Consider the following 57,671-nt stretch of genomic DNA (forward strand, 5'->3'; position numbering starts at 1 on the left):
CTGCTGCCAGTTGGGCTGATTGCGGGAAAAGGCCGCACTCAGATCGGCATTGCCACCGCGCGGCGGCTCTTCGAGAATTGCGGCAAGCTTAGCCGCCGTCGCCACGTTATCCGGCGTTGTCGCGGCAATCAGCATCGCCGCCAGACGCGGATCGTTGCCGATGGCCGCCATCTTCTGCCCTTGTGGCGTCAGCTGTTTACCATCATATGCGCCAAGCTGTGACAACAGCTGACGAGCCGCCATCAGATGGGTTTCAGGAGGCTTGTCCAGCCAGTTCAGCTGTGACGGATCCTGGCAGCCCCACTGCAACAGCTCCATCAGCAGCCCACAGAGATCGCTTTGCAGAATCTCCGGTTCGCCCTGAGGCGCAGCGCGCTCGGCCTGCTCTTTGCCAAGCAGATGCAGACATATCCCCGGTTCAAGACGCCCCGCGCGCCCGGCGCGCTGCGTCATGGAGGCCTGACTCACGCGCTGGGTGACCAGCCGGGTCAGCCCGGTACGAGGATCGAAACGCGCCACTCGCTCCTGGGCGCAATCCACCACCAGCCGGATCCCCTCAATGGTCAGGCTGGTTTCGGCGATATTCGTTGCCAGCACCACTTTTCGCGTGCCTTTCTCCGCTGGCAGAATCGCTTTGCGCTGATCAGCCAGCGACAGCGCACCGTACAGCGGGCAAAGCGCGACGTCCGTGCCAACTCGTCCGGCAAGCTGCTCCTGCACGCGCTGGATCTCCCCGACGCCTGGCAAAAACAGCAGTAAAGAACCAGACTCCTGGCGCAGCAGTTCAGCCGTAGCTATCGCCACCGCTTCGTCAAAGCGCTGATGGGCAGGCAGCGACAGATAGCGTCGTTCCACCGGAAATGCACGGCCTTCTGAGGCAATGACCGGTGCGTCCGGCAGCAGCGTTTGCAGGCGGGCATTATCGAGCGTTGCCGACATGATCAGCAGCTTAAGATCGTCGCGTAACCCGGCCTGAACGTCGAGCAACAGCGCCAGCGCCAGGTCGGCCTGCAGGCTGCGCTCATGAAATTCATCGAGGATCACCAGCCCCACGCCGCTGAGCTCAGGATCGCGCTGGATCATGCGCGTCAGAATCCCTTCGGTCACCACTTCAAGCCGGGTGTTTTTGCCAACGCAGGTTTCCGCGCGCATCCGGTAGCCTACCGTTTCGCCGGGCTTTTCGTTCAACAGTTCGGCCAGACTCTGGGCGACGTTGCGCGCCGCCAGCCTGCGCGGTTCAAGAAGGATAATTTTGCCCTTGATGTCGCCGGCGTGAAGAATTTGCAAGGGCAGCCAGGTCGATTTACCAGCCCCGGTGGGCGCGTTCAGCAATACCTGCGGCGCAGCGTTGAGCGCCTGAAGAAGATCGGGAAGAACAGCGGCGACGGGCAATGACGACACAACGGGCTCCAGGGATGACTTTAACGGGCCCGGCATTGTAGCATTGCACCAAATCATTACCGAGCCCCGCGCATGCCTGAACCCAAAAGACTGTTTTTCGCCCTTGAACTGCCCGACGACGTTCAGCAGCAGATTATCCATTGGCGAGCCGCAAATTTTCCCGCCGACGTCGGGCGCCCGATCGCGGCAGCAAACCTGCATCTGACGCTGGCGTTTCTCGGTGAAGTCAGTGCAGAAAAACAGCGGGCGCTGGCGACAATGGCCGGACGCATTCGCCAGCCGGAATTTACGCTGGCTCTGAACGATGCCGGACAATGGCTGCGTTCACAGGTGGTGTGGCTCGGTACGCGCCAGCCTCCTCGTGGGTTGCTGCAGCTGGCGAATATGCTTCGCGCTCAGGCAGCACGCAGCGGCTGTTACCAGAGCCCACAGCCGTTTCACCCGCACATCACGCTGCTGCGCAATACCGCCCACGCGGTACCCATTCCCGCGCCAGGCTTTAGCTGGCAGGTGCCGGTGACGGCATTCGGACTGTACAGTTCTGATTTTTCCCGCGGGCGCACCCGCTACACCCGCCTTGAGCGCTGGACGCTCAACGACTGACAAGGATCGCTATGCAATTTTCTCCGCCGCTGAAGTCCGCCCGTTTAATTCAACGCTATAAACGCTTTCTGGCTGATGTCGTCACCCCTGAAGGGGAAGTACTCACTTTGCATTGTCCCAATACCGGCGCAATGACCGGCTGTGCTACGCCGGGCGATACCGTCTGGTATTCCACGTCGGACAGTAAGACCCGTAAATACCCGAATACCTGGGAAGTCACGCAGACGCAAAGCGGCGCGTTTATTTGTGTCAACACATTACGGGCCAATCAGCTGGTAAAAGAAGCGATCCAGGCGAACGTCATCTCGGAACTTTCTGGCTATAGCGTGTTGAAAAATGAAGTGAAATACGGTGAAGAACGCAGCCGGATTGATTTTATGTTACAGGCAGATAACCGCCGCAACTGCTATATTGAAGTGAAATCGGTCACGTTGGCGGAAAAAGAGTACGGTTATTTTCCCGATGCGGTAACGGAGCGTGGCCAAAAGCATTTGCGAGAGTTGATGGGGGTGGCGGCCTCAGGCGATCGTGCCGTGGTGTTATTTGCGGTCCTTCACTCTGCCATTACCCGTTTTTCACCCGCGCGCCATATCGATCCGAAATACGCGCAATTGTTGATTGAGGCACAAAACAAGGGGGTGGAAATTCTGGCTTATAAAGCGGAACTTTCTGCCGACAATATGACTCTGATAGAGCCGTTGCCCGTGGTGCTTTCACCGGTGATAACGGCTGAACAATAAATGTGCTGGTCGCGTGCGCAAATACGCTTTTCCTCACAGGGTTGTCAAGTGTTACGTTTAGACAATTGCTATCCTGAAAAGCATCTGCTATTTATAGCGGCCTGATTTTTCCCCCACATGGGGATCGATAGTGCGTGTTAAGGAGAAGCAACATGCAAGAAGGGCAAATCCGTAAAACATCGTCCCTGAGTATTCTCGCCATCGCTGGGGTGGAGCCATACCAAGAGAAGCCGGGTGAAGAGTATATGAACGAAGCCCAGCTGTCTCACTTCAAGCGTATTCTTGAAGCGTGGCGTAACCAACTCAGGGATGAAGTTGATCGTACCGTGACACACATGCAGGATGAAGCTGCCAACTTCCCGGACCCGGTAGACCGTGCCGCTCAGGAAGAAGAGTTCAGCCTCGAACTGCGTAACCGTGACCGCGAGCGTAAGCTGATCAAAAAGATCGAGAAAACGCTGAAGAAGGTCGAAGACGAAGATTTCGGCTACTGCGAATCCTGCGGTGTGGAAATCGGAATTCGTCGTCTGGAAGCGCGTCCAACTGCCGATCTTTGCATCGACTGCAAAACGCTGGCGGAAATCCGCGAAAAGCAAATGGCTGGCTAAGCCACCTAATTGCATCATCTACCATGGCGGGAGCACTCTCCCGCCTTGTTCTTTTCTGAACCTTAGACATGGCAAACTCTGATTATATCGGGCGCTTTGCGCCTTCCCCTTCGGGTGAACTCCATTTTGGTTCACTGATTGCCGCTCTCGGCAGCTATTTACAGGCCCGAGCCCGTCAGGGAAAGTGGCTGGTCCGCATTGAAGATATCGATCCCCCCCGTGAAGTTCCCGGTGCCGCACACACAATTCTGCGTCAGCTGGAACATTATGGTCTGCATTGGGACGACGAAGTGTTGTGGCAATCTCAGCGCCACGAAGCCTACCGCGAAAGGCTGGCGTGGCTGCACGAGCAGGAACGGAGCTATTACTGCACCTGCACCCGTGCGCGTATTCAGAGCGTCGGTGGAATTTATGACGGCCACTGCCGCGAATTACACCTCGGCCCGCAAAATGCGGCGCTGCGTTTGCGCCAGACTTACCCGGTTTTAAATTTCCACGATGGATTGCGCGGCAATATTGTCGCCAACGAACCGCTTGCCCGCGAAGATTTTATTATTCATCGCCGGGACGGGTTATTCGCCTACAACCTTGCCGTTGTGGTCGACGACCATTTTCAGGGCGTGACGGAGATAGTACGCGGCGCAGATTTGATTGAGCCTACCGTGCGGCAAATATCGCTGTACCGGCATTTCGGCTGGAGTGAACCTGATTATATTCACCTGCCGCTGGCGCTGAATCACGACGGCGCGAAATTATCAAAACAGAATCATGCCCCTGCACTATCCACCGGCGATCCGCGCCCGGAAATTATTCGGGCATTACAGTTTCTTAATCAGACTATTGTTAATGAGTGGCAGGATTGCTCACTTGAGAGCCTGCTGGAAAATGCAGTAGCGAACTGGAGCCTTACGGCGGTAAAAGATTCTCAAATGCTCCCCGGTGAGCTATGATTAGCCGCAATTTTTTGTCCTCACGACTTCCGACTGACACGATAACCGAGGTGTAACATTTTTACCCGAGTCGCTAATTTTTGCCGTAAGGTGCTAACCCGTGATGAAACCGGGGCTGAAACCGTCGACGTAAAACCAGAAATGACGGTCATTCCGCGTGAGCAGCACGCTATTTCCCGCAAAGATATCAGTGAAAATGCCCTCAAGGTGCTCTACCGCCTGAACAAAGCGGGCTATGAGGCCTATCTCGTCGGCGGCGGCGTACGTGACCTGCTGCTGGACAAAAAACCCAAAGATTTTGACGTGACGACCAGCGCCACGCCTGAGCAGGTGCGCAAGCTGTTCCGCAACTGCCGCCTGGTCGGTCGCCGTTTCCGCCTGGCCCACGTCATGTTTGGCCCGGAAATCATTGAAGTCGCCACCTTCCGTGGCCATCACGACGGCTCGCCGGACGACCGCGCCACCTCTCAGCGCGGCCAGAACGGCATGCTGCTGCGCGACAACATCTTCGGCTCCATCGAAGAAGATGCCCAGCGCCGTGACTTCACCATCAACAGCCTTTACTACAGCGTGGCAGATTTCACCGTACGTGATTACGTCGGCGGCATGCGTGATTTACAGGACGGCGTGATTCGCCTGATTGGCAATCCGGAAACCCGCTACCGCGAAGATCCGGTGCGCATGCTGCGTGCGGTGCGTTTCGCCGCCAAGCTGAATATGAGTATCAGCCCGGACACGGCTGAGCCGATCCCACGCCTGGCCACGCTCATCAACGATGTGCCACCTGCGCGCCTGTTTGAAGAATCTCTGAAGCTGCTTCAGGCCGGCTATGGTTTCGAAACCTACAAGCTGCTGCGCGAATACAGCCTGTTCCAGCCGCTGTTCCCGACCATCACCCGCTACTTCACCGAAAACGGTGACAGCCCGATGGAGCGCATCATCAGCCAGGTGCTGAAAAATACCGATAACCGCATTCACAACGATATGCGCGTCAACCCGGCGTTCCTGTTTGCCGCCATGTTCTGGTATCCGCTGCTGGAAACCGCTCAGCGCATCGCCCAGGAAAGTGGCCTGGCCTACTATGACGCTTTCGCGCTGGCAATGAACGACGTGCTCGACGAAGGCTGCCGTTCGCTCGCCATTCCAAAACGCATTACCACGCTGGTGCGCGACATCTGGCAGCTTCAGCTGCGTATGTCACGTCGTCAGGGTAAACGTGCCTGGAAGCTGATGGAGCATCCGAAATTCCGCGCCGCCTACGATCTGCTGGCGCTGCGTGCCGAAGCAGAAGGCAACCACGAACTGCAGCGTCTGACGCAGTGGTGGGGCGAATTCCAGGTCGCGGCTCCTCCGGCGCAGAAAGACATGCTCAACGGCCTGGATGAAGAACCGGCCGCGCGCCGTCGTCATCGCCGTCCACGCAAGCGCGCGCCGCGCCAGGGTGGAAACGCGTGACACGCGTTTATATCGCCGTCGGCAGCAATCTGGCTTCACCGCTCGATCAGGTGAATGCCGCGATTGCCGCGCTCGGCGAGATCCCTGAAACGAAGATCGCTTCCGTGTCATCGTTTTACCGCACGCCGCCGCTGGGCCCGCAGGATCAACCTGATTACCTCAACGCCGCCGTGGCGCTCGACACAAGGCTGGAGCCAGAAATCCTTCTGGATAATACTCAGCGCATTGAGATCCGGCAGGGCCGTGTTCGTAAAGAGGAGCGCTGGGGCCCGCGCACGCTGGACCTCGATATCATGCTATTTGGCGATGCCGTGATCCACACCGATCGCCTGACGGTGCCGCACTACGACATGCATAACCGTGGCTTTATGCTTTGGCCGCTGGCCGAAATTGCACCGGACCTGATTTTCCCTGACGGCACATCGCTGACCTCACTCCTGCAAACGCTTAACAGCACAAAACCTGCTCACTGGTAAACGGGAAACCGATTGCCCGCCCCGGCACGCCTGATACAATGCCCCCAGATTCGGCTTTCGTTATCAGGAAACCCTATGAAACCTACCACCATCTCCCTGCTGCAGAAGTGCAAGCAGGAAAAGAAACGCTTCGCCACCATTACCGCCTATGACTTCAGCTTTGCGAAACTGTTCGCCGACGCCGGGATCGACGTCATGCTGGTCGGTGACTCGCTGGGTATGACCGTTCAGGGGCACGACTCAACGCTGCCAGTCACCGTTGAAGACATTGCCTACCACACTCGCGCCGTGCGTCGCGGCGCACCAAACTGTCTGCTGCTGGCTGACCTGCCGTTTATGGCCTATGCCACGCCAGAGCAGGCCTTTGAAAACGCCGCCGTCGTGATGCGTGCGGGCGCCAACATGGTGAAGCTCGAAGGCGGTGCCTGGCTTGCCCCGACCGTGAAAATGCTGGCTGAACGCGCCGTGCCGGTGTGCGGGCATCTCGGCCTGACGCCGCAGTCGGTTAACGTGTTTGGCGGTTATAAGGTTCAGGGGCGCGGCGATGCTGCACAAACCCTGTTTGACGACGCGCTGGCGCTGGAAGCCGCAGGCATTCAGCTGCTGGTACTGGAATGCGTGCCGGTCGCGCTGGCAAAACGCATTACCGAAGCGCTGAGCATTCCGGTTATCGGTATTGGTGCAGGCAACGTCACCGACGGGCAAATCCTCGTGATGCACGATGCGTTCGGCATTACCGGCGGCCATATCCCTAAATTTGCGAAAAATTTCCTGACGGATTCGGGCGACATGCGCGCCGCCGTGCGGCAGTATATTGCCGAGGTCGAATCCGGTGTCTATCCGGGCGAAGAACACAGTTTCCATTAAGGAGTTTGTTGTGCTGATTATCGAAACCCTGCCGCTGCTGCGCCAGCATATCCGTCGTCTGCGTCAGGAAGGCAAGCGCATCGCGCTGGTGCCAACCATGGGCAACCTGCACGATGGTCATATGAAGCTCGTCGATGAAGCCAAAGATCGCGCCGATGTCGTGGTCGCCAGCATCTTCGTCAACCCGATGCAGTTTGACCGCGCCGACGACCTGGCTCGCTATCCACGCACGCTGCAGGAAGACTGCGAGAAGCTGAACAAACGTAAAGTCGACTTCGTGTTTGCCCCGGCACCCGCGGATATTTACCCGCAAGGCACGGACACCCAGACCTTCGTTGACGTACCGGGCATTTCCACCATGCTGGAAGGTGCGAGCCGTCCGGGCCACTTCCGCGGCGTCTCCACCATCGTCAGCAAGCTGTTTAACCTGGTGCAGCCGGACGTCGCCTGCTTTGGTGAGAAAGACTTCCAGCAGCTGGCGCTCATCCGCAAGATGGTCGCCGATATGGGCTACGACATTGACATCGTGGGCGTGCCAACGGTACGCGCCAAAGATGGTCTGGCGCTAAGCTCCCGCAACGGCTACCTCACCAGCGATCAGCGCAAAATCGCACCGGGCCTGAGCAAGGTAATGAACGGGATTGCAGAGAAGCTCACAGCGGGTGAACGCAGCCTGGACGAGATGATTGCACTTGCCGAACAGGAACTGAACGACAAAGGTTTCCGCGCCGATGACATCCAGATTCGCGATGCCGATACCCTGCTTGAGCTGTCAGAAAGCAGCCAGCGCGCGGTGATCCTGATGGCCGCATGGCTGGGTCAGGCGCGGCTTATCGACAATAAAACCGTTGAATTAAGCTGATAGACAAAGGTTAAAAAACGGGCAATACTGCCCTGAAATATGCCCGGCGGCGCCAGCGTTTGCCGGGCCTACGTAGGCCGGGTCAGCCAGGCGCCACCCGGCGATGCATCAGGAATGTAAAGGTAAAGTTATGATTCGCACTATGCTGCAGGGCAAGCTCCACCGCGTAAAAGTCACCCATGCGGACCTGCATTATGAAGGCTCTTGCGCCATCGACCAGGATTTCCTGGATGCCTCGGGAATTCTGGAAAACGAAGCCATTGATATCTGGAATGTGAACAACGGCAAGCGTTTCTCCACTTACGCTATTGCCGCAGAGCGAGGCTCAAAAATCATCTCCGTTAACGGCGCGGCGGCACACAATGCTGACGTCGGTGACATTGTGATCATCGCAAGCTTCGTCACCATGTCCGACGCGGAAGCCCGCACCTGGCGTCCGAACGTGGCCTACTTCGAGGGCGACAACGAAATGAAACGCACCGCAAAAGCCATTCCGGTTCAGGTTGCGTAACCCTACCCCTGCGGCTGATTGCTGATCAGCCGCGACATCGTCTCTAACGAATCCGTTCTTAAGATATACAATCGCTTCAACAAGAACGGATTATCGCCCGGCGTCACCTTCCCCTTCACCGTCGTCACCGCCAGATGAAAACCGGCGTCGTTCGCCGCCTGCAGCGCCGTTGCGTTATAGCCGCCAAACGGATACGAGAGGTAAAGTACGTGCGGATTGAACTGGCTCAGCGCGCGGCGGGAATGCTCGAAATCAAACAGAATGTTGTGATAGCTGCGGCTCAGCAGAATCGGCCGACGATACGCGTCCACCCGATGCAGGAAGTGGGTATGCGACTGAATATCAAACACGTCCTGAATCTGCCGCAGCTCGGAAATACTCATGAACTGCAGCGATTTCGGATCCCACTTTTGCGGATGGCGCTTAATGCGTGACGAAATAATAAAGGCCGTCGCCTTAAAGCCGTACTCTTTCAAAACCGGATATGCATAGCGATTAACTGACTTCAGGCCATCATCAAAAGTAATCACTACGGAGCGGGCAGGCAGATTCATTTTATTACGGATATAGCCTTCCAGCTGGTACATCGACAGGGTGGTGTAGCCCTGGTCGCGCAGCCAGGTCATCTGGTTGCTGAACGCGCGCACGGAGGTGGTGGTCGAAGTATGGCGAAAACGGGTGTTCTCTTCATCGCGCAGAATGTGGTGATAGGTCAGTATCGGAATACCGTTATCAAGCTGCGCATCAAGGCTGCTGACCCACGCCAGGCGGTTGCCGATACGAATCTGAAACCAGGTCTGATTAAGCCTGTCTTTAAGCTTAGCGATCAGCGGATAACGCAGATTATCCGCCAGCATACCAAACGGCGCACTGCCCGCATTTGGAGCGTTGTAGACCGGCGTGTCGCGCCAGGTGATGAGGTTCTGATTGCTGAGCGGCTTATTCAGGTCGCCGAGGCTGTCTTCCACCCGCTGCTTGCCCTGCACCGGTTCGAGATGGCCTTTATCGATAAACCCGGTCCCGAAACCAAAGCTGAATTCGTAATAATCGGCCGCTGTGGGCACAACGGCAAGAATTTGCCCGGCACGCACGTTGCCAACGGTCACCACATTATTACCCACCTGCGCCCAAATGGTGGCATCTTCGGTGGTTTGCATATAACGAGCGGGCTGCCCGTTTTGGCTCAGCAGGCTGGCAAAGGCGCTGCCAGACATGAGGATCAGAAAGGAGAAAATAACGCGTATTAGCATGCGCTTTAACCGGTGCGATAAGTCAGCCCGTAGTGTAACAAATGTCTCATTAATACCCACGGTTAATTGGCATACAAATCATGGAGCAAGACGAAGGGCGGATTCTTTTGCTGCTGGTGCCAGAGGCTGCTGGTTTCAGGTGTTCCCTGCGCCACAATGGCATGACGAAACGCCTCGCTATTAAGGCTTTCACGGTGGGGAAGCATAGATTCAATCAACGGGTAGCTGATGCCGGAGATAACTTCACAATGAGAGTGCTTGTGGCTCAGAAGAGCAGCGACACGGTAAGGTGCATCACCCGCGCTGTCGGTGAGAAAAATCACGCCGTCGCCGCTATCGGTTTGATGCAGCGCATCGCACATCATGCGGCTAAGCATATTGGTGCTGAGACCACACCAGAAGTTTACCGCCCGACACTGCGGCAGCGGCCCATACTTTTTCTCCAGCCGATCCAGCAGCGTCTGCGCCCGATCGTCATGACAGGCAATCACCCAACCCAACATTGCTCATCTCCTTAGCAGACGAGTAGTTTAGCGGAGTGAAGGTTGAGGAGGGGTGCGATCGATCAAGTTTGGGTTAACCGGGCAGCAATACTCTGCCCGGTTAGAAGCAGATCAGCTGCGCAGGCCACGTCCACGCTGAATCAGATACCAGCACAGCGCGTAAAACGCGATGATGAACACCACCAGCACGGCCACGGTGGTAAACAGCGGCACATCGCTGATGCCGAGGAAGCCGAAGCGGAAGCCGCTTATCATGTAGACAATTGGGTTCAGGTGCGACAGCGCCTGCCAGAACGGCGGCAGCAGCGTCAGCGAGTAGAACACCCCACCGAGGTAGGTCAGCGGCGTCAGCACGAAGGTCGGGATCAGGCTGATATCATCAAACGTTTTGGCAAAGACTGCATTCAGCAGACCCGCCAGCGAGAACAGGATCGCCGTCAGCAGCAGCGTGAGGCCGACAAACAGCCAGGAGTGAACCTGGAACGGCACGAAGAACAGCGAAATCGCCGTCACCAGAATCCCCACGCACAGCCCGCGCGCCACGCCGCCGCCGACGTAACCGGCAATAACCACGTGCGTCGGCACCGGGGCCACCAACAGTTCTTCAATGTTGCGCTGGAACTTGGCGCTGAAGAAGGATGAGGCCACGTTGGCATAGGCGTTGGTGATCACCGCCATCATGATCAGACCTGGCACAATGAACTGCATGTAGGTAAAACCATGCATATCACCGATGCGTGAGCCGATCAGGTTACCAAAAATAATGAAATAGAGGGTCATGGTGATGACCGGCGGCACCAGCGTCTGAACCCAGATCCGCATAAAGCGGTTGATCTCTTTGGCCCAGATACTCTTCAGCGCCACCCAATACAGCTGCATCATGCCTGCTCTCCTGTCTTACTGTGTACCAGCGTCACGAACAGCTCTTCCAGACGGTTGGCTTTGTTACGCATACTTAATACCTGCACGCCCTGCTCGCTCAGCTGCGCAAAAACGCTGTTAATCCCCTGCTCGCGCAGCACTTCCACCTCCAGCGTCGAGGTATCAACCAGACGATACTGATAACCTTCAAGCTTCGGCAGCGGGCTTTTCGCCGCCAGATCGAGAATGAACGTCTCTGACTTCAGCTTCGACAGCAGATTTTTCATCGAGGTGTTTTCCACCAGTTCACCGTGCTGAATAATGCCGATATTACGGCACAGCATTTCAGCTTCTTCCAGATAGTGGGTGGTCAGAATAATGGTGGTGCCTTTATCGTTGAGATCCTTCAGGAAGCCCCACATCGAACGGCGCAGCTCGATATCCACGCCTGCGGTTGGTTCATCCAGAATTAACAGCTTTGGCTCATGCATCAGCGCACGAGCGATCATCAGACGACGCTTCATCCCACCGGATAACATGCGCGCACGTTCGTTACGCTTTTCCCACAGATCGAGCTGCTTCAGGTATTTTTCGCTACGGGCAATCGCCTCTTTGCGCTCTACGCCGTAGTAGCCCGCCTGGTTCACCACAATCTGCTGGACGGTTTCAAACGGGTTGAAGTTGAACTCCTGTGGCACCAGCCCGAGCTGACGCTTAGCGTTCACAACGTCTTTTTCAAGGTCATAGCCGAAGACGTTCACCTGACCGGAGGTTTTATTCACCAGCGAGCTGATAATGCCGATAGTGGTGGATTTCCCTGCGCCGTTTGGCCCGAGCAGGGCATAAAAATCCCCTGCCTCGACCGTCAGGTCGATACCGCGCAGCGCCTGAACGCCGCCCGGATAGGTCTTCTTCAGCTGTTTCAATTCAAGTGCAATGGTCATTCATTTTCTCTTTTTAAAATCTTGAAATCGAAGTGTGGTTTTAAATAAAGCCCAGTTGACCTATATTAGCGCAACGCACTTACAGGGTTACAGGTCATTAGCCTCCATGAACGACATAGATACACTCATCAGCAATAATGCACTATGGTCAAAAATGCTGGTGGAAGAGGATCCCGGTTTTTTTGAGAAACTGTCTCAGGCACAGAAACCGCGTTTTCTATGGATTGGCTGCTCTGACAGTCGCGTTCCGGCAGAACGCCTGACCGGCCTGGAGCCGGGCGAGCTCTTTGTTCACCGCAACGTGGCCAACCTGGTGGTTCACACTGATTTAAATTGCCTCTCCGTCGTGCAGTATGCGGTGGACGTCCTGGAAGTCGAACACATCATCATCTGTGGTCACTACGGCTGCGGTGGCGTGCAGGCGGCGGTTGAAAACCCGGAGATGGGCCTTATCAACAACTGGCTACTGCACATCCGTGACATCTGGTTTAAGCACAGCTCACTGCTCGGCGAAATGCCCCAGGAGCGGCGCATGGACACGCTCTGCGAGCTGAACGTGATGGAGCAGGTTTATAACCTCGGTCATTCAACGATTATGCAGTCAGCGTGGAAACGCGGGCAGAAAGTGACGATTCACGGCTGGGCGTATGGCATCCATGATGGGCTGCTTCGCGATCTCGACGTGACCGCCACCAACCGCGAAAGCCTGGAACAGGGTTACCGCAAAGGCATCTCCAACCTGCACACTCGCCACGTCAATCACAAATAACATCTGTAAAAAAGCCGGGTGGCGGAGGTAAATGCAAAACGGCGCTAATAAGGCGCCGTTTTTTTATGTTTGCACCCTCTCCCGTGGGAGAGGGTTGGGGAGAGGGCATCAAGCCGCACCCTGCCCAATTTACTCGTCCAGCAGCACCACTTTGCCGACATACGGCAGATGGCGATAGCGCTGTGCGTAGTCAATGCCGTAACCCACAACAAATTCATCCGGAATCGAGAAGCCAACAAACTCAACCGGCACCTCAACTTCACGGCGGGTCGGTTTATCCAGCAGCGTACAAATCGCCAGTGATTTAGGCTCACGCAGGCTCAGGATTTCGCGCACTTTAGAGAGCGTATTGCCGGAGTCGATGATGTCTTCGACGATCAGCACGTCTTTGCCGCGAATGTCTTCATCCAGATCTTTCAGGATTTTCACATCACGGGTGGTCGACATACCGCTGCCGTAGCTGGACGCCGTCATAAAATCGACTTCGTGGGAGACGTGCACTTCACGGCACAGGTCTGCCATAAACATGAATGAGCCGCGCAGCAGGCCAACCAGCACCATGTCGCTGCCGCTGTCCTGATAATGTTCGGTAATTTGACGGCCCAATTCGGCGATTCGCGCTTTGATCTCCGCTTCCGGGATCATCACTTCAACAGTATGTTTCATTTAACTAACCATCTGATTTCAGAGATAAATCTCTCAACCACACGTACCTCAGCACGCGCCGTTGATCGGCAAGCCACGCAGTATACCAGTAAAACACTTTTTCGGGGGTATGAGATAAGAAAGCAAGATTTGTGATTCCGATCACACTTGTTAAATCCTATACTTAATTGCTATTAAAAAATTAACGACTTATAGGTGTGCTTTCTATGGCAGAAACAAAACCACAACAGACCGGGCTTCTGGTGAAGCTGACGGCGCTGTTTGCAGCCTTCTGCGGGCTGTATCTGTTAATTGGCGGAGTCTGGCTCGTCTCGCTGGGCGGCTCCTGGTATTACCCCATTGCCGGGATTGTGATGCTGGCCGTCACCGCAATGCTGTGGCGCGGTAAGCGCGCGGCGCTGTGGCTGTATGCGCTGGTGCTGCTGGCGACCATGATTTGGGGCGTCTGGGAAGTCGGCTTCGACTTCTGGGCGCTGACGCCGCGCAGCGATATCCTCGTCTTCTTCGGCATCTGGCTTATCCTGCCGTTCGTCTGGCGTCGTCTGATTGTGCCTTCATCCGGGGCGGTTGCCGCGCTGGTGGTGGTGCTGTTAGTCAGCGCAGGGATTCTGACCTGGGCAGGCTTCCACGACCCGCAGGAAATCAACGGCACGCTGAGCACGGAAGTGACGCCAGCGGCTCCGATTTCCCAGGTTGCCGATCAGGACTGGCCAGCATATGGCCGTAACCAGGAAGGTCAGCGCTGGTCACCGCTGAAGCAGATCAACGCCGATAACGTTCATCAGCTGAAAGAGGCCTGGGTCTTCCGCACCGGTGACCTTAAGCAGCCGAACGATCCGGGTGAAATCACCAACGAAGTCACGCCAATTAAAGTTGGCAACATGCTCTATCTCTGCTCCGCGCACCAGCGTCTGTTCGCGCTTGATGCCGCGACCGGCAAAGAGAAATGGCACTTCGATCCGCAGCTCAACACCAACACCTTCTTCCAGCACGTGACCTGCCGCGGCGTGTCTTATCACGAAGCCAAAGCAGACAGCGCGCCTGCTGACGTCGTCGCCGACTGCCCGCGCCGCATCCTGCTGCCGGTGAACGATGGTCGTCTGTTTGCACTGAATGCCGATACCGGCAAGCTGTGCGAAACCTTCGGCAACAAAGGCGTGCTGAACCTGCAAACTAATCAGCCAGTGACCACGCCGGGCATGTACGAGCCGACATCACCGCCGATTGTGACCGACAAAATCATCGTGATTGCCGGTTCCGTGACGGATAACTTCTCCACGCGTGAAGCATCCGGCGTCATTCGCGGCTTCGACGTCAACACCGGTAAGCTGCTGTGGGCCTTCGATCCGGGCGCAAAAGATCCGAATGCCATTCCAAATGACGAACACAAGTTCAGCCTGAACTCGCCGAACTCCTGGGCGCCTGCCGCCTATGACGCGAAGCTGGATCTGGTGTATCTGCCAATGGGCGTCACCACACCGGATATCTGGGGTGGCAACCGCACACCAGAACAGGAACGCTATGCCAGCTCGATTGTGGCGCTGAATGCAACCACCGGGAAACTGGCCTGGAGCTATCAGAGCGTTCATCACGATCTGTGGGACATGGACCAGCCTGCCCAGCCGACGCTGGCGGACATCACCGTTGACGGTAAAACCGTGCCGGTGGTCTACGCACCGGCGAAAACCGGTAACATCTTCGTGCTGGATCGCCGTAACGGACAGTTGGTGGTACCTGCTCCTGAAAAACCGGTACCGCAGGGTGCCGCCAAAGGCGACCGTCTGAGCCCGACTCAACCGTTCTCCGATCTGAGCTTCCGTCCGAAGAAAGATCTGACCGGGGCAGACATGTGGGGCGCCACCATGTTTGACCAGCTGGTGTGCCGCGTGATGTTCCATCAACTGCGCTACGAGGGCATCTTCACGCCACCGTCTGAGCAAGGCACGCTGGTGTTCCCGGGTAACCTGGGGATGTTCGAATGGGGCGGGATTTCTGTCGATCCGAACCGTCAGGTGGCGATTGCCAACCCGATTGCCCTGCCGTTCGTATCACGCCTGATCCCACGCGGCCCGGGTAACCCAATTGAGCCGCCGAAAGACGCCAAAGGTTCAGGTACTGAAACCGGCATTCAGCCACAGTACGGCGTGCCGTATGGCGTGACGCTGAACCCGTTCCTGTCACCGTTTGGCCTGCCGTGTAAACAGCCGGGCTGGGGTTATATCTCCGCGCTGGATCTGAAAACCAACCAGATTGCCTGGAAAAAACGTATCGGTACGCCGCAGGACAGCCTGCCGTTCCCGATGCCGTTTAAGCTGCCGTTCAATCTGGGGATGCCAATGCTGGGTGGCCCGATTTCCACTGCCGGCAACGTACTGTTTGTAGCGGCAACTGCGGATAACTACCTGCGTGCTTACAACATGACCAACGGCGACAAGCTGTGGGAAGGTCGTCTGCCTGCCGGTGGCCAGGCAACGCCGATGACGTATGAAGTGAACGGCAAACAGTACGTAGTCATCTCCGCAGGTGGTCATGGTTCGTTTGGCACGAAGATGGGCGACTATATCGTGGCTTATGCTTTGCCGGACGACGCTAAGTAACTAAAATGCCCGGTGGCAAGGTAAAATCAAAACGGCAACCTCGGTTGCCGTTTTTAATGTTTGCTCCCCTCTCCACGTGGGAGAGGGAATCAAATCGTAGGCCGGGTAAGGCGAAAGCCGCACCCGGCATTTTTTTATACCGTAAAGCCCAGCATCATCCCGGTATCTTCGTGCTCGAGCAGATGGCAGTGCGCCATATACATGTGCTCTTTCGCGGCTTCGTGGTCAAACTTCACCAACACTTCGCTGACGGCGCCTTCCACCCTGACCGTATCCTTCCATCCTGCACGATGCGCGGCTGGCGGCTTGCCGTTCTCGGATAAAATACGGAACTGCGTGCCGTGGATATGGAACGGATGCAGCATCATGTCGCCCTCGCCTGAAATCGTCCAGCGTTCGAACTGTCCGCGGCTGGCGGCAAACATCGGCTGATTCATATCAAAGGCCTGACCGTTGATCATATTGGCATTATGGAAATCAAAGCCTTTGCCGCCGTGATTCATATGGCCCATGCTGCCGTGATCCATATTGCCCATCTTCATGTCGCCGTGGCCCATGCTGCCGTGGTCCATGCCGCCCATCGCCTGCTTGCCGTATTTTTTCATCAGCGCCTGCATGCCCATCATGTCGAGCATGGGGTCCATGGAGAGCTGAAACTTACGCTGCGTTAAGCCATCGAGGGAAGGCAGTACCGGCAGGCTAGCCAGCGAATCAGGGAGCTCAGCGGAACCCGGGATCGCCAGCGGCTGAATACGCATCACCGGATGCGTTTTATCAAACGGTGCCACCGCCATGCCCATCTGATTGACCGGCAGCATAACGAGGTCAAACGCTTTGCCATCGCTGGTATCCACCAGCACTTCGAAGCGTTCACCCATCAGCATCGGCAACTCGGTCACTTTAACGGGCTCAGCGAGCAAGCCACCGTCGCTGGCAATCACGTACAGCGGACGGTTATCGCTGGCTGCCAGATTCAGAGAACGCGCGTTACAGCCGTTCAGCAGGCGTAAGCGTAGCCAGCCTTTGGGTACCGCATGCTGCGGATAAATCGCGCCATTGGTCAGCAGCGTATCGCCAAACCAGCCTACCGCTGCGCTCATCACATCCAGCTGATAATCGATTTCGCCGTCGGCGCTAAACCGCTTGTCCTGAATAATGACCGGCACATCGTCGATGCCCCACTGCTTAGGCAGCAGCAGCTTGTGGATCTGCGGGTCTTCGATTAATACCAGACCTGCCAGCCCCATCGCTACCTGGTGCCCGATTTTCCCGTGCTGGTGAGGATGGAACCAGCAGGTTGCGGCCTGTTGCGTAGGGGTGAACGTCACGGTACGCGTAGCGCCGGGTTTAATGACCCCCTGCGGACCGCCGTCGACCTCACCCGGAATCTCCAGACCGTGCCAGTGCACAGTTGTCTCTTCAGAGAGCTGATTGTGAATATCGACGGTAACCGCTTTCCCTTGTTGCAGCTGCAATGCCGGACCAAGCAAATTGCCGTTATAGCCCCAGGTTGCAGCGTTATGCGGGCCAAACTGCGTTTTACCGCTTTGCACCGTCAACGCGATACGGCTCCGGGAATCCGCTGTTAACAAATTGGGGACAGGTAAGGCCGGGCGATCGGCGGCCAGCACGCCACGACTCCATAACGGTAAGGCGCTGGCGACCCCCACGGCGGTAGCTAATTTGATAAATTCACGACGTTGCATCTGCACTCCCTTTTCGACGACTGGTGATTAATTGAGCTTAAACCTTTCCCTTACCGGAAGGTCAAGCATAATCCCTTTAATAAAGCCCTGCGCACCTCTAAGAAGTGTGCTAACGTTGAATTTCGTGGATGCATTGGTAACTAAAATGAAGACGTTATTCAGAATTGTGGTACTTGGATCGCTGCTTGCTCTTTCCTCTAACAGCTACGCACTGAGCGAATCCGAGGCCGAAGATATGGCCGATCTGACGGCGGTATTTGTCTTTCTGAAAAACGACTGTGGTTACCAGAATTTGCCGAACCAGCAGATTCGCCGCGCTTTGGTCTTTTTTGCCCAGCAAAATCAGTGGGATCTCAGCAACTACGACACCTTTAACATGAAAGCGCTCGGTGAAGACAGCTACCGTGATTTGAGCGGCATTCGCATTCCCACCTCCAAAAAATGCAAAGCGCTGGCTCGCGATTCCCTGAGCCTGCTCGCCTACGTCAAGTAAGACCTTCTGCTGAAATAACGACCGTGCATCGCCGGTCATTGTTAGCTATGATGTTGCGCCCATTTTAAAGGGGTGTTAACGAAGGAGGGTTCAGCCCATGGCCGATAACAAGGTGTGGCATGAAACGCTGCACGACCAGTTTGGTCAGTACTTTGCCGTTGAAAACGTGCTCTATCACGAGAAAACGGATCACCAGGATCTCATCATCTTTGAGAACGCCGCCTTTGGCCGCGTGATGGCACTCGACGGCGTGGTGCAAACCACCGAGCGCGATGAGTTTATCTACCACGAGATGATGACCCACGTTCCCCTGCTGGCTCACGGCCACGCAAAACACGTGCTGATCATCGGCGGCGGCGACGGCGCGATGCTGCGCGAAGTCAGCCGTCATAAGAGCATTGAAACCATCACGATGGTGGAAATCGATGCGGGCGTGGTGTCATTCTGCCGCCAGTATCTTCCCAACCACAGCGCGGGCAGCTACGACGATCCGCGCTTCACGTTGGTTATCGACGACGGCGTTAATTTTGTCAGCCAGACAACGCAAACGTTTGATGTGATCATCTCCGACTGTACCGATCCGATTGGTCCAGGCGAAAGCCTGTTCACCTCAGCATTTTATGAGGGCTGCAAACGCTGCCTGAATCCTGGCGGCATTTTCGTCGCACAGAACGGAGTTTGCTTCCTGCAGCAGGATGAAGCGCTCGACAGCCATCGCAAGCTCAGCCACTACTTTGGCGATGTAAGCTTCTATCAGGCGGCTATCCCGACCTATTACGGCGGCATCATGACCTTCGCCTGGGCGACGGATAACGAAGCACTGCGCCACCTCTCGGCCGAAATCATTCAGGCACGCTTCCGCCAGGCCGGACTGATCTGCCGCTACTACAACCCGGCTATTCACACCGCGGCCTTTGCGCTCCCGCAATACCTGCAGAACGCGCTCTCTGCAACGCAGGAGGTGAACCCAATTGAAAAAGCTTAAGCTGCACGGCTTTAACAACCTGACCAAAAGCCTGAGTTTTTGTATTTACGATATCTGCTACGTGAAAACGGCAGAAGAGCGCGATGGCTACATCGCCTATATCGATGAACTCTACAATGCCAACCGTCTGACGGAGATCCTGTCAGAAACCTGTTCTATTATCGGCGCGAATATTCTCAACATCGCGCGCCAGGATTACGAGCCGCAGGGCGCAAGCGTCACCATTCTGGTGAGCGAAGAGCCAGTTGACCCCAAACTTATCGATCCTTCCGAGCACCCCGGTCCGCTGCCGGAAGCGGTGGTCGCCCATCTCGATAAAAGCCATATCTGCGTACACACCTATCCGGAGAGTCATCCGGAAGGCGGCCTGTGTACCTTCCGCGCCGATATTGAAGTCTCGACCTGCGGGGTGATTTCTCCGCTCAACGCGCTGAACTATCTTATCCACCAGTTGGAGTCCGATATCGTGACCGTCGACTACCGCGTGCGTGGCTTTACCCGCGATGTGAACGGTATGAAGCACTTTATCGACCACGAAATTAACTCCATTCAAAATTTTATGTCGGACGACATGAAAGCGCTGTATGACATGATGGATGTGAACGTCTATCAGGAAAACATCTTCCACACCAAGATGTTACTTAAGGAATTCGACCTGAAGCACTACATGTTCCACACCCGGCCGGAAGATTTAAGCGAAGCCGAACGCCAGGCCATCGCTGACCTGCTGTGGAAAGAGATGCGTGAGATTTACTACGGCCGCAATATTCCGGCCGTATAAGTTTTCGGGGAGCAGGGAAGCTCCCGCCAGGTTACTTCTGCTGCATAAAGGCGCGGTACGCCGTTACAACCTGAAGGAAGTCCTCCACGCCGCACATTGACAGGCTTTCCTCGTCGTAATAGCTCATGCCCTCTTCCATTTCATCACCGGAAAACGCCAGCTGATTGGCGCGAACCATCACTTCTTCGCCGTCCATCCAGACCGTGTATTCGTGGCCCGAGCGCTGCCATGAGTTTTCGGTGCCCTTTACCGTCTGCGCCGCCGCTTCCACTTCATCGAGCAGCGCGAGGTTCTCTCTTACTTCTTCGTTAAACCAGTGCCCAACCGCTTCGTGGCCCATCGACATACGCACTTTCACCACCCCGGTGATGTCGCGCAGAAATTCGTAATCCATGGTGTTTTCCTCTGCAAAGCCATTGCCGTAATTATCGCAGTTGGCGGAGAGAAAAAAAGCGGGACGGGTGTCAGGAGTGGAAAATAAAAACCCCGAATGACAGGTTCGGGGTTTTGTAGGCCGGGTAAGCACGCTGCCACCCGGCAAAAAAGGAGATGTGCGGCCTGATGCCCTCACCCCAGCCCTCTCTCACAGGGAGAGGGTGCAAACACTTAAAACCGTCTCCATAGAGACGGTTTTGCAGTTTATACAGCCGTCTGGAAAATCACGCCGTCGGCTTTCTCGGTGTACTGAGAGAGCTGGTCGAAATTCAGATAGCGGTAGGTGTCAGCTGCGGTTTTATCAACCTGCGCCACAAACGTCTGGTACTCTTCCGGCGTTGGCAGTTTGCCAATCAGCGCCGCAACGGCCGCCAGCTCCGCAGAAGCGAGGTAGACGTTCGCGCCAGTACCGAGACGGTTCGGGAAGTTACGGGTTGAAGTGGACACCACCGTCGCACCGTCTGCCACACGAGCCTGGTTACCCATGCACAGGGAGCAGCCCGGGATCTCAATACGCGCACCGCTCTTACCGAAGACGCTGTAGTAGCCCTCCTCCGTCAGCTGTGCCGCATCCATACGGGTTGGCGGAGCCACCCACAGACGCGTCGGCAGCTGGCCTTTGTGCGTATCCAGCAGTTTACCGGCGGCACGGAAGTGGCCAATGTTGGTCATGCAGGAACCGATGAACACTTCGTCGATCTTGTCGCCCTGCACGTCAGACAGCAGACGCGCGTCGTCCGGATCGTTCGGCGCACAAAGGATTGGCTCTTTGATATCCGCCAGATCGATGTCGATCACCGCCGCGTACTCCGCGTCAGCATCGGCTTCCAGCAGCTGCGGATCCGCCAGCCATTTTTCCATGCCCTGGATACGGCGCTCCAGCGTGCGGCGGTCGCCGTAGCCTTCAGCAATCATCCACTTCAGCAGCACGATGTTAGAGTTCAGGTACTCTTCAATCGGCGCCTGATTCAGCTTGATGGTACAGCCCGCAGCAGAACGCTCGGCGGACGCATCAGTCAGTTCGAACGCCTGCTCAACTTTCAGATCCGGCAGACCTTCAATTTCCAGAATGCGGCCAGAGAAGATGTTCTTCTTACCTTTCTTCTCAACGGTCAGCAGACCCTGCTTAATGGCGTACAGCGGAATGGCGTGAACCAGATCGCGCAGGGTGATGCCCGGCTGCATTTTGCCTTTGAAGCGCACCAGCACGGATTCCGGCATATCGAGCGGCATCACGCCAGTCGCAGCGGCAAACGCCACCAGGCCAGACCCCGCCGGGAAGGAGATGCCGATTGGGAAACGGGTATGAGAGTCACCGCCGGTGCCAACGGTATCCGGCAGCAGCATACGGTTCAGCCAGGAGTGGATGACGCCATCGCCAGGACGCAGAGAAACACCGCCGCGGTTCATGATGAAATCAGGCAACGTATGATGCGTGGTTACGTCAACCGGCTTCGGATACGCCGCAGTATGGCAGAAGGACTGCATCACCAGATCAGAAGAGAAGCCCAGGCAGGCCAGGTCTTTCAGTTCATCACGGGTCATTGGGCCAGTGGTGTCCTGAGAACCCACGGAGGTCATCTTCGGCTCACAGTAGGCACCCGGACGGATACCCGCCACGCCGCAGGCGCGACCAACCATTTTCTGAGCCAGAGAGAAGCCGCGGCTGCTTTCTGCCACGTCTTTCGCCTGACGGAAAACATCGCTGTGCGGCAGGCCCAGCGCTTCACGCGCTTTGGTCGTCAGGCCACGGCCGATAATCAGCGGAATACGGCCACCGGCGCGCACTTCGTCGATCAGCACGTCGGTTTTCAGCTCAAAGCTTGCCAGCAGCTCATTGGTTTCGTGGTTACGTACTTCTCCTTTGAACGGATAGACGTCAATGACGTCGCCCATGTTCAGGTTGTTCACGTCCACTTCAATTGGCAGTGCGCCCGCATCTTCCATGGTGTTAAAGAAGATGGGTGCAATTTTCCCGCCCAGGCACAGGCCGCCGCCGCGCTTGTTCGGCACGTGCGGAATATCATCGCCCATGAACCACAGCACGGAGTTAGTGGCAGATTTACGCGAAGAACCGGTGCCAACCACGTCGCCCACATACGCCAGAGGGAAGCCTTTTTTCTGCAGCGCTTCGATCTGTTTGATTGGGCCAACAACGCCCGGCTGATCCGGCTCAATGCCTTCGCGGGCGTTTTTCAACATTGCCAGCGCGTGCAGAGGGATATCAGGACGAGACCACGCATCCGGCGCCGGGGAGAGGTCATCCGTGTTAGTTTCGCCGGTGACTTTGAAGACGGTGACGGTCATTTTTTCAGCGAGCGCTGGACGGTTCAGGAACCACTCAGCATCGGCCCAGGACTGCATCACCTGCTTCGCGTAGGCGTTGCCCGCTTTGGCTTTCTCTTCCACATCATAGAAGTTGTCAAACATCAGCAGGGTATGGGACAGCGCTTTGGCGGCAATCGGTGCCAGCTTCTCGTTATCCAGCGCGTCAATCAGCGGATGAATATTGTAGCCCCCCTGCATGGTACCCAGCAGTTCGATAGCTTTTTCAGGGGTAACCAGTGGGGAGGTGGCGTCGCCTTTGGCGACAGCGGCAAGGAATCCGGCTTTCACGTAGGCGGCTTCGTCTACGCCCGGCGGTACACGATTAATTAACAGGTCTAACAGGAATTCTTCTTCGCCCGCAGGCGGTGCTTTCAGCAGCTCAACCAGTGCGGCCATTTGGGTTGCATCTAACGGTTTTGCAACAATCCCCTCGGCGGCACGCTCAGCTACGTGCTTACGGTATTCTTCTAGCACGACGGTTCTCCTCGCTCTCATTGTCATATGCGGCCGGCGTTCTCTTCACGCTCCTGTGAGACAGCAGTTTGTAGGGTACATGCCCGATACCGCGTCGGGCAGCATAGCAGGATTTCCGGGGGGTGTTAATCTGTTTACAAAAAAGCAACATTAAAATTTTGCTGAATCGTTAAGGACAGCATAAAGCCGTTTCAAACCTACTTTCTGGACACAATAATCTCACCTGGTTACGCACCTTATCTCGCACTGCTTTGCGGTGCCGGATTGCTGCTGGCAACCCTCTCATCCTCCCTCTTCATAAACTTTCCTGCTGACGAGCGCCCCCTCACTCTGTGATACTGGCACGCTTGTGGACAGTAAAAGGGTGAGTGCAGGATGACAACAAAACGCGCGTTTCTTCTGCGTGGCCTGGCGACCTGGCTGGTCGTCAGCCTGTTGTGCTGCGCCCTGCTCTACGCCGAACAGATCCGCCGTCAGTACTGGCAGTTTGACCGCGCCTTCACCTCGTTGTTTAGTACCATCAATACCGCACTAACTCAGAATGAGTCGGTCATTCCTGTTCTCAGCGGTGATGACGATCTGGCGCGACTGCAACAAAAGTTCCCGCAAATTCAGGCGCTGGAGAAAACCATCGCCCTCCCTCTGAATGCGCCGCGCGTGGAGAAGCTCTCACCGACAAGCTACTGGCTGTACAATCCTTACCGCCAGATTCGGGTACGTATCAACCTTGCCCCCTTCCTGTACTCAGCTTCACATTTTTCAACCGTGCGCCTCAGCATGACAACGCCATCAGCGCTGCAACAGGAGCGCTGGCACTGGACGCGGCAATTTCAGCAGCACTTTCAGCCCTTTACCCTGCAGGCGAACGCCACGCCGCAGTGGTTTGCTGTCGCCTGGCTACCCCATCTGCTTATCGCCCTCGGCTGGGGAGTTATTGTCTGCCTGCTGATGCTCACGCTTTGGGGGCGCAAGCAGCAGCAATCTGACCGCCAGCGGGCCGATTATTATCAGCATGCCCGGCTGAACACGCTCGGCGAAATGGCCGCAGGCGTCGTGCATGAAATCAACCAGCCGCTGACGGCCACGCAGATGTGGCTGCAGGGCGGCATGCGTCAGCTCGATAACGGGAAATCAGAAGAAGTCAGGCACGCAATGCGCTCGGCCCTCACGCAGACCCAGAGAATCAGCGAGCTACTGACCCGCTTTCGCGCCCACCTGAGCCAGGAGGACGTGACGCTCACAGCGGTGAACCTGCCGCAAAGCTGGCTGCGCGTCGGCAATTTGCTGGAGCACGAGCCTGGCACAAAACTTATCCGCATCACCCACGCCTTCCAGGCGCTTGAGATCCGGGCAGACCACCTGTGGCTTGAACAGGTGCTGCACAATTTACTCAACAACGCGATTCAGGCACAGCTTTCGCGCGGAAAAGGCTGGGTCCACATTACCAGCGAGGCGGAAGGCGATCGGGTTCGCGTCACGCTCACCGATGGCGGTCCGGGATTCAGCCCGGAGGCGCTGAAGCTCGCTCTGATGCCGCTCTACACGGAGCGAGAAGGCGGGCTGGGGCTGGGACTCACGCTTTGTGAATCGCTGATGACGCGCATGAACGGCAGCCTGCAGCTGGGGAACAGGCCAGACGGCGGCGCGGAAATCAACCTGTGGTTTATTCGGGAGAGGTAATCAGACATGGACAACACTATCTACATCATTGACGACGACGCCTCGATTCGCGAGTCGCTGACGTTTCTCTTCTCTACGCTAAGCTGGCCGGTAGAGAACTTCGCGTCCATCGACGCATTCGCCACCGTTCACGCACCTGAAGCGCAGTTAACCGGCTGCCTGCTGCTGGACATGAGAATGCCGGGCAGCAGCGGGCTGACCTGGCTTGAAAACAACAGCGCCTCGCACCCTTTGCTACCGGTGGTGATGATGACGGGACACGGTTCTGTCGACGCCTGCCGTCGGGCCTTCCATCACGGGGTGTTTGAGTTTTTCACCAAACCCCTGGATGCCGATCGTCTTATCGAAACGGTGCATGCTGCCTTTGCTGAAAGTGGGACACGCCAGCGACGCTGGCAGGCGCATCTGCACGCTAAGCAACTCTTCGCCCAGCTGACCGCAAGGGAAACAGACGTACTGCAGGAGCTGATGACCGGCGCAAGCAACAAAGAGGTTGCAACACGCCTGGCTCTGTCCGCACGCACCGTGGAAGCACATCGAGCCGCTATTTTAAGCAAGCTTGGCGTCAGCAGCCTGGTACAGGCCATCCGCGAATATGACAAGCTGCACTAAGTAGAATTACCTGGACGACTGCGTAATCGTGCGAATTACGCTTCCTGCCTGGCCTTGTTAGCATCACGATTAACAACCAGAAGGAAGCCCACGATGAAAAAACTTATGCTTACCGCCACGCTGCTCGCCGGTTTCGCCACCACTGCTGCACAGGCAGAATCACTGAGTCAGAAAAACATTTCTCTGGAACAGGCGAATGCTCTGGCGCAGGAAGCCATCAAAGCCTGTACCACTAAAAACTATCAGGTGAGCGTGACCGTCGTTGACCGCGCAGGCGTCATTAAGACAGTGCAGCGCACCGACAATGCCGGGCCGCACACGGTGAAGGCCAGCGAAATGAAAGCCTTTACCGCGCTCACAATGAAAAATGCCAGCGGCAAAGTGATGGAAGCGGCACAAAGCAACGCGGGTGCACAGAACCTGAAGGATATTCCGGGCCTGTTATTGCTGGCGGGCGGCCTGCCGGTGAAGGAAGGCAATGAGGTGATTGGCGCGATTGGTATCGGCGGCGCGCCGGGCGGTAATCTGGATGAGGCCTGTGCGCAGGCTGCGCTGGATAACGTGAAGCTGTAAGCCTGCCACCCGGCGGCGCTACGTTTGCCGGGTCGACAAGGAAACAAAATTCTTAGGCCGGGTAAGCGTTAGCGCCACCCGGCATTTTTTTATCAATTGGTCGGCGACGGTGCGCCCACTGAAGGATGCTCTGGCGTCAGTACCGCTTCATCATCTTTGATACTGCCGGAGTTTGCCGCCCATACGCCTTCCTGGGTTTTGCTGATGTTCTGGTGCTGTCCGTTCAGGTTTTGCCCCATGGCCGCAATATGCGTGGTTTCGGTACCGCCGCTGTTGTCTGCCCATGGGATCACCGGGTCGTCGGCAAGCGCGAAGCCAGAAATCAGCGTAGTGGCGAGTACTGCGGTAGTCAGAAATGTTTTCATGATGCACCTCATTAATAGTTTTTACGCTATAAGTTTAGTGCGTGACTATTTTCAGAGTAATGACGAGATGTTCGCAAATATTTATGCAGAAATGTTTTTAAATAAGTAAGTTACCGCTCCGCTTATCCCTGGCAAGCTTGCAGCAGAGATAAAAAAAGCGGCCCTGAGGCCGCTTCTTACATCCCGAAAACTTATTTCTTCTTCGCTTTCGGGTTTGGCAGGTCGGTGATGCTGCCTTCGAACACTTCTGCAGCCAGGCCCACTGACTCGTGCAGAGTCGGGTGAGCGTGGATGGTCAGTGCGATGTCTTCTGCATCACAGCCCATTTCGATAGCCAGACCGATTTCACCCAGCAGCTCGCCGCCGTTGGTACCGACAATCGCACCACCGATAACACGGTGAGTCTCTTTGTCGAAGATAAGCTTGGTCATGCCGTCTGCGCAGTCGGAAGCGATAGCACGACCAGAAGCAGCCCACGGGAAGGTGGCGGTTTCGTAGCTGATGCCTTTCTCTTTCGCTTCTTTCTCGGTCAGGCCAACCCAGGCAACTTCTGGCTCGGTATACGCGATAGATGGGATCACTTTCGGATCGAAGTAGTGCTTCATGCCGGCGATAACTTCAGCGGCAACGTGACCTTCGTGAACACCTTTGTGCGCCAGCATCGGCTGGCCGACGATATCGCCGATAGCAAAGATGTGCGGCACGTTAGTACGCAGCTGCTTGTCAACGCGGATGAAGCCACGGTCGTCCACTTCCACGCCAGCTTTGCCCGCGTCGAGGTTTTTACCGTTCGGTACACGACCGATTGCCACCAGCACTGCGTCATAACGCTGCGCTTCGGCAGGGGCTTTTTTGCCTTCCATGGAAACGTAGATACCGTCTTCTTTCGCTTCAACGGCGGTCACTTTGGTTTCCAGCATCAGGTTGAATTTCTTGCTGATGCGCTTGGTGAAGACTTTCACCACGTCTTTGTCGGCAGCCGGGATAACCTGGTCGAACATTTCAACCACGTCGATGTCTGAACCCAGTGCGTGATATACGGTACCCATTTCCAGACCGATGATACCGCCGCCCATCACCAGCAGACGTTTTGGAACGGTTTTCAGCTCCAGCGCATCGGTGGAATCCCACACGCGTGGATCTTCATGTGGAATGAACGGCAGTTCGATCGGACGGGAACCCGCCGCGATGATTGCATTGTCGAAGTTGATCACGGTTTTACCGTTCTCGCCTTCCACTTCCAGGGTGTTCGCCCCGGTGAATTTACCCAGACCGTTGACCACTTTCACCTTACGGCCTTTCGCCATACCCGCCAGACCACCGGTCAGCTGAGTGATCACTTTCTCTTTCCAGGTACGAATCTTGTCGATATCGGTTTTCGGCTCACCGAAGACGATACCGTGCTCCGCCAGCGCTTTGGCTTCTTCGATAACTTTGGCTACGTGCAGCAGCGCTTTAGAAGGGATACAGCCGACGTTCAGACAAACACCACCGAGGGTGCTGTAACGTTCGACGATGACGGTTTCCAGACCTAAATCAGCGCAACGGAAGGCAGCGGAGTAGCCTGCCGGGCCTGCCCCAAGTACCACGACCTGGGTTTTGATTTCAGTACTCATCATGACCTCTATGATTTTTTATCCGGCGGTCCCTGGTCTTATCGCCCATCATCCACCGGGACGTTCTATCCGCCCGTATTTTACAAAATTGTTAACAATTTTGAAACAACAAACGGCTCACGATTTGACGTTGTTCCAATAACCCCATAAAGCCAGGAGAGATTACCAGAAAAAAGCCGGCCGACTGGCCGGCTTTTCGCTTACATCACCAGACGGCGAATGTCGCTCAACATGTTGTTGATGATGGTGATGAAACGCGCACCATCAGCCCCGTCGATCACGCGGTGGTCGAAGGAGAGAGACATCGGCATCATCAGACGCGGCGTGAACTCTTTCCCGTTCCACACTGGCTCCATCGCGGACTTGGAAACACCGAGGATAGCCACTTCCGGCGCGTTGACGATTGGCGCGAAGTGCGTTGTCCCGATACCGCCCAGGCTGGAGATGGTGAAGCATCCGCCTTGCATTTCGCCAGCGGTCAGCTTGCCGTCGCGAGCTTTTTTGGAGATAGCCATCAGTTCGCGGGACAGTTCGGTGATGCTCTTCTTGTTCACATCCTTGAACACCGGAACCACCAGACCGTTTGGCGTATCTACCGCCACGCCGATGTTGATGTATTTTTTCAGCGTCAGCTTCTGGCCGTCTTCGGACAGGGAGCTGTTGAAGCGAGGCATCTGCTCAAGCGCTGCGGCAACGGCTTTCATGATGAAGACCACTGGAGTGAATTTCACGTCCAGCTTGCGCTTCGCGGCTTCTTCGTTCTGCTGCTTACGGAACGCTTCCAGATCGGTGATATCGGTTTTGTCGAAGTGCGTAACGTGCGGGATCATCACCCAGTTACGGCTCAGGTTCGCGCCAGAAATTTTCTGGATACGGCCCATTTCCACTTCTTCGATTTCGCCAAACTTGCTGAAGTCCACTTTCGGCCATGGCAGCATGCCTGGCAGACCGCCGCCGGTAGCAGCTGGTGCAGATTCAGCGCGTTTCACTGCGTCTTTCACGTAAGCCTGAACGTCTTCGCGCAGGATGCGGCCTTTACGACCGGAGCCTTTTACTTTCGCCAGGTTAACGCCGAATTCGCGCGCCAGACGGCGAATCAGCGGAGTCGCGTGAACGTAAGCGTCGTTCTCAGCAAACTCAGATTTGCCTTCCGCTTTCGCAGCTGGTGCTGCGGCAGGTGCAGACTGAGTCGGTGCCGGAGCAGCAGCCTGAGCAGGTGCCGCAGCTGGAGCCGCGCCCGCTACTTCGAAGACCATGATCAGGGAGCCAGTAGACACTTTGTCACCGGTGCTGATTTTGATCTCTTTCACCACGCCCGCGAACGGCGCTGGCACTTCCATAGAAGCTTTGTCGCCTTCTACGGTGATCAGGGATTGTTCAGCGGCAACGGTGTCGCCCACTTTCACCATGATCTCGGTGACTTCAACTTCGTCACCGCCGATGTCAGGCACGTTCACGTCTTTCGCTGCTGCGGCAGCTGCTGGAGCAGCGGCGGCCGGAGCGGCTTCTTTCTTCTCTTCCTGCGCAGGTGCAGCAGCTGCTGCACCGTCGGCGGAATCGAAAATCATAATCAGTTTGCCGGTCTCGGTTTTGTCGCCGACAGAGACCTTGATCTCTTTCACGACGCCAGCCTGCGGAGACGGGACTTCCATAGAGGCTTTGTCGCCTTCTACGGTGATCAGCGACTGTTCTGCTTCAACTTTGTCGCCCACTTTGACCAGAATCTCGGTGATTTCAACTTCATCAGCCCCGATGTCCGGTACGTTGATTTCGATAGCCATTATTCTTTTACCTCTTACGCCAGACGCGGGTTAACTTTTTCTGCATCGATGTTGAATTTGGTGATCGCATCCGCCACCACTTTCTTGTCGATTTCGCCACGTTTAGCCAGTTCGCCCAGGGCCGCAACCACAACATAAGAAGCATCAACTTCGAAGTGGTGACGCAGGTTTTCACGGCTGTCGGAACGACCGAAGCCATCGGTACCCAGTACGCGGTAATCATCAGCCGGTACGTAGGTACGAACCTGTTCAGCGAACAGTTTCATATAGTCAGTGGATGCCACCGCCGGTGCATCGTTCATCACCTGAGCGATGTACGGAACGCGCGGAGTTTCCATTGGGTGCAGCATGTTCCAGCGCTCACAGTCCTGACCGTCGCGGGCCAGTTCGGTGAAGGAGGTGACGGAGTACACGTCAGAGCCCACGCCGTAGTCTTTCGCCAGGATCTGAGCGGCTTCACGCACGTGACGCAGGATAGAACCGGAGCCCAGCAGCTGAACTTTACCTTTGCTACCTTCAACGGTTTCGAGTTTGTAGATACCTTTACGGATACCTTCCTCAACACCTTCCGGCATCGCCGGCATGTGGTAGTTTTCGTTCAGGGTGGTGATGTAGTAGAACACGTTCTCTTGTTTTTCACCGTACATACGGACCAGACCGTCGTGCATGATCACGGCCACTTCGTATGCGTAAGACGGGTCGTAAGAGATACAGTTCGGGATAGTCAGAGACTGGATATGGCTGTGACCATCTTCGTGCTGCAGACCTTCACCGTTCAGGGTGGTACGACCGGAGGTACCGCCAACCAGGAAGCCGCGAGCCTGCTGATCACCCGCCTGCCAGCACAGATCGCCGATACGCTGGAAGCCGAACATCGAGTAGTAGATGTAGAACGGGATCATCGGCAGGTTGTTGGTGCTGTAAGAAGTCGCCGCCGCGAGCCAGGATGCGCCTGCACCCAGTTCGTTGATACCTTCCTGCAGGATCTGACCTTTCTCGTCTTCTTTGTAGTAGGCAACCTGCTCACGGTCCTGCGGGGTGTACTGCTGGCCGTTGGAGCTGTAGATACCGATCTGACGGAACAGACCTTCCATACCGAAAGTACGCGCTTCGTCAGCCAGAATCGGAACCAGACGATCTTTGATAGACGGGTTCTTCAGCATCACGTTCAGGGCACGAACGAAAGCGATGGTAGTAGAAATTTCTTTGTTCTGCTCTTCGAGAAGCTGCTGGAAATCAGCCAGAGCAGGCATTTCCAGTTTCTCGGTGAATTTCACCTGACGGGATGGCAGGTAGCCGCCCAGTTTCTGACGCTGTGCGTGCAGATAGGTGTGTTCTTCAGAGCCTTCAGGGAAGGTCACGTACGGCAGTTTTTCGATATCAGCATCGGATACCGGCACGTTGAAACGGTCACGGACGTAGCGTACGCCGTCCATGTTCATTTTCTTCACCTGGTGAGCGATGTTTTTACCTTCAGCGGAATCGCCCATGCCGTAACCTTTGATGGTGTGGGCCAGGATAACGGTCGCTTTACCTTTGGTGTCCTGTGCGTTTTTCAGCGCAGCATAGACTTTCTTCGGATCGTGGCCACCGCGGTTCAGGGCCCAGATCTGATCGTCAGTCCAGTCAGCAACCAGTGCGGCAGTTTCCGGATATTTACCGAAGAAGTGCTCACGCACGTAGGCGCCATTTTTGGATTTGAAGGTCTGGTAGTCACCGTCAACGGTTTCGTTCATCAGTTGAATCAGCTTACCGCTGGTGTCTTTACGCAGCAGCTCATCCCAACGGCCGCCCCACATCACTTTCACCACGTTCCAGCCAGCGCCCGCGAAGATGCCTTCCAGTTCGTTAACGATTTTGCCGTTACCGGTGACCGGGCCATCCAGACGCTGCAGGTTGCAGTTGATGATGAAGCAGAGGTTGTCCAGCTTGTCGCGGGTCGCGATGGTGATCGCACCTTTGGATTCTGGTTCGTCCATCTCGCCGTCGCCGAGGAAGGCATAAACGGTCTGCTGAGAGGTATCTTTCAGGCCACGGTGTTCCAGATATTTCAGGAACTTCGCCTGGTAGATCGCACCGATTGGGCCCAGACCCATGGAGACGGTCGGGAACTGCCAGAATTCTGGCATCAGTTTCGGGTGCGGATAAGAAGAGAGGCCTTTGCCGTGAACTTCCTGGCGGAAGTTGTTCATCTGCTCTTCGGTCAGGCGACCTTCAAGGAAGGCACGCGCGTAAACGCCTGGAGAGATGTGGCCCTGGAAGTACACCAGGTCGCCGCCGTCCTGTTCGGTACGGGCACGGAAGAAGTGGTTGAAGCACACTTCGTAAATGGTCGCAGAAGACTGGAAGGAGGACATGTGGCCACCCAGCTCCAGGTCTTTCTTCGACGCGCGCAGAACGGTCATGATCGCGTTCCAGCGGATAGCTGAACGAATGCGACGTTCCAGATCCAGATTCCCCGGGTATTCCGGCTCATCTTCAACGGCAATCGTGTTCACATAATTGTTTGCCCCGGCACCAGCTGCCACGCTTACGCCGCCTTTGCGGGCTTCGGAAAGCAGTTGGTCAATCAGATACTGAGCGCGCTCAACACCTTCTTCACGGATGACCGATTCGATCGCCTGTAGCCAGTCGCGAGTTTCGATCGGATCCACGTCATTTTGTAAACGGTCTGACATGGGGGTATTCCTTATCTGTCTAATCGTTGATTTGTCTGGAACCTGTCCCATTGCGTTTTCGGCTAAAAGCGCAATAAGACAGGTTCTGCGTTTAGTTGCCGCGCTCTAAAAACTGGCGCTGAAAAAAATCGGTGTTGCTAGTCCTTTCGTTGCTGTAGGCGGCGAAGCGAGCGGTCTCGACGACTTTGCTCACGGCTGCGGTCCAGCAAGATTTCCTCAATGAAGGCCAGGTGACGGTGCGACGCTTCGCGCGCCTGCTCCGGCTCTCTGGCCATTATCGCCTCGAATACTCGGGTGCGATGGCTGCTGACCAGCGGGAGCATTTCCCGTCGGGCGTACAGCAATTCAAAGTTCTGTCGAACATTCTGCGCCAGCATCGGTTCCATGCAGCGAAGAAGATGAAGTAAGACCACATTATGAGCGGCTTCGGTGACGGCAATTTGATACTGGACGACGGCGCTGGATTCGGCATCAAGATCGCCAGACTGCTGAGCGATTTCAATGGCCTGATGCAGTTCGCGGATGCGTAAGCGATCTTCATCATTCCCCCGCAACGCGGCATAATACGCGGCAATCCCTTCCAGAGCGTGGCGGGTTTCCAGCAGATCAAACTGGGATTCAGGGTGGTCGGCGAGCAATTCTACCAGCGGATCGCTGAAGCTCTGCCAGAGGCTACTTTGCACAAAGGTACCGCCGCCCTGGCGACGAAGCAGTAAGCCCTTCGCTTCGAGACGTTGGATCGCCTCGCGCAGTGAGGGACGGGAAACATCGAACTGTTTTGCCAGTTCGCGTTCAGGTGGAAGTTTTTCGCCGGGGCGCAGCGTCCCCTCAAGAATCAAAAACTCCAGCTGCTGCTCAATCACATCGGATAATTTTGGTTGGCGGATTTTGCTGTAGGCCATGGTTCCCTGTCTTAAGCCATTTACCCGGAGTCAATTGGTCTTACCAATTCAAAGTTCGTGACGGTAAAGTAACAAAGTATTCACCTTCTGTCCATACAGGTTTTGATTGAAATCAGTAAACCCGGCACTTTTTAACAACCTTACAGAAATAACGTTTCAGAAATGTAACTTTGCACAAATGTCACATTTACCCCTAAAGAGGCAGTTTTAACGTATGCGAAACGAAAAGCTGTGCAGCCTGAACCGATTCAATATGACGAAAAGTGCCTGAACAGACATAAAATTTCGCTAAAACGGTAAATACGAAAGGGATTGTTACCGCGATCCGGCATTTACATTTGGTTTCTTTTTACGCAACTCGTCAGCATCCCTGCACAAAGCAGGTGCATTCGGCGGCACTTACCACTATTCTTCCAGCTGCGGAAGACTTACACGCAACTTTCAGCCATCCGCTCTGTAAAATATAATGTACAGAATATGGAAGTTCATAATGACACGCGCTTAGCCAAAGCGTAGAAAAAACAATCACTCACGAGGTTTCATAATGGAAGGTCAACAGCACGGCGAACAGCTGAAGCGCGGCCTTAAAAACCGCCACATTCAGCTTATTGCGCTGGGTGGAGCTATCGGAACGGGCCTGTTTCTGGGCAGCGCCTCCGTTATTCAATCCGCAGGGCCGGGGATCATTCTCGGTTATGCCATTGCAGGTTTCGTGGCCTTTCTGATCATGCGTCAGCTGGGCGAAATGGTGGTGGAAGAGCCGGTGGCCGGTTCCTTCAGCCACTTTGCCTATAAATACTGGGGCAACTTTGCCGGTTTCGCCTCTGGCTGGAACTACTGGGTGCTTTACGTGCTGGTGGCGATGGCGGAACTGACTGCGGTCGGCAAATATATCCAGTTCTGGTACCCGGAAATCCCAACCTGGGTCTCCGCCGCCGTCTTCTTCGTGGTCATCAACGCCATCAACCTGACCAACGTCAAAGTGTTTGGTGAGATGGAGTTCTGGTTCGCCATTATTAAAGTGGTCGCGGTCGTCGCGATGATCCTGTTCGGCGGCTGGCTGCTGTTCAGCGGTCACGGCGGCCCGCAGGCGACGGTTCGCAACCTCTGGGAACAGGGCGGCTTCCTGCCGCACGGCATTCAGGGGCTGGTGATGATGATGGCCATTATCATGTTCTCCTTCGGTGGACTGGAGCTGGTCGGTATCACAGCTGCGGAAGCAGACGATCCGCAGAAAAGCATCCCGAAAGCCACCAACCAGGTTATCTACCGCATCCTGATTTTCTATGTAGGCTCGCTGGCCGTACTGCTGTCCCTTCTGCCATGGACTCGCGTCACCGCGGACACCAGCCCGTTCGTACTGATTTTCCACGAGCTGGGTGACACCTTTGTGGCAAACGCACTGAACATCGTGGTCCTGACCGCGGCGCTCTCCGTGTACAACAGCTGCGTGTACTGCAACAGCCGTATGCTGTTCGGCCTGGCGCAGCAGGGCAACGCGCCGAAAGCGCTGACCAAAGTCGACAAGCGCGGCGTGCCGGTGAACACCATTCTGGTGTCTGCCGTATTTACAGCTCTGTGCGTGCTCATCAACTATCTGGCACCAGAATCTGCGTTCGGTCTGCTGATGGCGCTGGTCGTGTCTGCTCTGGTCATCAACTGGGCGATGATTAGCCTTGCGCATATGAAGTTCCGTAAGGCCAAGCAGAAGCAGGGTGTTACCACGCGCTTCCCTGCCCTGTTCTATCCGCTCGGAAACTGGATTTGCTTGTTCACCGTGGCAGCCGTGCTGGTGATCATGCTGATGACCCCGGGTATGGCGATTTCCGTGTATCTGATCCCGGCATGGATTGTGGTACTCGGCATTGGCTACGCGGTCAAACAAAGAGGGTCCAAAGCCGTCCGCGCTTAATCTCTTTACGCCTCTGTACCCCTTTGCGGGTACAGAGCGTTTCTCCCCCAGCAAAAGTGATGTACCATCCGAGGGTTGCAGCCATCAAAAGGACCCTTGTGACCGATGAAAAAGCCCCTGACGATCAAAGACATTGCTGAACTGGCTAACGTCTCCATCGCGACTGTTTCACGGGTACTGAACAACAACAGCTGGGTCTCGGATAAAACCCGGGAGAAAGTGCAGAAAGTGATCGACGAGCATCACTTCAGCCCGAACCTGATGGCCCGCAGCATGATTTCCCGCAAAAGCATGACGCTTGCCGTCGTCGTATCCGACATCACCAGCCCCTACTTCGCCACCCTGGTTGAACAAATCGAAAAAGCCTGCCAGCAGGCCGGGTACAAAATCGTGCTGTTCGATACACAGTCGGCCAATAAGCGCAGCGAATCGAGCCTGGTGATTGCCGAAGATCAGATATTCAGCACCATCATCGACAGCCAGCTCGATGGGGTGATCATCCTCGGCGGCAACATCGACTACCTGAAGATTCCGGAAGGCTATCTGGATGGTTTACAAAAGCTTATCGCCACGCTTCCGGTGATAGTCGTGGGCCGCAAACTCGCCCATTATGACTACACTTGCCTGGAGCGTGACCAGGTCAACTGCGTGAAAATGATCACCGAATACCTGCTGGAAAAGGGTCATCGAAACATCGCGTTTATTGGCGGCTCGCCGGGCGTGTATATGACAGGACAGCGCGTGAACGCCTTCCGTGAGACGCTACGCCAGGCTGGTATTTCGGCTGAAAACGCGCAGGTGATTGAAACTAACTTCTACGCCCAGCACGGCTATGAAGCGATTAAAAAATTGCTGGTATCGGGCCGGGCGCTGCCCCAGGCGCTGTTAGCAATTAACGATCGTGTGGCAATGGGCGCAATCCGCGCACTGAAGGATAACGGCATTAACGTACCGGAAAATATCGCCGTCGCCAGCTGCGAATGTTTTCCCGGCAGCGAATATTACGTCCCGCGCCTGACCACCGTCGACCATCAGAATAACGTGTTAGGTCAGCAGGTTATCCAGCAGATGATGACTTTGTTGCAGGACATGCTGCCGGAATCGCCGGCGATCCCTCCCCTGTTAGTTGCGGGCGAATCCGCCTGAATGCCTTGCCGGATAGCGCTTGCGCTTATCCGGCCTACAACAGCTCACCATCGTCATTCACAGGCCTGCACAAGCGTTAGCGCCGCCGGGCATTTCCCTGCTCTGCACACAAAATATTCCGATCTTCATCACAAATCCTCATACGTAAAATTGACCCACTAATTTGCCCGATCATATTTTACTGAAAACGTTTTCAGTTTTTTTCAGCAGCGAGGGCACTATGAAACCGACCATGATGACTTACATCCACGAAGAGCACGCGACGCTTGCGGCCATCCTGGATAACTACCCGGCGTCCATTCCGGCTATCGAAGACGAAAGCGAATGGCTGCTGTTGGCTACCGGCTCAAGCGTCAACGCTGCCGTCAGCGCGAAGTACTACATTGAGAGCCTGTCAGAGGTGCGCGTTACCATTGCCGAGCCGTTCCACTACCAGCATTTTGAGAAGCACAACCCGGCAATCCGCACGGTGATTGCCGTTTCCCAGAGCGGCGAAAGCACCTCAACCCTCCACGCGCTGGCGCAGCTGAAAAAACAGTTCCCGGTAAAAACCGTCGGTCTGACCAGCAAGCCGCAGAGCGAACTGGCGAAAACAGCGGATACCTTCGTGCAGTTGGATATCGGTGAAGAGCGCGTGGGCTACGTCACTAAAGGCTACGTCGCCACCATTCTGACTCTGATGCTGATGGGCCTGCGCCATGCGCATGCAGCAGGTGCGATCGACGATGCCCGCGAAGGCAGAGAACTGGCCATCCTGCGCGAAGCTGTGCAGGCCATTCCGTCCATTATCGATACCACCGAATCGTTCTTCTCTCGCTGGGAAGCCGATCTTGTTTCCTCCCCGCGCTTCACCTGCATCGGTTACGGCCCGGCCGTTGGCGTGTGCATGGAGATGGCGACCAAATTCACCGAAACCGTGCGCGTGCCTTCTCAGGGAATTGAAATGGAAGTCTTTATGCACGGCCCGTATTTCGAAATTAACCCGCAGCACCGTCTGTTTTTCCTCGACGTGCCGAGCGTAGCGCAGGAACGCCTGAGGCTATTACGGGAATACGAGAAGCGACACACGCAGTACGTTTACACGCTCACGCCTGGGCAGAGTGAAGACCCGCATACGCTGGCGCTAAACGTTGACTCACCGGAAAACGTATTGCCGCTGCTGATGATTATTCCGTTCCAGATCCTCGCGCATCACATCGCCGAAGGGAAAGGCAACAACCTGCCGCAGCGCATCTTCACGGATTTCGGCGTGGCGGTAAAAAGCAAAACGAAACCTGGCGACTACGCCTGATTAGCCGACCGTACCCTCTGAATGAAAAGGTGCTTCACCATGGCGACTTCATACTTACCCGTTGCAGAGCAGATCCTCGCCGCCGTTGGCGGTAAGGAAAATGTGGTTCACGCCACCCATTGTGCCACCCGGCTGCGCCTGAACCTGAAAGACGACTGCCATATTAATGAGGAGCAGCTTTATAAGCTGCCGGAAGTGGTCAAGTTGGTGAATAACGGCAGCCAGTTCCAGATAGTGATTGGTCCGAAAGTGGAGAAAGTCTTCGCGGCGCTGGGCACGTTGTTGACAAACGATAGCGCTCCTGCTGAACAGCCCGTGCAAAAAAGCTCGCCACTCAATCGGCTGTTGGCGACACTTTCCGCCATCTTCACGCCGTACATCGGTGTGCTGGCGGGCGTAGGCGTGGTGAAAGGCCTTGTCGTGCTGTTGCAAACGATGGAGCTTATCTCGACGAAATCCTGGCTGTTTATTGTACTCAATGCGCTCTCCAGCGGCGTGTTCGTGATGCTGCCGCTGTTTATTGCCGTCACCGCTGCCGACAGGTTCAAAACAAGCCGCTTTACCGCGTTGGCGTTAACTGCGGCGATGATTTTCCCCCTGACCGACGCCGCCACGCCGAACAGCATTGAGATTTTCCACCTGACCTTTCCGCTGAAAATTTATGGTGGCGCGGTGATCCCGGCAATTTTTGCCGTCTGGTTCCTGAGCTACGTCGAACGCTGGTTTAAGAAGATGATCCCGGAAGTGGCGGCGCTGGTGTTTGTGCCTTGCCTGTCGCTGCTGGTATGCGGGTTTGTGGTCTTTACCGTGATTGGTCCGATTGCCGATTACGTGGGGATCGGCATCGCCAACGGCTACACCTGGCTATACAACCTGAGTCCGGTGCTTTCCGGTGCGCTGCTGGCAGGGATTGGACAGCTGTTCGTGGTGTTCGGCGTGCACTGGGGCATCATCCCGATTGCGCTCATCAACATGCAGGTGAACGGCTACGACACGGTGATGGCGATGTTTATGTCGGCGGTGATGGGCCAGTTCGGAGCGGCGTTCGGGGCTATCTTTATCGCCCGTAACCTGAAGGACAAACAGCTCGCGATTTCCGCATCCGTTTCCGCGTTCTTCGGCATCACCGAACCGGCGCTGTACGGCGTGAACCTGAAGTACCGCATGCTGTTTATTTTCGGCTGCATCGGGGCTGCACTTGGCGGGGCGATCACCGGGTTCCTGCGGGTGAAAACCTACAGCTTCCTGCCGGTACTGAACGTCTTTGAACTGGGGCTGTTCAGCGGCCCCGATTCGAAAGCCATCTATGAGGTGATTGCGATTGTCGTCGCCTTTAGCGTTCCGGCAATCCTGACCATCCTTTATGGCAAAAGCCGCGTGCTGGTGCCCGCTACCGACCTGCGCTGATTAGCCGTCGTGGTGAAAAGTTTGCAGGCCGCACCAGGCGGCCTGCAAATCAAACCAGCGCCCCGTAAATCGTCAGCAGCGCCATGATAACAACGGTGACGTAAGAGGCCTTCTTCGCCATCGACACCGCCGCCTTTGGCGTTTCAACCTTATCGACATGTGGCTCACGGGCCAGCGAGAACTGCGCCAGCTGGGTCAGCACCTGATACTGAGAGGAGTGACGATCGCCGAGCGAGGCAAACCACGCCGGAAGCGCTTTCTCGCCGTGACCAATCAACGCATACACCACGCCGACCAGGCGGACCGGCAGCCAATCCAGAACGTGAAGAATGGCATCCACGCCCGACTGCTGGCGATCGCGCGGCGTCTGATAGCGCGCCAGCCAGCTTTGCCAGGCTCGCAGGAAAGCGTAGCCCATCAGCGTGACCGGCCCCATCGGCCCGCCAACCACAAACCAGAACAGCGGCGCGAGATAAAAACGGTAGTTAATCCACAGCAGCGCGTTTTGCAGCTCACGCAGATACTCGCGTTCATCACAGCCCGGCGGCACGCCGTGAATCAACGTCAGCTCGCTCGCCATTGCGTCTCGTGCATGGGCATCATCTCGTGATGCGGCTTTAAGATAGGCGTGATAATGCATCCGCACTTTCCCGGCACCGATACACAGCACGCCGAGCAGGATCCACACCACCAGCACCGGCACGTTAAACAGTGCGCCCTGCAGACCACTCAGCAGCAGCCAGACGATCGCCATTGCAACAGCGGTCATCAGCAGCGTCACCACAAAAGAATACGTTTTGACGCGACGGAACAGCACCTCCAGACGGTGATCGAGCTGCCAGTGCTCACCCAGCTTGAACAGACGTTCGGCAATCAGTACCAACAGAGTGGTAAACAGCGTCATCTCATCTCCTTATCTGACGGAAGGCTCACCAGAGCGCGGAAGCGTGCCCAGTCAAACGCCGGGCCAGGATCGGTTTTGCGCACAGGGGCAATGTCGGAATGGCCCGTCATATGCGTGGCAATCGCCGGATACATCGTCGACAGCAACCTGGCAACGGCTGCAAGCTGCTGATATTGCTCATCGGTATAGGCCAGAGTATCCGTGCCTTCCAGTTCAATGCCAATCGAAAAATCATTACATCTTTCTCGCCCCTGATAGCTCGATACGCCCGCATGCCACGCACGTTTATCAAAAGGAACATACTGCACGATTTCGCCGTCGCGGCGAATCAGGCAATGGGCAGAGACCCGTAAATGAGCGATTTCGGCAAAGAAAGGATGTGCATTTGGATCGATTGTTCCGGTGAATAATGCATCAATCCAGGGGCCGCCAAATTCGCCAGGCGGCAGGCTGATATTATGCACCACCAGAAGCGTCGGGGCTTCATCATCCGGGCGGCAATCATAATGCGGCGAAGGGACGCGGCGGGCTTCGTCCAGCCAGCCATCGTGCAACTGCATGCAGGCTCTCCTTAATCTATGGTGCTGAAATCCGGTTCAGAGTAGCATGTTTATAACTTATGATTCCTTACCATTTGGAGTTTTATCATGCCGCCTCGCCGCTACAATCCTGAGCATCGTCGTGACGCGCTGCTGGAACGTATTAACCTTGATATCCCTGCTGCCGTCGCCCACGCGCTACGTGAAGATTTAGGCGGTGAAGTGAATGCCGCGAACGACATCACGGCCCAACTGTTACCTGAAGATTCGCGTTCTCATGCGGTGGTGATCACCCGTGAAGCTGGCGTATTTTGCGGCAAACGCTGGGTAGAGGAAGTGTTTATTCAGCTCGCAGGCAGCGAAGTTGCCCTGACATGGCACGTGGAAGATGGCGACGTACTGATCGAAAACCAGCCGCTGTTCGAACTGAATGGCCCCTCCCGCGTGTTGTTAACCGGCGAGCGTACGGCGCTCAATTTCGTGCAAACACTTTCCGGCGTCGCAAGCACCGTGCGCCGCTATGTTGATTTGCTGGAAGGCACCAAAACTCAGTTGCTCGACACCCGTAAAACCTTACCCGGCCTGCGCACAGCCCTGAAGTACGCCGTGCTCTGCGGTGGCGGCGCCAACCATCGCCTGGGATTATCCGACGCGTTTCTGATCAAAGAGAACCACATCATTGCGTCTGGCTCCGTGCGCCAGGCCGTCGAGAAAGCCTTCTGGCTGCACCCGGACGTGCCGGTAGAAGTGGAAGTGGAAAGTCTTGAAGAACTCCAGGATGCCCTGAAGGCCGGGGCAGATATCATCATGCTGGATAACTTCGAAACCGAACAGATGCGCGAAGCAGTGAAGCTGACTAACGGTCAGGCACGGCTGGAAGTGTCCGGTAACGTCACTTTCGACACCATCCGTGAATTTGCCGAAACTGGTGTGGATTATATTTCTGTGGGCGCGTTGACCAAGCACATTCAGGCGCTCGATCTTTCCATGCGCTTTAAGTAAAACCTGGAGATGCGAAGGGGATATCTCGATCCCCTTCGCAGCTTTTCGCAACGCTGCTGCAAGTCATGAAATAATTCAGAAGCCCCCTTCCCGATTTCCTTTTTGCCTTTCGCTATTTCCTGCCGCTGCCGTCTACAGTGCTCCCGTCAAACTAAGGAGCAACTTATGGATAAACAGCAAGGATTCACCCTGATTGAGCTGATGGTCGTCATCGGTATTATCGCCATTCTCAGTGCCATCGGCATTCCGGCCTACCAGAACTACCTGCGCAAAGCCGCGCTAACCGACATGCTGCAAACTTTTGTACCCTATCGAACCGCGATCGAGCTATGTGCGCTCGATCATGGCGGGATCGCCCCCTGTGACGGAAGCAGTAACGGCATTCCTGCGCCAGCCACCAGCCGCTATGTTTCTGCCATGGAGATCGCTCAGGGCACCGTTACCTTAACAGGCCAGGAGAGCCTCAACGGACTAAGCGTGACGCTAAAGCCAGTCTGGAGCGATGCTAACGGCATAACCGGTTGGCAGAGAACCTGCAACATAGCCAGCGACAGCGCGCTTAAGCAGGCCTGCGAAGACGTTTTCCGCTTTGACGCAGCCTGAGGATGCGAGGATGAATCACGATCAGCTCGTCACACTTTGTCAGCGGCACCGTGCCGTGCTGCTGAGTAACGACGACCAGATGCTGAGCATTGCCGTTGTCGGTTCGCAGCCCGTTGAACTCATGGACGCACTGCGTTTTGCCACTCACAAGCGGATAGACATCGAATGCTGGGAACAGACGCGGATGGACAAACATCTGCATACCGCCCTGGAGTCTCACCTGCCCATAGCGCGCGATGACACGGGCAACATCGTTGAGCTGCTGAACCAGACGTTTGAGCAGGCGTTACAGCAGCGGGCATCGGACATACACTTTGAACCTGGCGAAGAAGTCCTTCGCATACGTTTACGGGTAGACGGCGTGCTGCACGCCCTCCCAGCTTTCTCACCCATGCTAAGCAACCCATTGATTGCCCGCCTCAAAGTATTGGGCAATCTGGATATTGCCGAGCGAAGGCTGCCGCAGGACGGACAATTTACCGTTGATATTGCCGGACGCAGCGTCTCCTTTCGTATCGCCACGCTCCCGTGTCGCGGCGGAGAAAAAGTCGTACTGCGCCTGCTGCATCAGGTCACGCAGGCGCTGGATGTCACCGCTTTAGGGATGAGCAACGCCCAGCTTCAGGCCTTTCGCCAGGCGCTGACCCAGCCTCAGGGGCTGATGCTGGTCACGGGCCCGACGGGAAGCGGCAAAACGGTAACCCTGTACAGCGCGTTGCAGGAACGAAATCGCCCCGAGATCAACCTGTGCAGCGTTGAAGATCCGGTCGAAATTCCGCTCGACGGGATCAACCAGACGCAGATCAACACCCGCGCGGGGCTGACATTTCAAAGCGTGCTGCGGGCATTGCTTCGCCAGGATCCCGACGTGGTGATGGTGGGTGAAATTCGCGACGCTGAAACGGCTGAAATCGCCATTAAAGCGGCGCAGACCGGGCATCTTGTGCTCTCAACGTTGCACACGAACTCCACTACCGAAACGCTCGTTCGTCTGCAACAAATGGGCGTCGCCCGCTGGATGATCTCCTCAGCCCTGCTGCTGGTCATTGCGCAGCGGCTGGTACGTCGGCTGTGTCCTCACTGTTGCGAGCAGCAAGGTGATTACGAAGCTATGCCCGGAACGTTGTGGCCTCGCCCTCTGCCGCACTGGCGAGCCGTTGGCTGCGAACACTGTTACCACGGTTACCATGGCCGCATTGCGCTATTTGAGGTGCTGGCGATTACGCCAGAGTTAAAACAGGCGATTGTCAGCGGCAGCACGCCTGAAGAAGTGGAGCAGTTAGCACGCCGATCGGGCATGACGACACTGTTTGAGCACGGCTGCGAAGCTGTGGAGCGAGGGCAAACTACGGTGGAAGAACTGTTGCGCGTTTTGGGTGTTCCTCATGGCACCTAAATGTCTCTGGTACTGGCGAGGGGTGACAGAACAGGGGGAAGCCAGAGAGGGCAGCGTCTGGGCGGAGAATAAAATTGTCGCCCTGGAGCTGGCCGAATCTGAAGGCATAGCACCGTTAACAATCTCACGCAAGACAACGTACAAATCGCAGTGGCAAACCCGGCACAGCAGCGAGTTAATGCACCAGCTTGCCACGCTGCTTCAGGCGGGATTGACGCTCTCCGGCAGCCTGCAGCTTTTAGCAGAGCAACATCCGATACCGCAGTGGCAAGCGCTGATGCAGGATCTGGCTCGCAGGCTCGCTCAGGGAGAGCCCCTTTCCACCGCGATGCAGCAGTGGCCGGAGGCTTTTCCACCGCTTTATCCCGCCCTGATTCAGGCGGGCGAAATGACCGGTAAGCTGGATTACTGCTGCACGCATCTTGCGCGCCAACAGGAAGAACAGCGCCAGCTGAGCCTGAAGGTGAAAAAAGCGCTGCGCTACCCGATGATCATCCTGCTGCTGGCGCTGTTGGTCGTGACTGGCATGAGCGGATTTGTGTTGCCGGAATTTGCTGCCATTTATCGCACCTTTAACACACCGCTGCCTGCGCTAACCCGAATGGTTATGGCGCTTTCCACCGCCGTTCAACAGGGTTTACCGCTCATTTTAGGGCTTGCTGTTCTGCCCTTTATCCTGCGGCCGCTGCTGCAACGTAGCCCTCGCTGGCAGCAGTTTCGTCCTCAGGTTCTGTTGAGAATACCGGTCGTTTCAGGATTAGTTCGGGGGCAAATGCTGAGTCAGATTTATACCGTTCTGGCGCTAACCCAGAATGCCGGGATCCCTTTTCTGCAAGGGCTGGAAAGCGTCCAGAAAACGCTGACCTGCCCCTGGTGGCGAGGCGTCATCGAACAGATGATTGGCGCGATTGCATCGGGGAACGCTGTCTGGCAGGCCATGGAGGCACAAAGCATCTTTACGCCCTTGTGTAAGCAGCTGGTCAGAACGGGAGAAGTGTCAGGCGCGCTGGATAGCATGCTGGAAAATCTGGCTCAGTATCATAGTCAGCAAACGCATCAGCAGGCGGATAACCTGGCCACGCTACTGGAACCCGTTATGTTACTGGTGACGGGAGTCATCATCGGCACGCTGGTGGTGGCGATGTACCTGCCGATATTTCATTTGGGAGATGCAATTAGCGGGGGATAAACGCTGGCGCGGTCGCTACGCCAGCGTCTGACGTCATTACAGGCTGTTGAACACGCGGTTCTCTTGTTCCTGAACGCGGATAAAAGTGGTGCGCTTGGTCAGCTCTTTCAGGCGTGCAGCACCAACATACGTACAGGCAGAACGCAGGCCGCCGAGAATATCACGCGCGGTATGTTCAACCGGGCCACGCAGCGTCAGCTTAACGGTTTTACCTTCAGCTGCACGGTATTTTGCAACACCACCCACGTGACGGTTCATCGCCGATTCAGAGCTCATGCCGTAGAACAGCATGAACTTCTCACCGTTCTCTTCAACCACGGTGCCGCCGCTCTCTTCGTGACCGGCCAGCATACCGCCCAGCATCACGAAGTCCGCACCGCCGCCGAAGGCTTTCGCTACATCGCCTGGCATGGTGCAACCACCATCGCTGACGATCTGACCGCCCAGGCCGTGAGCCGCATCGGCACATTCAATCACAGCAGAGAGCTGCGGATAGCCAACGCCCGTTTTCACGCGAGTGGTACACACGGAACCCGGGCCAATACCCACTTTAACGATGTCTGCACCAGCCAGAATCAGCTCTTCGCACATTTCACCCGTTACCACGTTACCGGCACAGATAGTCTTGTCTTTCCAGGCATCACGCGCTTTCGATACGAACTGCACGAAGTGCTCGGAGTAGCCGTTTGCCACGTCGATACACACAAAACTCAGGGCAGGATTCAGATTCAGGATCTGCTTCGTCTTATCGAAATCCGCGTCGGACGTGCCGGTTGAGACCATGACATGCTTCAAAACATCTTCAGAAACGCTTGCCGTAAAATCGCGCCATTCCTCAACGGAATAGTGTTTGTGTACAGCGGTCAGAATACCAAACGCAGCCAGCGCTTTTGCCATCGCAAACGTGCCAACGGTATCCATATTTGCGGCAATAACAGGCACACCAGACCAGGTTTTTCCGGAATGTTTAAAGGTGTATTCGCGTTCCAGCTCAACTTCGGAACGGCTTTTGAGGGTAGAGCGTTTAGGGCGGATAAGAACGTCTTTGAAACCTAACTTCAGATCTTCTTCGATACGCATGTGCGGATTCCTGGGGTTAGAGGCAAAAATGGGCTAAGCACAACTCCAGTGACGTTATCATACGCAGTAATCATCCCTTCGCAAGACTGCGATTTTCACTTTTTTTACGCTACAATCGTTCAAATTTACTTGGTGAACAGCGAACTTTCAGTCCATCGCGACAGTTATTGAAAGCTTATATTTCAACCAATTGATTTTTAGCGGTAATTCTTCACAGGACAAGGTGGTATGGTCTATACAGTGGCGTTAACAGGCGGCATCGGCAGCGGGAAAAGTACCGTTGCAGCGGCTTTTGCCAACCTGGGAACCGACATTGTTGATGCCGATATCATTGCCCGCCAGGTGGTCGAGCCGGGTTCACCGGCGTTAGCCACCATCGTCAGCCGTTATGGCGCAGAAATGCTGATGGCAGATGGCACGCTCAACCGCCGTCAGTTACGGGAGCGTATTTTTGCGCACGCAGATGAAAAGATTTGGCTGAATGCCTTACTCCATCCGCTGATTCAACAAGAAACCCAGCGCCAGATGAAGCAGGCGACGTCACCCTACGTGCTCTGGGTCGTGCCGCTGTTAGTTGAAAATCATCTCTGGCAAAAGGCCAATCGCGTGCTGGTCGTCGACGTTTCAGAGGAAACGCAGCTCCTGCGCACCACACAGCGTGACCATGTGACTGAAGCACACGCAAAACAAATTATTGCCGCCCAGGCCACGCGCGAACAGCGTCTTGCCGTGGCGGATGACGTCATTGATAACAACGGCGCACCAGATGCCATTGCATTGGATGTAGCCCGCCTGCATGCCCACTATCTTGAGCTGGCGCATCAGGCCGATTTACAGGAAAAACCGTAATGCACACCCACGTCCTTTTTGAACATCCCCTGAATGAGAAAATGCGCACCTGGCTACGTATTGAGTTTCTGATTCAGCAACTGAACTGTAATCTGCCGGTTCAGGATCACGCCAGCGCCCTGCATTTTTTCAGGAACATCAGTGATTTACTGGATGTGTTTGAGCGAGGTGAAGTGCGCACCGAACTGCTGAAAGAGCTGGAGCGCCAGCAGCGTAAACTGAAGCAGTGGGATGAAGTGCCGGGTGTTGATAAAAGCCGTATTGAAGCGTTACGTCAGCAGCTTAAAAACAGCAGCGGTATTTTGATGACGGCCCCACGCATTGGGCAGTTGCTGCGTGAAGATAAGCTGATTGGCCTGGTACGCCAGCGTCTGAGTATCCCCGGCGGCTGTTGCAGCTTCGATTTACCCACTCTGCACATCTGGCTGCACGCACCGCAGAGCAAACGTGACGCGCAGGTTTATCACTGGCTGGAAAGCCTGGAGCCGATGAACCAGGCATTAACGCTGATTCTCGATCTTATCCGTAACTCCGCCCCCTATCGCAAACAGACCAGCCTGAACGGCTTTTTCCAGGACAACGGTGATGATGCCGACCTGCTGCGTCTGCAGCTGGCACTCGACGATCAGCTCTATCCACAAATATCCGGACATAAGAGCCGCTTCGCCATCCGCTTCCTGCCGCTGGACAGCGAAAACGGCCTCGTGCCCGAGCGTCTGGATTTCGAACTGGCCTGCTGTTAAGGAGTCACGATGAGCGATATCACCACCGTTAACTGCCCGACCTGTGGCAAAAGCATTGTCTGGGGAGAACAGAGCCCGTTCCGCCCATTTTGCAGCAAACGCTGCCAGCTGATTGATCTTGGCGAATGGGCTGCCGAAGAGAAGCGAATCCCAAGTGCGGGCGATCTCTCCGACAGCGATGACTGGAGCGAAGAACAGCCTTAAGCTTCGGCGATCAGCTTCGCAATCACCGGTTCGTTGGCAGGAGGAAACTCTTCTGCCAACAGATCCTTCTGCGCTACCCAGCGCCCCGGCTGTCCTTCTTTGCCCCACGGATCTCCCTGCCAGCTGTCCACCAGCCAGAACCAAAGCGTGATATGCCGGTCCGGGAACTGATATTCCAGTTTATCGAACAGGTAAGCGGATTCCGGCAAAATACCCACTTCTTCAAACAGCTCGCGCGCCAGTGCCATTTCCGAACTTTCGCCCTCTTCGATTTTGCCGCCCGGGAATTCCCACATATTGGCCATATGTGCATCCGCAGCGCGTTGAGTAATAAAGATTTCACCGGCGGCGTTACGCAGAATACCGGTTGAGATTTGCAGGTTTTTCATTGTATTAGCTCCATAAAAAAGGCGCTGTTACCAGCGCCCTCTGTTTTATCATCAGCAGCTATCAGGCGATACGGCCATGGCACTGCTTATATTTCTTACCAGAGCCGCATGGGCAAGGATCGTTACGGCCGACTTTGCGCTCACCAGTTTGTGCTGCCAGAGATTCTGCGGCTGCGGTATCGTCGTCGAGGTGGCTGAGCTGCTGCATTTGCGCCAGGCGCTCTGCTTCCTCACGGCGCTGCTCTTCCATCGCCTCGACTTCTTCCGGCATGCGGACCTGGACTTTGCACAAGGTGCTGATCACTTCATACTTCAGCGTCTCCAGCATCGCAGCAAACATGGAGAATGATTCACGCTTATATTCCTGCTTCGGATCTTTCTGCGCGTAACCACGCAGATGGATACCTTGACGCAGGTAGTCCATCGCAGCCAGGTGCTCCTTCCACAGGGAGTCGAGCGTCTGCAGCATCACGCCTTTCTCGAAGTGGCGCATCATTTCTGTGCCGACCACTTCCTCTTTACGCTGGTAGACTTCAATCCCGCTTTGCAGAATACGTTCGCGCAGGGTTTCTTCGTGCAGCTCAGGCTCTTTATCCAGCCACTCTTTGATTGGCAGGTCGAGGTCGAAGTCATTTTTCAGACGTTCCTGCAAGCCTTCAATATCCCACATCTCTTCAAGGGACTGCGGCGGAATGTGTGCATCAATAGTCGCTTTGAACACGTCTTCGCGAATGCTGGCGATGGTTTCGCTTACGTCGGATACGTCCAGCAGTTCGTTACGCTGGGTGTAGATTGCGCGGCGCTGGTCGTTGGCGACGTCATCATATTCCAGCAGCTGCTTACGGATATCGAAATTGCGGCTTTCAACTTTGCGCTGCGCGTTAGCAATCGCTTTGGTCACCCACGGGTGTTCAATGGCTTCACCAGGCTTCATCCCCAGCTTACGCATCATGCCGGATACGCGATCCGAGGCAAAGATACGCATCAGTGCATCTTCCATCGACAGGTAGAAGCGGGAAGAACCGGCATCACCCTGACGGCCCGAACGGCCACGCAGCTGGTTATCGATACGGCGAGATTCGTGACGCTCGGTGCCTACGATGTGCAGGCCACCCGCCGCCAGTACCGCGTCGTGGCGAACCTGCCAGTCAGCTTTAATCTGCGCAATCTGTTCTTCCGTCGGCGCCTCAAGCTGTGCGACTTCAGCCTGCCAGCTACCGCCAAGCATGATGTCCGTACCACGACCCGCCATGTTGGTGGCGATAGTTACGGTAGAGGGATAACCGGCCTGAGCAACAATATCGGCTTCGCTGGCGTGGAATTTGGCGTTCAGAACGTTATGTTTGATGCCTGCTTTGGTCAGCTCCTGAGAAACAACTTCTGATTTCTCGATGGAAATAGTACCCACCAGAACCGGCTGACCTTTGGCGGTGCGCTCTTTGACGTCCTCGATGATTGCCTGAATTTTCTCAGCTTCGGTCATGTAGACCAGGTCAGGCATGTCTTTACGGATCATCGGGCGGTTCGTTGGCACGACCACGGTGTCGAGTTTGTAAATGGAGCTGAACTCAAACGCTTCCGTATCCGCCGTACCGGTCATCCCCGCCAGTTTTTCATACAGGCGGAAGTAGTTCTGGAAGGTGATAGACGCCAGGGTCTGGTTCTCGTTCTGAATTTCAACGCCTTCTTTCGCTTCAACGGCCTGATGCAGACCGTCAGACCAGCGACGACCCTGCATAGTACGGCCAGTGTGTTCATCGACGATGATGACTTCACCGTCTTTTACGATGTAGTCAACGTCGCGGGCAAACAGCACATGTGCGCGCAGCGCGGCAGTGACGTGATGCATCAACATGATGTTAGCCGGAGAATAGAGCGACTCGCCCTCTTCCATGATGCCTTCTTTCACCAGCAGCTCTTCAACCAGGACCAGACCACGTTCGGTGATGTTTACCTGACGCGCTTTCTCGTCCACGGAGAAGTGGCCTTCACCCTGGAAGGTGTCTGAATCTTCTTTTTCCTGACGGATCAGGTGTGGAATGATTTTGTTAACCTGCTTATACATCTCGGAGCTGTCTTCAGCCGGGCCGGAGATGATAAGCGGGGTACGCGCTTCATCGATCAGGATGGAGTCCACTTCATCCACCAGAGCATAGTGCAGCTTGCGCTGAACGCGCTCTTCCGGGCTGAACGCCATGTTATCGCGTAGGTAATCGAAGCCGTATTCGTTGTTGGTACCGTAGGTGATATCAGCGGCATAGGCTTCACGTTTTGCTGGCGCTGGCATGCCGGACATGTTTACCGCGACGCTCATGCCGAGGAATTCGAACAGCGGACGGTTGTTTTCGGCGTCACGCTGGGCCAGATAGTCGTTGACGGTAACAACGTGAACGCCCTTACCTGACAGCGCGTTGACGTAGGCTGGCAGCGTTGCGGTCAGGGTTTTACCTTCACCGGTACGCATTTCCGCGATGCAACGATCGTTCAGCACCATCCCGCCGAGTAGCTGCACGTCGAAGTGACGCATGCCAAACACACGTTTACTGGCTTCACGCACCACGGCAAACGCTTCCGGAATCAGGCTCTCAACGGTAGCGCCTTTTTCCAGACGTTCGCGGAACTCCTGGGTTTTAGCCTTGAGCTCATCGTCGGAGAGTTTTTCCAGCTCCGGTTCCATGGCATTGATTTGTGCGACGGTTTTACGCATGCGGCGCAGCGTACGGTCGTTACGGCTACCGAAAACTTTGGTCAATAAATTAAGCATAATTAAAATCTCAATCGCCCCGCCTTGCGGAGTCTTAGTCATTAGTTGAAGGTTATTTTTTTCAGCTAAGGCGTTGAGGCCCGGCGCGAATGCCGTGTACCTGGCTTACCCAAGCGCTAACAGAAAAGCTGTCGTCCGATGCAGACTGTGCATCACCGGACGCCGAACGAATGATGGCTGGCGGCTGGCTTTCACGCATCAGCAGCGCGCTGAGCGTATCCAGTAAGGCCAGATGGTGCACTTCGAGCGGTGCCGAAGCTTCTGCCGTTGGCAGCGCCTGCGGTGCCATTGCGAAGGAGAGATGGCGGATAACCGTGCGGATGGCATGTTGATGCCAGTAATCGACGGTAAAGGCCGGACGGCGATTGCCTTCCAGCATCAGTTGGGTGAAGTTAACCTTCGCAGTGGCCGTCTGGCTGCTGGCGGTTTTAGTCGGCGGCGCAGACTCGGCGGTATTGGCAATCGCAGGCAGGCCGAATCCTGCCGCGACCATCCCCAACAGGAGATGCGGCCAGAAGTATCGTCTGCCAAACTGTCGCCAGCGCGTCAGTATTCCGCTCACTTACCTTTTCCACCCTGGTTGCCAGGCAACCCATCTAAATTTTTTAAGCGCTCAGATAGTACCACTAATGGCACTTCCCGGCAGCAGGAATGACGGAAAACCACGCGGAAAAGTGTTCATGAAACCAGCGATCGCACGAGTTTATGCAGAAGTTTATACGCTAAGCAGCGTGGAGAAAAAATTCGGGGGTCTAAAAAGAAAAACGACTGGCTCCCTGGACGGAGAGAGTACCAGGTTACCAGTCGAATTTACAGAATGGTCAGGCTTACGCCAGAACCATTGACGGTGCTTTGAACGCCAGCGGCAGTTCAGCTTCGTCTTCGAAGGTCACAAACTCCCAGGCTTCCTGTTTGGCCAGGACGGCCTGCAAAAGCTTATTATTCAGCGCGTGACCAGATTTGAACGCCGTGAATGCACCAATGATATTGTGACCACACATGAAGAGGTCACCAATCGCATCCAGCATTTTGTGGCGAACAAATTCATCTTCAAAGCGAAGACCATCTTCGTTCAATACGCGATAATCGTCAACAACGATGGCACAATCGAAGCTGCCGCCCAGGCACAAGCCGCGGGACTGCAGATATTCGATATCACGCATGAAACCAAAAGTACGCGCGCGGCTAATCTGGCGCATGAACGCATCCGCAGAGAAGTTCATAGCGTAACGCTGGTTGCTGCCGTCAATCGCCGGATGATTAAAATCGATGGTGAAATCCAACGAAAAACCATTGTACGGCTTGAATTCAGCCCACTTGTCGCCGTCTTCTACGCGAACCGTTTCTTTGATGCGCACAAATTTCTTGGCACAGTTCAGTTCATCAATCCCTGCGTCAAGCAGCAGATAAACGAACGGAGCGGCGCTACCGTCCATGATCGGGATCTCTGGTGCATCGACTTCAATCATGATGTTATCAATACCCAGGCCCGCCAGGGCGGCATTCAGGTGCTCAACCGTTGAAATCCGCACGTCATGCTCGTTGACAAGGCAAGTACAGAGCATGGTATCACGCACAGATTTGGCATCTGCCGGAAAATCAACCGGTGGATTCAAGTCGGTGCGACGATAGATGACCCCGGTATTTGCCGGCGCAGGGCGCAGCGTCAGTGTGACCTTCTTGCCGGTATGTAAACCGACGCCAGTCGCCTGAACGATACGTTTAAGAGTCCTTTGTTTGATCATCGTATAATCTCGCCAAATTACCTATCCAACCGAAGTGTACTATACATTCGGCAGGCCAGTTTAGCACAAAGAGCGCACATACCCAACTTCCAGCTAATTCTTAATCAGCTTGCTTACGCAGGAAGGCTGGAATATCCAGATAATCCGGTTCTTTCGTGGTCTGCGGCGTATTGTCGTTTACCACTTTAGCGGCCGGCTTCTGTTCTTGCGTCAACGGCGCCATGCCGTGCTGCTGATAGCGGTCCATCACTGGCTGCTGCTGTTGCTTGTTGGTCACCAGGGTAATTTCTGGACGCTTATCCATACCGATACCGGTAGCAACAACGGTCACGCGCAGCTCGTCGTTCATATCCGGGTCAAGTGAAGTACCGATAACCACGGTCGCGTTATCCGAAGCAAATGCACGGATGGTGTTACCGACGGTTTCGAATTCATCCAGACGCAGATCGAAGCCAGCGGTAATGTTAACCAGCACGCCGCGTGCGCCAGACAGGTCGATATCTTCCAGCAGTGGGGAAGAGATTGCCATTTCAGCCGCTTCTTCCGCACGATCCTCACCGCTTGCCAGACCGGAGCCCATCATCGCATAGCCCATTTCGGACATGACGGTACGCACGTCAGCAAAGTCGACGTTCATCAGGCCCGGACGAGTAATTAGCTCGGCGATACCTTGAACTGCGCCTTTCAGCACGTCGTTCGCTGCGCCAAACGCGTCCAGCAGGGAGATACCGCGACCCAGTACTTTCAGCAGTTTGTCGTTAGGAATCGTGATCAGCGAGTCCACGTGTTTGGACAGCTCAGCGATACCCTGCTCCGCAAACGCCATACGCTTCTTGCCTTCAAAGTTGAAAGGCTTAGTCACGACAGCAACGGTCAGAATACCCAAATCTTTGGCAACTTCCGCTACAACAGGTGCTGCACCAGTACCGGTACCGCCGCCCATGCCGGCTGCGATAAACACCATGTCAGCACCTTCCAGCGCAGAACGCAGGGCTTCACGGTCTTCGTCTGCCGCATTGCGGCCAACTTCCGGGTTTGCGCCAGCGCCCAGACCTTTGGTAATCCCGTTACCAATCTGAATGGTCTGACCGACGGCAGTTTTACGCAACGCCTGGGCGTCCGTATTTACTGCGAAGAATTCAACACCCTCAATGCGCTCGCGCACCATGTGTTCGACGGCGTTACCACCGCCACCACCGACGCCGATGACTTTAATCACCGCGTCGTTGGTCAGTTCCATAGGTTCAAACATAGTTTCTCTCTCCGTTGTGCCTGTCGCCTGAGAGCGCTAATTTTCGACGCTCTCTTAAAAAATTAAAACTCTTTTCGCAGCCAGGTATTGATTCGTTTGATCCACGAACTCACTGCGACACGTTTTTCCACTTCCGCTTCACCACTCAAATGTGACTCTTTGCCGTAGTGCAGCAGGCCCACCGCCGTTGAGTAATAAGGCTCCTGGGCATAATCCGTCAGTCCGGTGATGTTCAGCGGCGCGCCGATGCGCACCTGCGTATGGAACACGCGCTGCGCGCAGGCGGCAAGGCCTTCAATTTGCGCAGCACCACCGGTCAGAACAATACCTGCCGCCAGATGGTGTTTGACACCCTGCTGGCGCAGCTGTTCCTGCAATTGCAAAATCTCTTCGTTCACCAGGTTCAGCAGCTCGGTATAACGCGGCTCGATGACCTCGGCCAGCGTCTGGCGCTGCAAACTGCGCGGCGGACGACCGCCCACGCTTGGCACTTCCACGCTTTCGTCTTTACCGACGATAGAGCCAAGCGCACAGCCGTGGCGAACTTTAATCGCTTCGGCATCGCTCGGTGGCGTACCGAAGGCGTAAGCGATGTCGCTGGTTACCACGTTCCCTGCATAAGGGATAACTTTGGTATGGCGCAGCGCACCGCCGGTATAGACGGCGATGTCCATAGTACCACCGCCCACGTCGACCACACAGACGCCCAGCTCACGTTCATCTTCCGTCAGCACGGAATAGCTCGACGCCAGCCCGGCGAAAATCAGTTGATCAACTTTCAGGCCACAACGTTCCACGGCTTTAACAATGTTCTTCGCCATATCGTTGTGGCAGGTAATCAGATGCACCTTCGCCTGCATACGCACGCCAGACAAGCCTACCGGGTTTTTGATCCCTTCCTGGTAGTCAATGGCATATTCCTGGGGAATCACATGCAACACGCGATGCTCGTCGCGGACACGTACAGATTTCGCCGTGTGGACTACGTTTTCAACGTCTTCCTGCGTCACTTCTTCTTCTGAAATTGGCACCATGCCGATTTCATTCTGACAGCTTATATGTTTACCCGAAAGCGCCAGATACACGGATGATATCTGGCAATCCGCCATCAGCTCGGCCTGGTCAATGGCGCGCTGTACGCACTTCACCACGGATTCCAGGTCATTAACGCCGCCTTTGTCCATACCCCGGGATGGGCAACTGCCCACGCCAATGATATTCACCATTCCGTCGGGCAGAACTTCCCCTACCAAAGCGGCTACCTTCGCGGTACCAATTTCCAGTCCTACTACCAGTTTTCTGTCCGTCGCTTTGATCATTGTTGCTCTGCCTGTGCCTGATTTTGTTGTTGATGTGTATCCTCTACGGGAGCGGGCTGCCAGCCTACTGCCGCGCCTGAGTCATAACGCAAATCAACGTAGCTTATCCGTTTGCCATCGGTCTGCGCCTGCTGCTGAAGAACAGGATAGAGTTCTAAAAAGCGCTCAAGCCTTTTCATCGTATCGCCGCGCCCCAGATTCAGTTTGATGTCATTACTTAACGTCAACTGCCAGGAGCGGCGTGCGGTCATCGCCGCCACTTTCAACGTAAATTTCCCTTTTGCCAGCATTTGTCCCATATCGCGATAGCCCTGCAGCACTTCGTTCTCACTGCCTTCCGGACCATACAACATCGGCAAATTCTGCTTGCTGGTGCGATCCGCCGGTACGCTGAATGCGTTACCGTCACTATCGACCATATGCTGATCATTCCAGCGCGCAATCGGCACATATTCAACCAGATGAATCTTCAATTCGTCCGGCCACTGCTTACGAACGCTCGCCTGTTTAATCCAGGGCAGGCGCTCAATTTGACTCTGAATGATATTCACGTCCTGCGTCATGAACGTTCCCGGCGGACCGAGGGCCAGAATCGCCTGGCGAATATCATCATTTCTCGTGTAGTGCCGCTCCCCGGTCACTACCAGCTTAGATAAAGGTAGACGCTGCGCGTCTTCCATCCAGCCCAGTACCATCCAGCCGCTCATCAACACGGTGCATAATACCGCGAGCAGGAACACAATCCCTGCAAGACGCGTTCCATTATTTCTGCGCGAAGAAGCGATGTCGTCCTCTTCTTCCCTATTCCGTGTGTTCAGTGCTGCCTGCGACATATCAACCCGCCAGGTCCAGAATGCGTACTACCAACTGCGAGAAGCTCATGCCCGCCTGACGCGCCGCCATCGGCACCAGGCTGTGACTGGTCATCCCTGGAGAAGTATTGGCTTCCAGCAGATATAACTGACCATCGCTGTCCTGCATCACGTCAATGCGTCCCCACCCTGAACAACCTAAAACAGTCCAGGCTTTGAGCACCAGGGCACGCATTTCCTGTTCACGGCTCAGATCTTCACAACCAGGGCAGAAATACTGCGTCTCGTCAGAGAGATACTTCGCCTCATAATCATAGAAGACTCCGGCCGGTTGGATACGAACCGATGGCAAAATTTCTTCACCAAGTACCGCAACGGTAAATTCCGGGCCGCTTAACCATTTTTCTATGAGTACTTCTTCATCATGCTGAAAAGCCAGCATTAAGGCATCTAAAAGTGCACCACTTTCTGTCACTTTCGACATGCCGACGCTGGATCCTTCCCGGCTGGGCTTCACAATCAGCGGTAAACCCAGCGTGGCAATACGTTGCTGTTCGTCCTGGCTCAGACCATTGGCGAACTGTGCGCGGGTCAAAGCAACCCACGGCGCAACCGGTAATCCTGCGCCCTGCCACAGCAGCTTGCTACGCAGTTTGTCCATCGACAGCGCCGAGGCCATCACGCCGCTGCCGGTGTAAGGCAGGCCAATCAGCTCCAGTAATCCCTGAAGCGTGCCATCTTCACCACCCCGTCCGTGCAGAGCAATAAACGCTTTCTTAAAACCGTCTTTTTTCAGCTGCGTAATATCGACATCGCGCGGATCAACGCCGTGTGCATCAATGCCGGCTTCACGCAGACCAGCCACAACCGCAGCGCCAGAATTGAGTGAAACTTCACGTTCAGCGGAAGTGCCGCCGAGAAGGACAGCGATTCTATCAGCCATGACGCTCCTCCTCCTGTGTTTGCGGCTTGAGTTTGATTTCCGCTAAGTTACGCGCAATTTTGCCGATATTCCCTGCGCCCTGAATCAGAATCAGGTCATTGCCGGTCAGCACGGGTGCCAGCATTTCCGCCACCTTCGCCGGGTCCGAGACCAGAATCGGGTCTACCTTTCCACGCCCGCGAATGGTGCGGCACAGCGAACGGCTATCGGCTCCAGGAATGGGCGCTTCGCCCGCCGGATACACTTCCAGCATCAGCAGAGAATCCACTTCGGTCAGCACGTTTGCGAAATCGTCATACAGGTCGCGCGTACGGGTGAAGCGGTGAGGCTGGAAAATCATCACCAGATTTTTATCCGGCCAGCCCGCGCGCGCCGCTTTAATGGTGGCGTCGACCTCAGTCGGGTGATGACCGTAGTCATCAACCAGCATTGCACTACCGCTTTTACCGTTCACGCTTTCCAGCGGGAACTCACCGAGGAAGTCGAAACGACGGCCGGTGCCCTGGAAACTTTCCAGCGCGCGCAAAATGGCGTCGTCTTCGATGCCTTCTTCTGTTGCCACCGCAACCGCCGCCGCCGCGTTCAGGGCGTTATGGCGACCTGGCGCATTCAGCGTCACGTTCAGTGGCGCTTTGTCCTGGCGAATCAGCGTAAAGTGCCCCTGCGCGCCAATCTGCTTGTACTCTTCAACGCGCACGTCAGCGTCGTCG

General features: G+C 55.5%; 54 protein-coding genes (2 of these 54 cut by a window edge). 28 read left to right on the forward strand and 26 right to left on the reverse strand.

Annotation, left to right across the window (positions count from 1 at the left end; all coding sequences use genetic code 11):
* Positions 1–1,401: the 5' portion of an ATP-dependent helicase HrpB gene (gene hrpB, locus AB1287_RS19970; RefSeq protein ID WP_435618865.1), read on the reverse strand. It extends 1,029 nt beyond the left edge of the window; the window shows 1,401 of its 2,430 coding nt (coding positions 1–1,401); it begins with the start codon at positions 1,399–1,401; its stop codon lies off the left edge, out of view.
* Positions 1,402–1,473: 72 nt separating this feature from the next.
* Here hrpB and thpR point away from each other — a divergent pair, with 72 nt between their 5' ends.
* From thpR to panD, 9 genes are all read left to right on the forward strand, one after another.
* Positions 1,474–2,004: an RNA 2',3'-cyclic phosphodiesterase gene (thpR, locus tag AB1287_RS19975; RefSeq protein WP_312626194.1), complete on the forward strand. Its 531-nt coding sequence runs from the start codon at positions 1,474–1,476 to the stop codon at positions 2,002–2,004.
* Between the two features lie 11 nt (positions 2,005–2,015).
* On the forward strand, positions 2,016–2,744 hold the full coding sequence (gene sfsA / locus AB1287_RS19980; RefSeq protein ID WP_312626192.1) for a DNA/RNA nuclease SfsA: 729 nt from the start codon (positions 2,016–2,018) through the stop codon (positions 2,742–2,744).
* A gap of 152 nt (positions 2,745–2,896) precedes the next feature.
* Complete coding sequence (dksA, locus tag AB1287_RS19985; RefSeq protein ID WP_097162920.1) at positions 2,897–3,352, forward strand: RNA polymerase-binding protein DksA; 456 nt, start codon at positions 2,897–2,899, stop codon at positions 3,350–3,352.
* Between the two features lie 68 nt (positions 3,353–3,420).
* The gene (gene gluQRS / locus AB1287_RS19990; protein WP_435618866.1) at positions 3,421–4,302 is read left to right on the forward strand and encodes a tRNA glutamyl-Q(34) synthetase GluQRS; all 882 of its coding nucleotides are present in this window, start codon (positions 3,421–3,423) and stop codon (positions 4,300–4,302) included.
* A 57-nt stretch (positions 4,303–4,359) separates the two neighbouring features.
* Positions 4,360–5,757 carry a polynucleotide adenylyltransferase PcnB gene (pcnB, locus tag AB1287_RS19995; RefSeq protein WP_312626280.1) on the forward strand — a complete coding sequence of 466 codons (1,398 nt, stop codon included), beginning with the start codon at positions 4,360–4,362 and terminating at the stop codon, positions 5,755–5,757.
* Positions 5,754–6,233, forward strand: a complete 480-nt coding sequence (folK, locus tag AB1287_RS20000; RefSeq protein ID WP_435618867.1) for a 2-amino-4-hydroxy-6-hydroxymethyldihydropteridine diphosphokinase — start codon at positions 5,754–5,756, stop codon at positions 6,231–6,233. Before pcnB ends, folK begins: the two co-directional genes overlap by 4 nt.
* Before the next feature lie 75 nt (positions 6,234–6,308).
* Positions 6,309–7,100, forward strand: coding sequence for a 3-methyl-2-oxobutanoate hydroxymethyltransferase (panB, locus tag AB1287_RS20005; RefSeq protein WP_435618868.1), 792 nt, complete (start codon positions 6,309–6,311; stop codon positions 7,098–7,100).
* Positions 7,101–7,110: 10 nt separating this feature from the next.
* Positions 7,111–7,962, forward strand: coding sequence for a pantoate--beta-alanine ligase (gene panC, locus AB1287_RS20010; protein ID WP_312626185.1), 852 nt, complete (start codon positions 7,111–7,113; stop codon positions 7,960–7,962).
* Positions 7,963–8,092: 130 nt separating this feature from the next.
* The gene (gene panD, locus AB1287_RS20015; RefSeq protein WP_312626183.1) at positions 8,093–8,473 is read left to right on the forward strand and encodes an aspartate 1-decarboxylase; all 381 of its coding nucleotides are present in this window, start codon (positions 8,093–8,095) and stop codon (positions 8,471–8,473) included.
* A gap of 2 nt (positions 8,474–8,475) precedes the next feature.
* Here the strand turns inward: panD and AB1287_RS20020 are convergent, their stop codons facing one another.
* The 4 genes from AB1287_RS20020 to AB1287_RS20035 all read right to left on the reverse strand — a co-directional run bounded on the left by AB1287_RS20020 (position 8,476) and on the right by AB1287_RS20035 (position 12,031).
* Positions 8,476–9,723, reverse strand: coding sequence for a polysaccharide deacetylase family protein (locus tag AB1287_RS20020; protein ID WP_312626182.1), 1,248 nt, complete (start codon positions 9,721–9,723; stop codon positions 8,476–8,478).
* 62 nt (positions 9,724–9,785) lie between these two features.
* Positions 9,786–10,226, reverse strand: coding sequence for a PTS sugar transporter subunit IIA (locus AB1287_RS20025; protein ID WP_312626180.1), 441 nt, complete (start codon positions 10,224–10,226; stop codon positions 9,786–9,788).
* A gap of 111 nt (positions 10,227–10,337) precedes the next feature.
* The gene (locus AB1287_RS20030; RefSeq protein WP_312626179.1) at positions 10,338–11,108 is read right to left on the reverse strand and encodes an ABC transporter permease; all 771 of its coding nucleotides are present in this window, start codon (positions 11,106–11,108) and stop codon (positions 10,338–10,340) included.
* Positions 11,105–12,031 (reverse strand): ABC transporter ATP-binding protein, encoded by a 927-nt coding sequence (locus tag AB1287_RS20035; RefSeq protein WP_312626178.1) that lies wholly within the window; start codon positions 12,029–12,031, stop codon positions 11,105–11,107. Before AB1287_RS20035 ends, AB1287_RS20030 begins: the two co-directional genes overlap by 4 nt.
* A 106-nt stretch (positions 12,032–12,137) precedes the next feature.
* Between AB1287_RS20035 and can the strand changes: the two genes are divergently transcribed.
* Positions 12,138–12,800 (forward strand): carbonate dehydratase, encoded by a 663-nt coding sequence (can, locus tag AB1287_RS20040; RefSeq protein ID WP_312626177.1) that lies wholly within the window; start codon positions 12,138–12,140, stop codon positions 12,798–12,800.
* 129 nt (positions 12,801–12,929) lie between these two features.
* Here can and hpt read toward each other — a convergent pair whose 3' ends face one another.
* On the reverse strand, positions 12,930–13,466 hold the full coding sequence (gene hpt / locus AB1287_RS20045) for a hypoxanthine phosphoribosyltransferase (RefSeq protein WP_312626176.1): 537 nt from the start codon (positions 13,464–13,466) through the stop codon (positions 12,930–12,932).
* Between the two features lie 206 nt (positions 13,467–13,672).
* Between hpt and AB1287_RS20050 the strand changes: the two genes are divergently transcribed.
* Positions 13,673–16,063, forward strand: a complete 2,391-nt coding sequence (locus tag AB1287_RS20050) for a glucose/quinate/shikimate family membrane-bound PQQ-dependent dehydrogenase (RefSeq protein WP_312626175.1) — start codon at positions 13,673–13,675, stop codon at positions 16,061–16,063.
* A gap of 134 nt (positions 16,064–16,197) precedes the next feature.
* On the opposite strand, the gene cueO is transcribed toward AB1287_RS20050, so the two are convergent.
* Complete coding sequence (cueO, locus tag AB1287_RS20055; RefSeq protein ID WP_435618869.1) at positions 16,198–17,769, reverse strand: multicopper oxidase CueO; 1,572 nt, start codon at positions 17,767–17,769, stop codon at positions 16,198–16,200.
* Positions 17,770–17,914: 145 nt separating this feature from the next.
* On the opposite strand from cueO, the gene AB1287_RS20060 reads away from it, so the two are divergent.
* From AB1287_RS20060 to speD, 3 genes are all read left to right on the forward strand, one after another.
* Positions 17,915–18,262 carry a YacC family pilotin-like protein gene (locus tag AB1287_RS20060; RefSeq protein ID WP_312626173.1) on the forward strand — a complete coding sequence of 116 codons (348 nt, stop codon included), beginning with the start codon at positions 17,915–17,917 and terminating at the stop codon, positions 18,260–18,262.
* A 97-nt stretch (positions 18,263–18,359) separates the two neighbouring features.
* Positions 18,360–19,247 (forward strand): polyamine aminopropyltransferase, encoded by an 888-nt coding sequence (gene speE / locus AB1287_RS20065; protein ID WP_435618870.1) that lies wholly within the window; start codon positions 18,360–18,362, stop codon positions 19,245–19,247.
* Positions 19,234–20,028 carry an adenosylmethionine decarboxylase gene (gene speD, locus AB1287_RS20070; protein ID WP_312626171.1) on the forward strand — a complete coding sequence of 265 codons (795 nt, stop codon included), beginning with the start codon at positions 19,234–19,236 and terminating at the stop codon, positions 20,026–20,028. The genes speE and speD overlap by 14 nt, the downstream gene beginning before the upstream one ends.
* Before the next feature lie 31 nt (positions 20,029–20,059).
* Here the strand turns inward: speD and yacL are convergent, their stop codons facing one another.
* Positions 20,060–20,422 carry a protein YacL gene (gene yacL, locus AB1287_RS20075; RefSeq protein WP_435618871.1) on the reverse strand — a complete coding sequence of 121 codons (363 nt, stop codon included), beginning with the start codon at positions 20,420–20,422 and terminating at the stop codon, positions 20,060–20,062.
* A 245-nt stretch (positions 20,423–20,667) separates the two neighbouring features.
* Entirely contained in the window at positions 20,668–23,265 is a 2,598-nt protein-coding gene (gene acnB, locus AB1287_RS20080) for a bifunctional aconitate hydratase 2/2-methylisocitrate dehydratase (protein WP_312626169.1), read from the reverse strand.
* A 375-nt stretch (positions 23,266–23,640) separates the two neighbouring features.
* Here acnB and AB1287_RS20085 point away from each other — a divergent pair, with 375 nt between their 5' ends.
* The 3 genes from AB1287_RS20085 (at position 23,641) to AB1287_RS20095 (ending at position 26,130) form a co-directional block, all read left to right on the forward strand.
* Entirely contained in the window at positions 23,641–24,945 is a 1,305-nt protein-coding gene (locus tag AB1287_RS20085) for a sensor histidine kinase (protein ID WP_435618872.1), read from the forward strand.
* A gap of 6 nt (positions 24,946–24,951) precedes the next feature.
* The gene (locus tag AB1287_RS20090) at positions 24,952–25,557 is read left to right on the forward strand and encodes a response regulator transcription factor (protein ID WP_435618873.1); all 606 of its coding nucleotides are present in this window, start codon (positions 24,952–24,954) and stop codon (positions 25,555–25,557) included.
* 93 nt (positions 25,558–25,650) lie between these two features.
* Positions 25,651–26,130 (forward strand): heme-binding protein, encoded by a 480-nt coding sequence (locus AB1287_RS20095; RefSeq protein ID WP_435618874.1) that lies wholly within the window; start codon positions 25,651–25,653, stop codon positions 26,128–26,130.
* Between the two features lie 92 nt (positions 26,131–26,222).
* On the opposite strand, the gene AB1287_RS20100 is transcribed toward AB1287_RS20095, so the two are convergent.
* The 5 genes from AB1287_RS20100 to pdhR form a co-directional block, all read right to left on the reverse strand.
* On the reverse strand, positions 26,223–26,495 hold the full coding sequence (locus tag AB1287_RS20100; protein WP_435618875.1) for a hypothetical protein: 273 nt from the start codon (positions 26,493–26,495) through the stop codon (positions 26,223–26,225).
* Positions 26,496–26,686: 191 nt separating this feature from the next.
* Entirely contained in the window at positions 26,687–28,111 is a 1,425-nt protein-coding gene (gene lpdA / locus AB1287_RS20105; protein ID WP_312626279.1) for a dihydrolipoyl dehydrogenase, read from the reverse strand.
* A gap of 200 nt (positions 28,112–28,311) precedes the next feature.
* A complete protein-coding gene (aceF, locus tag AB1287_RS20110; RefSeq protein WP_435618876.1) occupies positions 28,312–29,892 on the reverse strand; it encodes a pyruvate dehydrogenase complex dihydrolipoyllysine-residue acetyltransferase in 1,581 nt (526 codons plus the stop codon).
* Positions 29,893–29,906: 14 nt separating this feature from the next.
* On the reverse strand, positions 29,907–32,570 hold the full coding sequence (gene aceE, locus AB1287_RS20115; RefSeq protein ID WP_435618877.1) for a pyruvate dehydrogenase (acetyl-transferring), homodimeric type: 2,664 nt from the start codon (positions 32,568–32,570) through the stop codon (positions 29,907–29,909).
* 137 nt (positions 32,571–32,707) lie between these two features.
* Complete coding sequence (gene pdhR, locus AB1287_RS20120) at positions 32,708–33,472, reverse strand: pyruvate dehydrogenase complex transcriptional repressor PdhR (protein WP_435618878.1); 765 nt, start codon at positions 33,470–33,472, stop codon at positions 32,708–32,710.
* 544 nt (positions 33,473–34,016) lie between these two features.
* Here pdhR and aroP point away from each other — a divergent pair.
* The 4 genes from aroP (at position 34,017) to AB1287_RS20140 (ending at position 39,228) form a co-directional block, all read left to right on the forward strand.
* Complete coding sequence (gene aroP, locus AB1287_RS20125; protein ID WP_312626164.1) at positions 34,017–35,384, forward strand: aromatic amino acid transporter AroP; 1,368 nt, start codon at positions 34,017–34,019, stop codon at positions 35,382–35,384.
* 105 nt (positions 35,385–35,489) lie between these two features.
* A complete protein-coding gene (locus tag AB1287_RS20130; RefSeq protein WP_312626163.1) occupies positions 35,490–36,530 on the forward strand; it encodes a LacI family DNA-binding transcriptional regulator in 1,041 nt (346 codons plus the stop codon).
* Between the two features lie 232 nt (positions 36,531–36,762).
* On the forward strand, positions 36,763–37,821 hold the full coding sequence (locus tag AB1287_RS20135; protein ID WP_435618879.1) for an SIS domain-containing protein: 1,059 nt from the start codon (positions 36,763–36,765) through the stop codon (positions 37,819–37,821).
* Positions 37,822–37,860: 39 nt separating this feature from the next.
* Positions 37,861–39,228, forward strand: a complete 1,368-nt coding sequence (locus AB1287_RS20140) for a PTS transporter subunit EIIC (RefSeq protein ID WP_435618880.1) — start codon at positions 37,861–37,863, stop codon at positions 39,226–39,228.
* Positions 39,229–39,277: 49 nt separating this feature from the next.
* On the opposite strand, the gene ampE is transcribed toward AB1287_RS20140, so the two are convergent.
* Together ampE and ampD are read right to left on the reverse strand one after the other, a co-directional pair.
* Entirely contained in the window at positions 39,278–40,132 is an 855-nt protein-coding gene (gene ampE, locus AB1287_RS20145; RefSeq protein ID WP_312626159.1) for a beta-lactamase regulator AmpE, read from the reverse strand.
* Positions 40,129–40,692 (reverse strand): 1,6-anhydro-N-acetylmuramyl-L-alanine amidase AmpD, encoded by a 564-nt coding sequence (ampD, locus tag AB1287_RS20150; protein ID WP_312626158.1) that lies wholly within the window; start codon positions 40,690–40,692, stop codon positions 40,129–40,131. The genes ampE and ampD overlap by 4 nt, the downstream gene beginning before the upstream one ends.
* 87 nt (positions 40,693–40,779) lie before the next feature.
* Between ampD and nadC the strand changes: the two genes are divergently transcribed.
* The 4 genes from nadC (at position 40,780) to hofC (ending at position 44,861) form a co-directional block, all read left to right on the forward strand.
* On the forward strand, positions 40,780–41,673 hold the full coding sequence (gene nadC / locus AB1287_RS20155; RefSeq protein WP_435618881.1) for a carboxylating nicotinate-nucleotide diphosphorylase: 894 nt from the start codon (positions 40,780–40,782) through the stop codon (positions 41,671–41,673).
* Positions 41,674–41,838: 165 nt separating this feature from the next.
* Entirely contained in the window at positions 41,839–42,276 is a 438-nt protein-coding gene (gene ppdD, locus AB1287_RS20160) for a prepilin peptidase-dependent pilin (RefSeq protein ID WP_312626156.1), read from the forward strand.
* Between the two features lie 10 nt (positions 42,277–42,286).
* Positions 42,287–43,672 (forward strand): type II secretion system protein GspE, encoded by a 1,386-nt coding sequence (gene gspE / locus AB1287_RS20165; RefSeq protein WP_435618882.1) that lies wholly within the window; start codon positions 42,287–42,289, stop codon positions 43,670–43,672.
* Positions 43,662–44,861 (forward strand): protein transport protein HofC, encoded by a 1,200-nt coding sequence (gene hofC, locus AB1287_RS20170; RefSeq protein WP_312626154.1) that lies wholly within the window; start codon positions 43,662–43,664, stop codon positions 44,859–44,861. The genes gspE and hofC overlap by 11 nt, the downstream gene beginning before the upstream one ends.
* A gap of 36 nt (positions 44,862–44,897) precedes the next feature.
* Here hofC and AB1287_RS20175 read toward each other — a convergent pair whose 3' ends face one another.
* Positions 44,898–45,941, reverse strand: coding sequence for a GMP reductase (locus AB1287_RS20175; protein ID WP_312626153.1), 1,044 nt, complete (start codon positions 45,939–45,941; stop codon positions 44,898–44,900).
* A gap of 228 nt (positions 45,942–46,169) precedes the next feature.
* On the opposite strand from AB1287_RS20175, the gene coaE reads away from it, so the two are divergent.
* From coaE to yacG, 3 genes are read left to right on the forward strand one after another with little or no spacing between them, the layout of a single operon-like run.
* Positions 46,170–46,790: a dephospho-CoA kinase gene (gene coaE / locus AB1287_RS20180; RefSeq protein WP_435618883.1), complete on the forward strand. Its 621-nt coding sequence runs from the start codon at positions 46,170–46,172 to the stop codon at positions 46,788–46,790.
* Positions 46,790–47,533: a cell division protein ZapD gene (gene zapD / locus AB1287_RS20185; RefSeq protein WP_435618884.1), complete on the forward strand. Its 744-nt coding sequence runs from the start codon at positions 46,790–46,792 to the stop codon at positions 47,531–47,533. The genes coaE and zapD overlap by 1 nt, the downstream gene beginning before the upstream one ends.
* Positions 47,534–47,542: 9 nt before the next feature.
* Entirely contained in the window at positions 47,543–47,737 is a 195-nt protein-coding gene (yacG, locus tag AB1287_RS20190; RefSeq protein WP_312626149.1) for a DNA gyrase inhibitor YacG, read from the forward strand.
* Here the strand turns inward: yacG and mutT are convergent.
* From mutT to murC, 9 genes are all read right to left on the reverse strand, one after another.
* Complete coding sequence (gene mutT / locus AB1287_RS20195; protein ID WP_435618885.1) at positions 47,734–48,126, reverse strand: 8-oxo-dGTP diphosphatase MutT; 393 nt, start codon at positions 48,124–48,126, stop codon at positions 47,734–47,736. The genes yacG and mutT overlap by 4 nt on opposite strands.
* A 61-nt stretch (positions 48,127–48,187) precedes the next feature.
* Positions 48,188–50,893: a preprotein translocase subunit SecA gene (gene secA / locus AB1287_RS20200; RefSeq protein ID WP_435618893.1), complete on the reverse strand. Its 2,706-nt coding sequence runs from the start codon at positions 50,891–50,893 to the stop codon at positions 48,188–48,190.
* A 58-nt stretch (positions 50,894–50,951) separates the two neighbouring features.
* Positions 50,952–51,452 (reverse strand): secA translation cis-regulator SecM, encoded by a 501-nt coding sequence (gene secM, locus AB1287_RS20205; protein WP_312626147.1) that lies wholly within the window; start codon positions 51,450–51,452, stop codon positions 50,952–50,954.
* A 265-nt stretch (positions 51,453–51,717) separates the two neighbouring features.
* Entirely contained in the window at positions 51,718–52,635 is a 918-nt protein-coding gene (gene lpxC / locus AB1287_RS20210) for a UDP-3-O-acyl-N-acetylglucosamine deacetylase (protein WP_097162873.1), read from the reverse strand.
* Between the two features lie 100 nt (positions 52,636–52,735).
* Entirely contained in the window at positions 52,736–53,887 is a 1,152-nt protein-coding gene (gene ftsZ, locus AB1287_RS20215; protein WP_312626143.1) for a cell division protein FtsZ, read from the reverse strand.
* Positions 53,888–53,949: 62 nt separating this feature from the next.
* Positions 53,950–55,206, reverse strand: coding sequence for a cell division protein FtsA (gene ftsA / locus AB1287_RS20220; protein WP_097162871.1), 1,257 nt, complete (start codon positions 55,204–55,206; stop codon positions 53,950–53,952).
* On the reverse strand, positions 55,203–56,039 hold the full coding sequence (gene ftsQ / locus AB1287_RS20225) for a cell division protein FtsQ (protein WP_312626142.1): 837 nt from the start codon (positions 56,037–56,039) through the stop codon (positions 55,203–55,205). The genes ftsA and ftsQ overlap by 4 nt, the downstream gene beginning before the upstream one ends.
* 1 nt (position 56,040) lies before the next feature.
* A complete protein-coding gene (locus AB1287_RS20230) occupies positions 56,041–56,961 on the reverse strand; it encodes a D-alanine--D-alanine ligase (RefSeq protein WP_435618886.1) in 921 nt (306 codons plus the stop codon).
* Positions 56,954–57,671 carry the end of a UDP-N-acetylmuramate--L-alanine ligase gene (gene murC / locus AB1287_RS20235; protein WP_312626140.1) on the reverse strand. The gene runs 758 nt beyond the window's last position, so only the last 718 of its 1,476 coding nucleotides appear in the window; its start codon lies beyond the right edge, outside the window; it ends in the stop codon at positions 56,954–56,956. The genes AB1287_RS20230 and murC overlap by 8 nt, the downstream gene beginning before the upstream one ends.

The sequence above is a fragment of the Scandinavium sp. UTDF21-P1B genome (assembly GCF_040750395.1).
In the GTDB taxonomy this organism is placed as follows: Bacteria; Pseudomonadota; Gammaproteobacteria; order Enterobacterales; family Enterobacteriaceae; genus Scandinavium.

Bases quoted from the DNA above. Each gene is read 5' to 3' on its own strand.
- AB1287_RS20175 (WP_312626153.1), bottom strand. From the start codon at position 45,941: ATGCGTATCGAAGAAGATCTGAAGTTAGGTTTCAAAGACGTTCTTATC.
- yacL (WP_435618871.1), bottom strand. From the start codon at position 20,422: ATGGATTACGAATTTCTGCGCGACATCACCGGGGTGGTGAAAGTGCGT.
- thpR (WP_312626194.1), top strand. From the start codon at position 1,474: ATGCCTGAACCCAAAAGACTGTTTTTCGCCCTTGAACTGCCCGACGAC.
- ftsZ (WP_312626143.1), bottom strand. From the start codon at position 53,887: ATGTTTGAACCTATGGAACTGACCAACGACGCGGTGATTAAAGTCATC.
- speE (WP_435618870.1), top strand. From the start codon at position 18,360: ATGGCCGATAACAAGGTGTGGCATGAAACGCTGCACGACCAGTTTGGT.
- AB1287_RS20090 (WP_435618873.1), top strand. From the start codon at position 24,952: ATGGACAACACTATCTACATCATTGACGACGACGCCTCGATTCGCGAG.
- AB1287_RS20050 (WP_312626175.1), top strand. From the start codon at position 13,673: ATGGCAGAAACAAAACCACAACAGACCGGGCTTCTGGTGAAGCTGACG.
- AB1287_RS20060 (WP_312626173.1), top strand. From the start codon at position 17,915: ATGAAGACGTTATTCAGAATTGTGGTACTTGGATCGCTGCTTGCTCTT.
- lpdA (WP_312626279.1), bottom strand. From the start codon at position 28,111: ATGAGTACTGAAATCAAAACCCAGGTCGTGGTACTTGGGGCAGGCCCG.
- cueO (WP_435618869.1), bottom strand. From the start codon at position 17,769: ATGCAACGTCGTGAATTTATCAAATTAGCTACCGCCGTGGGGGTCGCC.
- AB1287_RS20230 (WP_435618886.1), bottom strand. From the start codon at position 56,961: ATGGCTGATAGAATCGCTGTCCTTCTCGGCGGCACTTCCGCTGAACGT.
- AB1287_RS20025 (WP_312626180.1), bottom strand. From the start codon at position 10,226: ATGTTGGGTTGGGTGATTGCCTGTCATGACGATCGGGCGCAGACGCTG.
- zapD (WP_435618884.1), top strand. From the start codon at position 46,790: ATGCACACCCACGTCCTTTTTGAACATCCCCTGAATGAGAAAATGCGC.
- ampD (WP_312626158.1), bottom strand. From the start codon at position 40,692: ATGCAGTTGCACGATGGCTGGCTGGACGAAGCCCGCCGCGTCCCTTCG.
- aceF (WP_435618876.1), bottom strand. From the start codon at position 29,892: ATGGCTATCGAAATCAACGTACCGGACATCGGGGCTGATGAAGTTGAA.
- hpt (WP_312626176.1), bottom strand. From the start codon at position 13,466: ATGAAACATACTGTTGAAGTGATGATCCCGGAAGCGGAGATCAAAGCG.
- AB1287_RS20100 (WP_435618875.1), bottom strand. From the start codon at position 26,495: ATGAAAACATTTCTGACTACCGCAGTACTCGCCACTACGCTGATTTCT.
- AB1287_RS20130 (WP_312626163.1), top strand. From the start codon at position 35,490: ATGAAAAAGCCCCTGACGATCAAAGACATTGCTGAACTGGCTAACGTC.
- AB1287_RS20140 (WP_435618880.1), top strand. From the start codon at position 37,861: ATGGCGACTTCATACTTACCCGTTGCAGAGCAGATCCTCGCCGCCGTT.
- aceE (WP_435618877.1), bottom strand. From the start codon at position 32,570: ATGTCAGACCGTTTACAAAATGACGTGGATCCGATCGAAACTCGCGAC.
- pdhR (WP_435618878.1), bottom strand. From the start codon at position 33,472: ATGGCCTACAGCAAAATCCGCCAACCAAAATTATCCGATGTGATTGAG.
- AB1287_RS20085 (WP_435618872.1), top strand. From the start codon at position 23,641: ATGACAACAAAACGCGCGTTTCTTCTGCGTGGCCTGGCGACCTGGCTG.
- coaE (WP_435618883.1), top strand. From the start codon at position 46,170: ATGGTCTATACAGTGGCGTTAACAGGCGGCATCGGCAGCGGGAAAAGT.
- nadC (WP_435618881.1), top strand. From the start codon at position 40,780: ATGCCGCCTCGCCGCTACAATCCTGAGCATCGTCGTGACGCGCTGCTG.
- hofC (WP_312626154.1), top strand. From the start codon at position 43,662: ATGGCACCTAAATGTCTCTGGTACTGGCGAGGGGTGACAGAACAGGGG.
- aroP (WP_312626164.1), top strand. From the start codon at position 34,017: ATGGAAGGTCAACAGCACGGCGAACAGCTGAAGCGCGGCCTTAAAAAC.
- gspE (WP_435618882.1), top strand. From the start codon at position 42,287: ATGAATCACGATCAGCTCGTCACACTTTGTCAGCGGCACCGTGCCGTG.
- panD (WP_312626183.1), top strand. From the start codon at position 8,093: ATGATTCGCACTATGCTGCAGGGCAAGCTCCACCGCGTAAAAGTCACC.
- AB1287_RS20020 (WP_312626182.1), bottom strand. From the start codon at position 9,723: ATGCTAATACGCGTTATTTTCTCCTTTCTGATCCTCATGTCTGGCAGC.
- yacG (WP_312626149.1), top strand. From the start codon at position 47,543: ATGAGCGATATCACCACCGTTAACTGCCCGACCTGTGGCAAAAGCATT.
- can (WP_312626177.1), top strand. From the start codon at position 12,138: ATGAACGACATAGATACACTCATCAGCAATAATGCACTATGGTCAAAA.
- gluQRS (WP_435618866.1), top strand. From the start codon at position 3,421: ATGGCAAACTCTGATTATATCGGGCGCTTTGCGCCTTCCCCTTCGGGT.
- AB1287_RS20095 (WP_435618874.1), top strand. From the start codon at position 25,651: ATGAAAAAACTTATGCTTACCGCCACGCTGCTCGCCGGTTTCGCCACC.
- AB1287_RS20030 (WP_312626179.1), bottom strand. From the start codon at position 11,108: ATGATGCAGCTGTATTGGGTGGCGCTGAAGAGTATCTGGGCCAAAGAG.
- ftsQ (WP_312626142.1), bottom strand. From the start codon at position 56,039: ATGTCGCAGGCAGCACTGAACACACGGAATAGGGAAGAAGAGGACGAC.
- lpxC (WP_097162873.1), bottom strand. From the start codon at position 52,635: ATGATCAAACAAAGGACTCTTAAACGTATCGTTCAGGCGACTGGCGTC.
- AB1287_RS20135 (WP_435618879.1), top strand. From the start codon at position 36,763: ATGATGACTTACATCCACGAAGAGCACGCGACGCTTGCGGCCATCCTG.
- panB (WP_435618868.1), top strand. From the start codon at position 6,309: ATGAAACCTACCACCATCTCCCTGCTGCAGAAGTGCAAGCAGGAAAAG.
- ppdD (WP_312626156.1), top strand. From the start codon at position 41,839: ATGGATAAACAGCAAGGATTCACCCTGATTGAGCTGATGGTCGTCATC.
- ampE (WP_312626159.1), bottom strand. From the start codon at position 40,132: ATGACGCTGTTTACCACTCTGTTGGTACTGATTGCCGAACGTCTGTTC.
- AB1287_RS20035 (WP_312626178.1), bottom strand. From the start codon at position 12,031: ATGACCATTGCACTTGAATTGAAACAGCTGAAGAAGACCTATCCGGGC.
- ftsA (WP_097162871.1), bottom strand. From the start codon at position 55,206: ATGATCAAAGCGACGGACAGAAAACTGGTAGTAGGACTGGAAATTGGT.
- mutT (WP_435618885.1), bottom strand. From the start codon at position 48,126: ATGAAAAACCTGCAAATCTCAACCGGTATTCTGCGTAACGCCGCCGGT.
- dksA (WP_097162920.1), top strand. From the start codon at position 2,897: ATGCAAGAAGGGCAAATCCGTAAAACATCGTCCCTGAGTATTCTCGCC.
- sfsA (WP_312626192.1), top strand. From the start codon at position 2,016: ATGCAATTTTCTCCGCCGCTGAAGTCCGCCCGTTTAATTCAACGCTAT.